The organism is Cellulomonas sp. zg-ZUI22, assembly GCF_017353535.1.
Lineage (GTDB): Bacteria > Actinomycetota > Actinomycetes > Actinomycetales > Cellulomonadaceae > Cellulomonas > Cellulomonas wangleii.
The window spans coordinates 1-57,671 of sequence record NZ_JAFMUZ010000002.1; the positions used below are offsets into that span (position 1 = coordinate 1).

The window sequence follows — 57,671 nt, forward strand, 5'->3', positions numbered from 1 at the left end:
GTGGGCACGCCGGCGCTGAGCACGGTGCTGTCGTGCGGCGGGACGACGTACGTGGGGGTCGGGGGCTCGTTGCGGCGGTTGTCGGCGGGTGCGGCGTCGGCGGCCGGGCTGCCGACGCTGACGGTCGACCCGTCGGTGTGCGTGGGGCTGCCGGGGTCGTCGGTGCAGGTCACCGGGCCGGTGTTCGTGCGTTCGGTGGGCGATGCGACGTTGTACCTGGCGTCCGGGGGGCAGCGTCGTGCGGTGTCGAGCATGGACACCGTGTACGCGCTGAGCGCCGGGCACCCGTTGACGATCGTGCAGCTCGAGCGGTCGGTGCTGGACTCGATGCCGATGGCCGCGACACCCCTGACGCCGGGCCAGGTGGTCAAGGCGCAGGACGGTCCGGAGCTGTACCTGGTGGACGGTCCGTCGACGCTGCGGCACGTGCCGACGTTCGCGATGATGACCGAGCTGGGGCGCTCGTCGTGGACGACGGTGACGCGTGCGCAGCTGACGGGGTACACCGTGGGCACGCCGGCGCTGAGCACGGTGCTGTCGTGCGGCGGGACGACGTACGTGGGGGTCGGGGGCTCGTTGCGGCGGTTGTCGGCGGGTGCGGCGTCGGCGGCCGGGCTGCCGACGCTGACGGTCGACCCGTCGGTGTGCGTGGGGCTGCCGGGGTCGTCGGTGCAGGTCACCGGGCCGGTGTTCGTGCGTTCGGTGGGCGATGCGACGTTGTACCTGGCGTCCGGGGGGCAGCGTCGTGCGGTGTCGAGCATGGACACCGTGTACGCGCTGAGCGCCGGGCACCCGTTGACGATCGTGCAGCTCGAGCGGTCGGTGCTGGACTCGATGCCGACCGGCCCCGGCGTCTGACGGGGACCCGCCGCGCCGCCGGCCGTGCCGGGGCTCGTCGCGAGGGCCGCTAATCTGGCGCGGTGCCACGAAGCGACGTCGACGACACACCCACCCCCGCCCTGACACCCCGCGGCGGAGGCGCCGAGGCGACCCGTCCCGGGACGCCCGCGACGCCGGCGAGGACCGCGACCAGCGCCGGGAGGTTCGACTTCCTGGACGCGCTGCGCGGCATCGCCGCGATGGCCGTCGTGGTGCAGCACGCCGCGGAGTTCATCTGGCCCGAGTACCTGCGGTTCTCGATCGACACCTTCCGGCTCGGCGAGTTCGGCGTCGTCCTGTTCTTCCTCGTCAGCGGGTTCATCATCCCCGCGTCGCTCGAGAAGTACGGGTCGGTCGGGACCTTCTGGGTGGGCCGCTTCTTCCGGCTCTTCCCGCTGTACTGGTTCTGCCTCGTCGTCGCGCTGGCGCTGGCCGCCCTCGGTCGGTACCACCTCTCGGAGGAGTACCTCTCCGCGCCGTGGCTGTGGAGCGTGGTGAACGCCACGATGGTGCAGCAGTTCATCGCCGGGCCGCTGGCCATCGGGGCCAGCTGGAGCCTGGCGTACGAGATGGTGTTCTACCTCGCCATGTCGATCCTGCTCCTCGTCGGCCTGAACAAGCGCTCGGTGCCGATCGCGGTGACGCTGCTGGGCGCCGCCGGCGTAATCGGGGCCTGGGTGCCAGGTCGTCTGCTGACCGGCGACCACGGCTGGCCCGGGGTCCTCACCGTCATCAGCGCGACGGCTGCCGTGGCCGTGTTCGTGGCCTTCCGCGCGGGCAGCGCCCGCGCCGCGGTCGTCGGCGTGGGCCTGGCGGTCGTCGCCGTCCCGCTCGCGCTGAACCAGCCGGAGCGGGTGTGGTTCAGCCTGCTGCTGTTCGGGACGATGGCTGTCGGGACCGTCATGTACCGGATGATGACGGCCTCCCTGCGCCCGGTCATCGGGTGGAGCGTGCTGGCCGGTGCGGTCCTGGTCATCGCCGTCGTGCACCGTGTGTACGTCAGCCCGCACGTCGAGCCGCTGGCCGGCGCGTTCGTGACGTGGAAGCCCGAGGCGGTCACGTTCGGTGCGGCCTACGCGCTGTTCGGCCTCGGCTACGCGCTGCGGGCCCGCCGCTGGCCGCGGCTGGTGCCGTACCTGGGGCGCATCAGCTACTCCCTGTACCTGGTCCACACCCTCGTGCTCTACGCGACGCCGTGGTGGAGCGAGGAGCTCGCCGCCCGGATCGGCCTGACCCCCCAGTGGCCCACCTTCGTCACCTGGGTGCTGCTCACGGTGGCCGTCTCCGCGCTGACCTACCGGTTCGTGGAGGCGCCGTTCCACAGCCTCGGCCGCCGGCTGACCCGGCGCCCGCCCATCGTCGCGGCGGACGCGGCACCCGCGGTCCTCGCCGAGCCCGGCCCGACGATGTCGCCGGCGCCGACCGAGCCGCCCGTCGAGGCCGTGGTCCGCGAGACGCACCCCGCCGCCGTCGACGCCACGACGGGCCTGCCCGAGCGCGACTCGCGGCCCGAGCCGCGCGAGCAGCCGGATCGCGGCACACCTCCCGAGTCGCAGGAGTAGCAGCCTCCGGCGGTCCTGCGACCGCGCGCGACGGATGCCCGTCGCGCGCGGTCAGGTCAGCGGGCGAGCCCGACCGCACCGCGCGTGGCCGCGTCAGGCGGGCGAGCCCGTCGGGACGGCGCGCAGCCGGGCGTCGGGGACCACGGCGACGAGCGGTCCGGCGCCCCCGGTCAGCTGGTAGACCCGCGCCATCGTGGCCACGGGCCGGCGGGTGCCGTTCTGGAGCAGGAACAGGTCGCCCGCCTGGGCCGTGCGGACGAACACCGGCTGCGTCCAGGTGCCGCCGATCGGCAGCCGCCGGCAGGTGGACCCGTCCAGGACGGTCGCGGGCGCGGCGTCGGCCGCCAGCAGCCCACCCGGGACCAGCTGCAGGGAGCCCCCTGCCGCAACCCTGGGCGCCCCGCCGCACGTCCACAGCGCGGAGAGGCTGTCCGTGGTGCGGGTCAGCCCTTCCAGCCGCGCGGACGGCACCTCGACGATCTGCTGCGGGATCCCCGCGGCCGCCGCGAGCTCGAACGACGGCAGGTGCACCAGCCGGTCGAGCCCGTCGACGAGCCACACGCGCGCGTCCCCCTGCCCCTTGACCAGGGTGCCCGGCCCGTAGGCCACCGGCCCGGTCGGGACCGCCGCGAGGCTCTCGGCCGGCACCGTCGCGACGTCCCAGCGGTCGGTGAGGACGCGCCACGCCGCCCCGGACGGGATCGGCCGGCGCAGACCGCCGCTGAGCACCCACAGGTCGGCCGAGCCCGCGGTCCCGACGACCACCGGCTCGCCCCAGGCGGTACCGCTGCGCGCAGGACGGGCGCAGGTGGACGCGTCGAGCGTCGTGGCGGGTTCACCGTCGCGGGCGAGGGTGGACGCGGGCACCGGCCACAGCCGGCCCCCCGCCCCGAGCAGCACCTCGTCACCACAGCGCCAGAGCCCGCTGAGGGGGCGTTCGGCGACCGTGTAGCCGGTGAGGTCCGCGTCGGGCACCGTGCTCCACGCCGTGCCCACGCCCACCGCGGCGGCCAGCGAGAACGACGGCAGCCGGACGAGGGTGCGCAGACCGTCCACGAGGTAGACGTCCGCGCCCGACGCCTTGACCAGCGACCCGGGTTCCAGGATCGCCCCGCCGAGCGGCAGCGACCGCAGGGCCGCGTCGCCGACGAACACCACGGACGGCCGCTCGGGTGCGGCGAGGGCGTCGAGCAGCGCACCGGTGCGCACGGGCCGCCGGGTCGCCCCCTCGACGAGAAAGACGTCTGCGGCGCCGACCGAGCGCACGAACAGGCGTGCCGCGGCCGGTGCGGGCGACAGCGCGGCCAGCACCTCGGCCGACGTCTCGACGCCCGCCTCGGCCGGGATCGCGTCGCCGGGCAGGAGCCTCGCTCCGGTGGTCGTCAGCGCGACCCGACGGCCGTCGGGTCCGCGCAGGACGCCGTTCGCGGTCGCCCGCGGCGGGGTCAGCTGCGCCATGCTCTCGCTGTCGAGGCGGCGCAGCGGCAACCCGTCGGGGAACCGCGTGGCGTTCGCCACGGCCGTCGGCAGCGCGATGCCGTCCAGCCGGTCGAGCAGGACCGTCGCGCCGGAGGTGCGGTCCTGGACCACGGTGCCGGTCCGGACGATGGGCGGTCCGTAGGGGAGCGAGGCGCCGACGGACGCGTCGAGCGGCACGGCCGGGCCGTTGGACTGCACCGGCCAGGCGGCGAGGGCCTGGGCGTCGGTGATCTCGTGACGGCGCCCGCCGTCGACGAGGAAGTACTGGGACTGCGGCGTGACGTACGCGGTCGTCAGCTCCTCCCCGAACGGCAGCAGCGACGTCATGGGGTCCGGCAGGGCGATGGCGCCGTACTCCGCGCACGCGCGCCCCCACGCCGCGAGCTCGGCGCAGCTGTCCACGCGGTGCCGTCGGCCGCGGTCGACCAGGGCGATGGCGCCGTCACGGTCGCGGACGAACCGGCCGAGCGGGACGCCCGACGCCAGCTGGTCCACCTGCACCTGGCCCACGACGACGACGGGCCCGAGCGGGGCCAGCGCCGCGAGCACGGTCCCGTCCGTCACGTGGTGCTTGGTGGAGGCGGTCACGAGGTAGATCTCGGGCCGCCCGGAGGCGCGCACGAGGTTGCCGCCGAGGCGGGACGTGCCGTACCCGTCGACGACCGCCTGCGCCCGGTTGCGGATCTCGCCCAGCGCCGCGTAGCCCGCGTTGCCGGGGCAGGACGTGTACGCCACGTCCCGGTGCGCGAAGACCACCGGGAGCCGGACGGTCGTCCCGGCGCCGAACCGGGAGTTCTCCCCGCCGCCCGTGGTGTAGTCGAGGACGCCGTTGGGCGCGCGTCCGTACGCGGCGAGCCGCCACCCGATGATCCGTGCGACGGCGTCGACGGTGGCCGGCGTGAACCCGACGTCCGTGTACGTCCCGAGCACGGAGACGCCGAACGTCCCGGTGTTGAAGCCGCCCGCGTGGACCCCGACCACCGGGGCCGTGAGCGAGCCGACGCGCCCCTCGTAGATCGTTCCCCACTTGTCGACGACGACGTTGTACCCCAGGTCGCACCAGCCGCGGGAGTCCATGTGGTAGCGCTGGTCGTTGCGCAGCTGGGCCATCGCCTCGGCCTGCGACGAGTAGTCCGGGCCGGCCGTGTGGTGGACGACGGCCCCGACGAGCGACGACGCGGTGTCGGGCGTGCACGACGGGGCACGCGCGCCCCACTGCGCGCGGGACACCACCCCGGGCCCGGTCGCGGCGGCGGCCACGGGGGCCGCGGGCACGGCGGCACCGCGCTGCGCACCCGCGCTGCCGGAGCCGACCGCGGGTGCCGTGAGCTCCGAGGACAGCAGCGCCACCTCGACGTCCGCCGGTGCGTCCGCGCCGGGGGCCACCGTGAACGCGACCTGGACGCCGTCGGCGGCCCCGACCCACAGGGACGACGTGCCGTCGCGGCGGTCCGCCGTGTCGTCGGGCGTGCCGACGTCCGGAGCCCCGGCGTCGGTGTCGAGCGCCAACCAGGACGACCAGGTCCCCTCCGACCGGTACCTCACCTGTGCCTCGAGCGCACCGTCGCCCGTGCCCTCGGCCCACGTGAGGCCGACGGTCTGCACCCCGTCCGTCTCCACGACGGGACCCTCCACGCGGGTCGCGTCGGGCGGTGGCGGGGCCTCGTCGGGGTCCCGCCCCTCCACCTCGACCGGCGCCTCGTCCGACGGCGTCGCCTCCGCGAGCGGCACGGCCACCTCGTCGAGCTGGACCTCCGGGGTGTCCGCCGACGCGGCGGGTGCCACCCCGGGCCCGGCGACGACGGGCCCAGCGAGCGGCGAGCCGGCGAGCGGCGCGGCGAGCGACGACGCGGCGAGCACGGCGGCGGGCGGCCCGGCGGCCACCGCGACGGGCGCCACGAGCGCGGGCGCGACGAGCGCGAGGGTCAGGACAGCACACGAACGGGTGATCCGCATGGTGCCAGGATGGCCTGTGGGGCGCGCCCGGACCGGGGCGACGCGCCGGGGAGGCCGGGAGACGACCCCGGGACACGGCCGGGTCGCCGGTGCGCGGCCCGGATCAGCCCCGGGTGACGGGGACCTCGGGGGAGCGTGCCCCGGTCTCCCCCCACACCAGCCGGGCGCGCCAGGTGTCCGGTGCCCCGGCGGGGGCGGGCACCGTGACCCCCGGGCAGGTCGTCACGGTGGCGTCGGCGACCGCCGTGCTCTCGGCGCGGGCCACCGTGCCGCCGCCCACCAGCTCGAAGCGGCACGCGCCGCCCTCGGAGACGACGCCGGCGACGTACCCCGCGAGCTCCACCTGCCCGTCCACGAGCGTGGCCAGCGTGAGCGTCGGGACCGGGCCCGTCGTGCCGGGGTCGGTGCTGCCCTCGTCCGCGCCGCCGGGGTCCTCGCCGGCGGCGGGCTCCTCGGTGCCGGCGTCCGCCGGGGCCGTGGGCGCGGCGGACGGCTCGGGGGTGCCGGCCGTGGGCGCCGCGACGCTGGCCGACGGGCTCGCGGTGGGCGACGACGAGGGCGTCGGCCCCGACCCGCCGGCGGCCGTGCACGCCGCCGTCGCGGCGAGGAGGAGCGCGGCGACGAGCGCGCCACGGGCTGCCGGGGTGGTCCGCACGGTGCATCTCCTGCTGTCGGTGCCGGGGTGGGAACGCCATGGTAGGCGCAGGGCACACCCCTGCCGGGGAGCCGTCGCGCGGTACGGCCGGCAGGTGCCGCCTCCCGCACGACCGCGGAGCCGGTCGCCCGCAGGTTCGCTTAGGCTCTCCGGGTTGCCGCCCGGACCGTTCACGGGTCCCGGCTGACAGGAGCCCCCACGATGACGTCCCCGGCCCCTCGTACCGCGCCGTCGGTCGCGACGCGCCCCCGGCGCCAGGACCTCGACGGTCTGCGCGCCGTCGCGGTCGCGCTCGTCGCCGTCTACCACGTGTGGACGGACCGCGTCTCCGGTGGTGTCGACGTCTTCCTGCTGATCTCGGGCTACTTCGTCGTCGGTGGGCTGCTCCGCGCGTTCGCCGCCGGTCGGCCCGTGGAGCTCCGCACCTACCTGCCGCGGCTCGCCCGGCGGCTGCTGCCGGCGCTGCTCACGGTGCTGGCCGGGGTCGTGGTCGCGACCGCCCTCCTGCTCCCGGCGACGCGGTGGCGCGCCGTGGCCACGGAGTCGGTCACCTCGACGCTGTACGTGCAGAACTGGTACCTGCTGCTCACGGGGCGCGAGTACGCCGCGGTGGACCCCGCCGGCAGCCCGCTGCAGCACCTGTGGTCCATGTCCGTCCAGGGGCAGCTGTTCGTCGCCGTCCCGGCCCTCCTGCTGCTGGTCTGGTGGATCACCCGGCGTCGGGCGCACGAGGTCCGCGTGCGTGCGGTCCAGGGCACGGTCGTGGCCCTGACCGTGCTGTCCGCCGTGTGGGCGGCGGTCGCCGTCCGCCTCGACCAGCCCGCCGCGTACTACGACACGGCGGCACGGGCGTGGGAGTACCTCGCCGGTGCCGTCCTCGCCCTGGTCGTCACGCGGATGCGCCGCCCGTTGCGGGGTGCGCCGGTCCTCGGTACGGCCGGCCTGGTCCTGCTCCTCGCGTCCGGGCTCCTCGTCGACGGCGGCCACGTCTTCCCGGGCCCGGCCGCCCTGGTGCCGCTCACGGCCGCCGCGCTCGTCGTGCTCGCCGGTGCGGGCGACGGCCCGCCGCGCGGTGTGGCGCGCCTGCTGGGCGCCCGACCGCTCGCCGAGGCGGGCCGACGTGCCTACGCGTTCTACCTGTGGCACTGGCCCGTCCTCGTCATCGCCGTCACGGTGCGGGGTCGCGGGGCGGGGTGGATGGCCGGGACCGCGGTGCTCCTCGTCTCCGCCGTGCTGGCGTGGGCCACCCACCGGTTCGTCGAGGCGCCGCTGCACGCGCCGGCGGCATCCGCGCCCACGGGGCGCCGCGCGCTGCACCGGCCCCGACCGGGGCTCTGGCACCCGGTGGGCCTGGCGCGCCGCGTGGTGGCCGTGTCCGTCGTCGTCGCCCTCGTCGTGCCCGTGTCGTGGTCCGTCCACCGCGAGGTGATGCGGCAAGGGCTCATGGCCTCCTCGCTGATCGACGACGTGGCGACGCGTCCGGGGGCGCTGGCGGTCCTCGACCCCATCGGGTTCCCGGTCGACCCGACGCTCGCGCCCCTGCCCGCACCCGTGGACGCCGTCGACGACATCGGTCCGCTCGACCGTGACGGCTGCACGGTCGGCGGCGGCCGCACCGAGGTGCGCACCTGCGTGTACGGGGACCCCGACGCCGACCGGACGATCGCGGTCGTGGGCGGCTCCCACGCCGAGCCGTTCGCCATCCCGCTGGACCTCCTCGGTCAGGAGGAGGGGTTCCGCGTCGTCACGATGATCCGGTGGAGCTGCTCCCTCGTCGTGGGGACGGCCGGTGTCGAGAAGCTCCTCGAGCGTGACCCGACGTGCCCGCAGTGGTCGGCGCGCGCCATGTCGACGCTCGAGGAGCTGGACCCCGACGTGGTCCTCACGACGGCGACCCGCCCCGACGAGAGCCCGTCCGACCGGCGCGAGCACGTGCCCGACGCGTACCTGCGGGCCTGGCAGCGCCTCGAGGCCCGCGGCATCCAGGTGGTCGGCGTGCGCGACACGCCCTGGGTCGGCAACGACCCGCCGGAGTGCGTCGCCGTGCACGGACCCGATCCGGAGGTGTGCTCCACCCCCGCCGCGGACATCCTCGACGACCCCAGCCCGCTGCTGGAGGTCGACAGCAGGACCTCGTCGGCGATCCGCTTCATCGACATCAACGACGTGCTCTGCGCGGACGGGCGCTGCGACTTCGTCCAGGGAGGGCGTCTCGTGTACCGGGACGGCAACCACCTCACCGCGACGTACGCCATGTCGCTGGCGCCCGTGTTCCGGGAGCGGCTGGGCAGCATCCTGCTCTGGTGGTGAGCCCAGCACGACGACGGCCCCGCCACGCCCGGGGTCCGGGTCGGTGGCGGGGCCGTCGTGGTGCGGTCGTCAGGCGGCGGGGGCCTCGCCGACACGCGCGACGACCGTGTACTCCTGCGCCCCGAACAGCACGTCGTTCAGGCGGCGGAAGCCGCTGTCGACGGCGCTGGCCACCTCGCCCAGGTCGTGGTCGACCGCGGGCAGGTGGTAGCTCTCGGCGGGGGAGTAGAAGTTCAGCCGCACGTCGTGGAAACCGGCGTTCTCGCAGAGGAACGCCATGAGCGACGGGTGCAGCGGCCGCACGTGGGTCGGGTCGAGGATGTAGCTGTTGCCCAGGACCACGAGCGAGGCCGGGTTGGGGGTCTCGGCGACGAACAGGCCGCCGGGCCGCAGCCGCGACGACGCGAGGTGGATGAACTCCAGCAGGTAGTCCAGCTCGACGTGCTCGACGACGTGGGCGGAGAAGATCGCGCCCAGGGAGCCCGGCTCGCACTGCCGCAGGAACGTCACCGCGTCCGTCTCCTCGACGCGCAGACCGCGCGCCCGTGCCTCGGCGGCCATGCCCGGCTCCGGCTCGACGCCGATGCCCTCGGTGCCGACCTCGGCCAGCGCGCTCAGCAGCTCGCCCCGGCCGCAGCCGATGTCGACGACCGGGCCGTGGTCGGCCAGCAGCGGCACGTAGCGCTCGCGCTGGATCCGCAGCACCTCGTCCGGGTCGCCGCGGAAGCGGCGCTCGAAGCCCACGTAGTCGAACCCGGGGACGTCGGAGGCCCGTGCGGGCGTCGCCGCGGGGGCGGGCGTGCTCGGTGCCGTCGGCTCCGCCGCGGTCGCGCCGCCGGCCTGCAGCCGGGCCACGCGCTCGTCGAGCAGGCGCAGCCGGCGGTCGAGCGACGCGAGCTGCTCGCGCTGCTCCGCGAGGCGCGTCGCCGCGCCGTCGATGCCCGTCGCCGGGGCGATCGCCATGCCGAGGTCGTCGAACCGGCGCAGGACGTCGCCGAACTCCGCCTTCAGCAGGGACTGGTTGATGGTGTTCGCCTGGACCTGCTCGGAGAGCAGGGCACGGTCGACGCGCGCGGGCGCGGTCGCCGCCTGCCGGCCCTCGAGGTGGTCGAGGCGCTGCTGGAGGTCCTCCAGGCGCCGCGCCAAGGTGTCGACCGACCGCGTGACGGGCGCCATGACGCGCTGGTAGACGGGCTTGAGGACGGCCTTGGCGGCGTGCTTCGCACGCGTGCGGACCCCGGCGGGGGCCGGTGCAGGGCGGGTGTCGGCACGGGGGGGCGGGGTCGACCCGGCAGCCGGAGCGGGCAGCAGCCTGTTCGTGGCCTCGGGACTGACCTCGGCGGGAAGCGTCATCATCGACTCCTCAGTACGTGGATCGCCGCGTGCGCGCGGTCCCGGATCCGGGCGTCCGGCGGCGTGCCGAGCCGATCCAGGGGGGCAGCGTAACCGGTCTCCCACGGTCGACCTGGACGCAGGACCAGGATATCGGAGAGGTGCACAACAGCGGCGTCGGGGTCGTGCTCGAGCTCGAAGGCGCGACGGCAGCTGCGGGCCAGGACGGCGGCCGCCGTCTCGTCGGCCAGGAGCCTCTCGACCTCGGCCTCCGGGTCGTCGGACGCCGCGACGGGCAGGCCGGTGCGCTCGGCGACGTCCCGCGGTGCGACGACCGGCGCGGACCACGCCGCACCGAGCACCGCCGACGCGTCGTCGTCGGCCACGACCACCGCGGCCAGGCCGGCGGCCGTCGGCCCGGCCTCCGGCTCCAGGACCGTCCCGTCCCACGTCCAGGTGCCGCCCAGGTGCCGGGCGACGGCCGGCCCGACCAGGCCACGGGCCCGGCGGATGCGCGCCCGCGTGAACGGCATGATCGGGCGCGCCCGGCGGTGCACCGCGGCGGGGCCCAGCGCCACGACCGGGAGGTCGACGGTGCCGCGCAGCGCGCGCGCCACGGCGGGCGCCGCGAGGAGGGCGACGGCGTGCGGCTCGTCGGGGACGTCGGCGACGTCCTCGACCCACAGCACGGTGCGCTCGGCGTACTCGCGCCCGGCCGGGGACGTGCGGACCACGGCGTCGAACGGCCCGCCGTCCGACAGCGCGACCACGGAGCAGCGCTCCGCGAGGCGCGACAGGGCCGCGTGCAGTGCGTCGGAGGCGGGGGCGCGCACGGCGACCCCGATGCGTGCGTCGATCATGCCGAGAGCAGCCGCTCGACGACCCGCTGCCAGGACAGCTCCCGCGCGCGGCGTCGTCCCTCCTCGCCCATGGCCGCCGCGTTGTCGCGGTCGGCGGCGAGACGCTCGACGGCGTCGGCCAGGCCCTCGGCCGTGCCGTCGGTGACGTAGCCGGTGACGCCGTCCTCGACCCACTCCAGGACGCCGCCCGCGTCGTGCGAGGTGATGACCGGCTTGCCCGCCAGGAACGCCTGGAGGGTCACGTAGCCGTAGTCCTCGTCGAACGGGGCGTAGATGACGCCCAGGGCGCCGGCGTAGCGGTCGACCAGCTCGGCGTCCGGCACGAACCCCGCGAGCTCGACCCGGTCGCCCAGGTCCTGGCGCTCGACGCTCGCGGCGAGGTCGGTGGCCATCGACCCGCGTCCCGCGACGACGGCCCGCACGCCGGAGCGCACGTGGCGCATCGCGTCGACGATCCGGTCGGGGCGCTTGTTCGTCTCCAGACGGGTGGGCGTGAAGACGTAGTCGCCCATCTCGCCGGGGTGCAGCTCGTCGGCCAGCGGCGGCGGGTGGTAGAGCGCCTCCCCGGCCAGCCCGTTGTAGCGCGCCAGGCGGTCGGCCACGACGTGCGAGGTCGTGAAGACGTGGCGGGCCTCCTCGAGGGCGACCGTGTCCCACTGGGTCAGCTGACGCTGCACCTCCAGCGCCTCGTCGTCCGTGCCCAGGTCCGACCACGCCGCGTCGATGGCGTCGTAGGCGCCACGGTGCTGGTGGAAGAGCCAGACGACCTTGTGGTCGTGCCGGGCGAAGTACGACGGGAAGTTGGTCGCGACCACGACGTCGGCGTCCAGGGGCAGCATGCGCCACGCGAGCGGGGCGTCGAAGAGCCGGTCCTTCTCCCAGGCGGTCGGCAGGTGCACGAGCTCGCTGCGGTGCCCCGCCTCCTGCATCGCGCGCACGATGTTGTGCATGTGCAGCTCGGCACCGCCGCTGACGAACGGGACCTGCGCTCCGCAGACGAGGACGTCCACGCGGTTCTCACCTCGTTCTTGGCTCGGGGTCCGGCGCACCGGACGGACCGCCCCGGGCCGGCGGCGCGGGGCGCGGCCGGGCTGCGAGGCGTGCCCATGCTACTCACCGGCCCGGACGCGCGGTCCCCGCAGGGCCCAGGGGGCAGGCGCCGGACCGGGGTAGGCTCTGGTTTTCGTGCGTGGAGACAGGAGCAGGGGATGACGGCGGCCGACGTGCGCGGCACCCTCACCACGGGTCGGTCGCGCGACGAGTCGATGCAGCGGGTGTTCACCCGGCCACGGTGGTTCCGGGGCAGCGTGCGCGACTGGGTCGACATCTGGCGGTACCGCGAGCTGTTGGGCAACCTCGTCCGCAAGGAGCTCAAGGTCAAGTACAAGGACTCCGTCCTGGGGTTCTTCTGGACGCTGGTCCGGCCGCTGCTGCAGCTGCTGGTGTACTCGGTCGCGATCGGGATCTTCCTCGGCAGCGGCAGGGTCATCCCGCAGTTCGGCGTGTACCTCTTCACCGGTCTGCTCGCGTGGAGCCTGTTCACCGACATCATCGGGGGCTGCACCGGGTCGATCGTCGGCAACGCCGGCCTCGTGAAGAAGGTCTACCTGCCACGCGAGCTGTTCCCCCTGTCGGTGGTCGGGGCCAGCGCCGTCAACTTCGTGCTGCAGCTGGTCGTGCTGCTCGGCGCCTACGTGGTGACGCGCTCCTGGCCGCAGGTCGGTGACCTGCTGCTGGTGCCGCTCGCGCTGATGGTCCTGCTGGTGTTCGCCACCGCCCTCGGCCTCGTGCTCGCCGCCGCCAACGTGTACCTGCGCGACGTGCAGTACCTCGTCGAGGTGGGCCTGCTGCTGTGGTTCTGGATGACGCCGATCGTCTACGACTGGACGAAGGTGCGCGACAACCTCTCGGGCGCCCAGGAGTGGCTCTTCCACCTCTACATGGCCAACCCGATGACCAACGTGGTCCTGGCGTTCCAGCGCGCCCTGTGGCCCGGCGGGCGCACGGAGGCCGGCGCGCCGTTCTACTACGACGGCGACCTGGTCGGACGCCTGCTCGTCGTGGGTGCCGTCAGCCTCGTCCTCCTGTGGTTCGCGCAGCGCATCTTCGCGCGCGCCCAGGGCAACTTCGCTCAGGAGCTGTGAGCATGGCCGCCGACGTGATCCGCGTCCACGACGTGTCCAAGCAGTTCCGCCTGCGCAACGACAAGAGCCTCAAGGAGCGCCTGGTCAACCGCCGGGCCTCGCGCGAGCACGAGAACTCCTTCTGGGCGCTGCGGGACATCGACCTGAACGTCCCCGCCGGTTCCACCGTCGGGTTCGTGGGCCACAACGGCTCGGGCAAGAGCACGCTGCTGAAGGTGATCGGCGGGATCCTCGCCCCCACCTCCGGCTACGTCGAGCGGCGTGGCCGCCTCGCGGCGCTGCTCGAGCTCGGGGCGGGGTTCCACGGCGACCTGACCGGTCGCGAGAACGTCTTCCTCAACGCGTCGCTGCTCGGCCTGAGCCAGAAGCAGACCGAGAAGTACTTCGACGCGATCGTCGACTTCTCGGGCATCGGCGCGTTCATCGACACCCAGGTCAAGTTCTACTCCTCGGGCATGTACGTGCGGCTGGCCTTCGCGGTCGCCGTCCACGTGGACCCGGAGATCCTGCTCGTGGACGAGGTGCTCGCGGTCGGCGACGAGCCGTTCCAGCGCAAGTGCCTCGAGCGGATCCGCCGGTTCCAGGCGGAGGGACGCACGATCGTCCTGGTGACGCACGCGCTCGACCAGGTCCGCGAGCTGTGCGACCGCGCGGTCATGCTCGACCACGGCCGGATGGTCGTGGAGGGCACGCCGGCCGAGGTCATCCGCGCGTTCCGCGAGGCGAACGAGGACGTCGTGGCGGCCGACGCCGAGGTCACGCCGTCCGAGAGCCCCGCCCGGATCTCGCACGTCAGCGTCACCGGGCCGGACGGCTCGCAGGTCCTGACGGCCGGTCCCGACGAGCCGCTCGAGATCCGCATCGGGCTCGAGACGACGCGCCCCGTGGAGGACTACGTCGTGGGCATCGCGCTCACGGACCACATGGAGCGGCTCGTCTACGGGACCAACACCCACCTCCTCGGCATCGAGACCCCGCGGGTCGACGGTCACGCCGAGGTGCGCTTCGCCGTCGACCGCCTCCCGGTGGTCGAGGGCCAGTACTTCGTCACCGCGGCCGTGCACCCCGTGCGCGGCCCCGAGTGGCACCGAGTGGACCGCGGCGCCGTCGTGCGCGTGCGGACGACGATCCAGGAGGACGGCGTGGTGCACCTGGCGCCCCGGTTCGAGGTGACGACGTGAGCGAGCGGCGCGGGCGCATCGGCTTCGTGCCGGCCCGGTACGGCGACAAGATCGTCGGCGGCGCGGAGATCGTGCTGCGCCAGATGGCGTTCGGGCTCCAGGAGCGCGGCTGGGACGTCGAGGTGCTCACCACGACGGCGCTCGACCACCACGGGTGGGCGAACGAGCTGCCGGCGGGCGTCGCCGACGAGGGCGGCATGCGCGTGCGCCGCTTCACCGTGGACCCGGGTGGCAGCCCCGAGCGTGCCGAGCTCGAGGCCCGCATCCTTCGCGGTGAGCGGCTGACGATCACGGAGCAGCAGCGCTGGATGAACGGCGGCATGCGGTCGCCCGAGCTGTACCACTACCTGCTGGACCACGCGGACGACTACCGCGCCCTGGTCTTCACGCCGTACCCGTTCTGGGTGACGTACGCGTGCTCCCAGGTGGCGCCGTCGCGCAGCGTCCTGTGGACCTGCCTGCACGACGAGCCGTACGCCTACCTCGAGCTGTTCCAGCCCGTGTTCAGCGGCGTCGCGGGGCTGCTGTTCCAGTCGGGTCCCGAGCAGGACCTGGCCGAGCGCGTCGCGCCGTCCCTCGCCCCCCACGCCGTCGTGGGCTGCGGCGTGGAGGTCCCGGACCACTACGACCCCGAGGGCTTCCGCGAGCGGTACGGCATCGAGGGACCGTTCCTGCTGTACGCGGGGCGCCGTGAGGGCGGCAAGGGCTGGGACGACCTGCTGGCGGCGCTCGCGCGGATCGACGAGCGGCGCGGCCTGCCGTTCTCGGTCGTCACCATGGGCGCCGGGGAGGTCCGCCCGCCGGAGCGTCTGCGGGGACGGGTCATCGACGTCGGGTTCCTGCCGGACGACGAGCGGGACAACGCCTTCGCCGCCGCGACCGCGTACGTGCAGCCGAGCCGGTTCGAGGCCTTCTCGCGCACCATCATGGAGGCGTGGCTCGCCGGTACGCCCGTGATCGCGAACGCGGGCAGCGAGGTCGTGGCCTGGCACTGCGAGCGGTCCGGTGCGGGCCTGACGTACGACGACGAGTACGAGCTGGAGCAGTGCCTCGCCTTCCTCGCCGACGCCCCGGAGCAGGCGGCGGCGATGGCCGTGTCGGGCCGGGCCTACGTCCTCGACAACTACCGGTGGGACCTCGTCCTCGACCGTGTCGAGGAGCGGATCGAGCAGTGGACGGTGGCGCCGTGAGGATCCTGATGGTCAGCCCGTACCCGCCGCTGCGCGACGGCATCGCGGCGTACGCCCTGCAGTCGGTGCGCGCCCTGCGCTCGGAGGGGCACGAGGTCGAGGTGCTCTCGCCCGGGCCGTCGGCCGCGCACCATCACCTCGACCTCGTGGGGCCCCGCGGGGCGCTGGCGCTCGCCAAGCGGGTCCGCGGCTACGACCGCCTGGTCGTCCAGTTCCACCCGGACTTCTTCTACCCGATCGGCGCCTCGCCCACGCAGCGGGCCGCGGTCAGCGCCGCGCTCGCCGCCGCGTTCCGGCTGGCCCCGCACGTCGAGGTCGTGGTCCACGAGATCGACTACCGGCACGGTGCCGGGGCCTCGCCGGCGGCGCTCGCCGCCCGGGCGCTGTGGCAGCAGGTCGACCGTGTCACCGTCCACTCCGCGTCCGAGCGCTCGGCCTTCGTCGACGCCTTCGGCGTGCGGCCCGACCGCGTGCACGTGACGGAGCACGGCGCGGCGTTCGTGCCGCACACCCACCTGGACCGTGCGGCCGCGCGCCGCAGCCTGGACATCGACCAGGACGCGTTCGTGTTCCTGTCCATCGGCTTCGTCCAGCCGCACAAGGGCTACGACCGCGCGGTGCGCGCCTTCCAGGGGCTGCCCGCCCCGGCGCGGCTGGACGTGGTCGGCTCGGTCCGGGTCGAGGAGCCGCAGTTCGTCGCGTACGCCGAGGAGCTCGCCGAGCTGGCCGCGGACGTCCCCGGGGCGACCCTGCACCTCGGCTTCGTCAGCGACGAGCTGTTCGACCGGTGGCTCATCGCGTCCGACGTCGTGGTGCTGCCCTACCGCGAGATCTGGTCCTCCGGCGTGGTCGAGCGTGCACGGCTGTTCGAGCGCCCGGTCATCGCGACGCGGGTCGGGGCGTTGGCCGAGCAGACCGCCGGGATGCCCGACGTGCGGCTGGTGTCGTCCGACGCCGAGCTGCGCGACGCCATGTGGGAGGCCGCCGGCCACCCCCGGCACGGACTCGACGCCGGTCCCTGGCCCTCGGTGGACGAGGGTCGCGCGGCGATCCAGGCCGCGGTCGTCGAGCGGGCCGCCGCGATGCGCGGCGGGCCGGTGGCGTCCGGGACGGCCACGGACGCGACGACCGTGCGCGCCCGCGCCCGGGCCACCGCGCCCCTGCGCCGCGTCGGCGAGGTGCACCTCCCGGACCCGGGTCACGGGCGAGGGGTGCGGGTCCTCGCGCGCAAGGTGGTGCGCCGGCTCACGGGATGGCAGCTGCAGCCCGTGGTGGACCACGTCAACGCCCTGACCCGCGCGACGGCGGAGGCGGTCGACCGGACGACGTCCGGCGGCGGCGAGGGCAGCACGCGCGCCGGGCGCTGACGCGGTGCCCGGAACGCTCCGCGTGGCGCTGGACGCCACGCCGCTGCTGGGTGCGCGGACCGGCATCGGCACGTACGTGCGCGAGCTGGTCGGTGCGCTCGGTGCGCTGCCGGACGTGGCCCTCACGGCGACGGCGTTCTCCGGTCGCGCGCACCGGCCCGACGACCTGCCGGCCTCCGTGGCGTTCCGGGCCGCCCGCGTGCCGGCCCGGCTGCTGCGGGCGGCGTGGCTGCGGACCGACCTGCCGCCCGTCGAGGCGCTCGCGGGGCGGCACGACGTCTTCCACGCGACGAACTTCGTCCTGCCCCCCGGGCGCGGCGCGGGCGTGCTGACCGTCCACGACCTCACGTACGTGCGGTACCCGGAGCTCGTCGCCCCGGCGTCCCGCGCGTACGCCACGCTCGTGCCCCGCGGGCTGCGGCGCGCGCGGTTGGTGCTGACGCCGTCGCAGGCCGTGGCGGCGGAGGTGGTCGAGGAGTACCGGCTCGATCCCGACCGGGTGCGGGCCACGCCGCTCGGGGTGGCGTCGGCGTGGTTCGACGCCGCGCCCCTGACGCCGGCCCGTCGCCGTGAGCTCGGTGTGGGGGAGCGGTACGTGGTGTTCGTCGGGACGCGCGAGCCGCGCAAGGACCTCGGCACGCTGCTGGCCGCGCACGCGGCGCACCGGGCCGCCGGCGGTGACCTGCAGCTCGTGCTCGTCGGCGCGGCCGGCTGGGGCGAGGAGCTGGCGGGGCGTCACGGCGTGCGCGTGCTGGGCCACCTGCCGGGTGCGGACGTGCGCGCCCTCGTCGCGGGCGCCCGCGCGCTGGCGATGCCGTCGCGCTACGAGGGGTTCGGGCTGCCCGTGCTCGAGGCCCAGGCGGCCGGGACGGCGGTGCTGTGCTCGGATCTCCCGGTGCTGCGTGAGGTCGGCGGCAGCACGGCGACGTACCTGCCGGTCGGGGACGTCGACGCGTGGTCGGCGGCGCTCGACGGCTGCGGTGCCACCGCTCCGGACGTCGACGCCGCCCGGACCGCCCGGACCCGCGCCGCGACCTTCACCTGGGCGGCCTGCGCCCGGCTGACGCTGGCGGCCTACCGGGACGCGACGGCGGCGTAGACCTCGGCCGTCGCCCGCGCGGCGGTCGTCCAGGAGAAGCCGGCGGCGCGCACCAGGGACGCCGCGGCGAGGGTCTCGCGCTGCTGGCCGGCCGCCTGCACGAGCGCGTCGGCGACCGCGTCGGGGTCCCGCGGGTCCACGAGGAGCGCGGCGTCGCCCGCCACCTCCGCGCAGGACGTGCCGGCCGAGGTGACGACGGGCACGCCGGCGGCCATCGCCTCGAGGACCGGCAGGCCGAAGCCCTCGCGCAGCGACGGGAAGCAGAACGCCCGGGCGCCGGTGTAGAGGGCGGCCAGGTCGCTGCGCGAGACGGCGCCGAGGACCCGCACCCCGGGGTGGTGGCCCGCCGCGGCGTCGTCGCCCCAGCCGCGCGGTCCGACGAGCACCAGCTCGGCATCGAGCTCCGCCCGTGCGCGGGCGTACGCCCGGAGCACGACGTCGAGGTTCTTGCGGGGCTCCCGCGTCCCGACCCACAGCACGTAGGGGCGCACCAGGCCGTGACGCGCGGTGACCTCGGCGACGGCAGCAGGGTCGGCGGGCCGCACGTCGGTGCCGTGCGGCACGACGTGGACGAGGGCGGGGTCGACGCCCGCGCGCGCGCACGCGGCGGCCGTGTCGTGCGACGGGACCACGACGGCCGCGGCGCGCGCCTGCACGGTGGCGAGCGCCCGCCGGAAGAACGCGACGCCGTGCGGGGTGAAGTGGCTGGGGTCGTCGAGGAACGCCAGGTCGTGCACCGTGACGACCAGCGGCAGCCGGGTCGGGGGGATCGCCCACGTGGTCGCGTGGACGACCCGGGCATCGCGCGCGAGGTGCTCGGCCCGCGGCAGCCCGGCGCGCTGCCACGCCTCGTACAGCGCCCGGCGGGGCAGCGGCGCACGGCGCACGGCGACCCGGGGGTCGAGGTCGGCCGGACGCGCCTCGCGGTGCCACGCGCTGATCCCCGTGACCGGCAGCAGGTCGCACAGCGCCTCGGCCAGGGCGGTCACGTAGGTGCCGGAGCCGCCCGGCACCCGCTGCCACAGCTGCTCCACCGTGAGCGCGAGCGGGGGCAGGGGAGCGGGCTCGGGCATGGTGAGAGACTACGGTGTGCCCGTGATGACGACGCCGTGGCCCCTGCTCCGTACCGTCCCGAGGGCGGGTGCCTGACGTGCGGGTCCTGGTGGACGCGACGGCGGTGCCGGACGACCGCGGCGGTGTGGGTCGGTACGTCGACGAGCTGGTCCCGGCCCTGGTGCGTGCGGGCGCCGACGTGGTCGTCGCGTGCCGCCCGTCCGGGGTCGGCGCGCTGGCGTCCTCGGGCGCGGACGTGCACGAGGTCCCGGACGCGCTGGACCGTCGCCCGGTGCGGCTGGCCTGGGAGCAGACGGGGCTGCCCGCGCTGGCCCGGCGGGTGCGTCCCGACGTGCTGCACAGCCCGCACTACACGCTCCCGGTCGCGGCCGGCCTGCCCGTGGTCGTGACCCTGCACGACGCGACGTTCTTCTCGGACCCGCAGTGGCACCTGCCAGTCAAGGCCCGGTTCTTCCGGACCGCCATCCGGGTCGCGGTCGCGCGCGCCGACGCCCTCGTGGTGCCGTCCGCGGCGACGCGGGACGCGGTCCTGGCGGCGGTCCCGTCGGCCGCGCACCACGACGACCGGTTCCACGTGGCCTGGCACGGGGTGGACCGCACCGTGTTCCGCCCCGTCGACGAGGCGGACCGGCGCCGCGCGACGGCAGCGGTGGGCGCGGACCGGCCGCCCGTCGTGTTCCTGGGGACGCTGGAGCCGAGGAAGAACGTCGTGGCGCTCGTCGACGGGTGGGTGCGGGCGTGCGCCGACCTCGCGGACCCTCCGCCGCTCGTGCTCGCGGGAGCCCGCGGGTGGGACCAGAACATCGACGACGCCCTCGCGCGGGTGCCCGACCGGCTGCGCGTCCTCGTGCCCGGCTACGTGCCCCTCGAGGACCTCGCAGGGCTCCTGGGCGGCGCGCTCGTGGTGGCGTACCCGAGCCTGGGGGAGGGCTTCGGCCTCCCGGTCCTCGAGGCCATGGCCTGCGGTGCCGCCGTCCTGACGACGCGCCGCCTGTCGCTGCCCGAGGTCGGTGGTGACGCGGTGGCGTACACCGGCACGGACGCCGTGGCGATCGGTGACGCGCTGGCCGGGCTCCTGGCCGACCCGCAGCGGCGCGCGGACCTCGGGCGGCGTGCGCTGGAGCGCGCCGCCGGGTTCACGTGGGACGCGTCCGCCGCCGTGCACCTCACCGCGTTCGAGCAGGCGGTCGGCGCACGACGGCGGCGACGCGGCTCTCAGCCCCGCTCGAGCAGCCCCAGCAGGTAGCTGCCGTACCCGGACTTGACGAGCGCCTCGGCGCGCGCCCGCAGGTCGTCGTCCGACAGGAAGCCGCGTCGCCACGCCACCTCCTCGGGGGCGCCGACCTTCAGCCCCTGGCGTGCCTCGACCGTGCGGACGAACTCCGACGCCTCCAGCAGCGAGTCGAACGTGCCGGTGTCGAGCCACGCGGTGCCGCGCGGCAGCACCTCGACCTGCAGCCGGCCCTGCTCGAGGTAGGTCCGGTTGACGTCGGTGATCTCGTACTCCCCGCGCGCCGACGGGCGCAGGTCCCGCGCGATCGCCACGACGTCGTTGTCGTAGAAGTACAGGCCGGGCACCGCGTAGGAGGAGCGCGGGTTGGTCGGCTTCTCCTCGAGCGAGAGGGCGCGGCCTTCCGCGTCGAAGTCGACGACGCCGTACGCCGTCGGGTCCGCGACGCGGTAGGCGAAGACGGCGGCGCCGTCGATGTCCCCGAAGCGCTGGAGCCGCGAGCCCAGTCCCGGGCCGTAGAAGATGTTGTCGCCCAGCACCAGTGCGACGGGCTGGTCCCCGACGAAGTCGGCACCGAGGACGAACGCCTGCGCCAGCCCGTTCGGCTCCGCCTGGACCGCGTACTCGATGCTGATCCCGAACTGCGACCCGTCGCCGAGCAGCCGCCGGAACTGCTCGGCGTCGTGCGGCGTCGTGATGACGAGGACGTCCTGGATCCCCGCGAGGATCAGGGTGGAGAGCGGGTAGTACACCATGGGCTTGTCGTAGACCGGCACGAGCTGCTTGCTCACGCCGAGGGTGATGGGGTGCAACCGTGTGCCGGACCCGCCGGCCAGGATGATTCCTCGCATGCGCGCCATTGTGGCGCATGCCCGCTGGTGGCAGGAATCGGGCGGCCCTCGGGCAGACCGGACGTCCCGCCGGGGACCGGCGCGCTCAGGCGGTCGCGTCGGCGTCCACGCGCTCCGTGCGCCGCAGCCGGTCACGGGCCTGCGCGTCCAGCCCGGGGCCGACCAGGACGAGCGAGCCGTCGTCGCTCCAGGCGGCCAGGGCGGTCGTCAGCGTGGCCGCCAGCGCGGCGCCCCGGTCGGCCGTCGATCCCACGTCGAGCAGGACGCGTGAACCCGCCGAGCCGGTGCCGGCGACCGTCCGGGCGTGCTCGACCAGCGCCGCGTGGGCGGTCGAGCCGGTCGGGGTGACGAGCGCCGGGGCGGTGGCGTCCGTGGCGGGCAGCCACCCCAGGGTGTCGCCGTAGGTCATGACGGCCGCGGCGGCGTCGAGGGCTCCGGCGGGCAGCGGGCCGGGCCAGGAGCGCGCGAGCGCGGGGGAGGCGACCGCCACCAGCGGTACGCCCGTCGTGTGGGCCTCCGGCCGGTCGGTCACGACGACGTCGACGCCCCCGCCGTCCGCGGTCCCGGTGCCGTCGGGCAGCACGACGCACGCGCCCGACCGCCAGACGGCCGGCGCCCACATGAGGGCGCGCCAGGCGGCGGGCAGGTCCAGCAGGACCCGTGCGCCCGGTCCCGCGTCGAGCTCCTCGACCAGGAGGTTGGTGGTCTTGGTGACCCAGTTGACGAGCACGGTGCCGGACAGCTCGACGCGCTCGGCGTCCGTGTACCAGGTCACGCGCGGTCGACCGGGGTCGCGGGTGAGCTGCTCGAGGACGCGGGGCAGGGTCGTGGTCACGTCGGCCATCCTGTCAGCAGGGCCGTGGGTGCGCGGGTTCGCGCGGGCGTGGACGGGGCCCGGTGGGGTCGCGTGGCCGGTCCGCAGCTCGGCTCGCGGACGCCACGCCGTGCGCACACAACTTTCACCCGGACAACTCGGGCAGATAGCACGTCCCCGGTTGACGATCGCGAACGACACGCGTGTAATTCTTGAGAGTTGATTCATACGCGCACCACCGTCGCGGCCTCCGCGCCGCACCGGCCGGATCGGGCGTGATCAGCAGGACGACGGCGCACTGGCAGCACCGGCCAGCATGAGCACCACCGAGCACGACTTTCCGCGGAGGCACGTATGTGGCACCTGCTCGACGACGAGAGCTTCCCGACCGACGCCGCGACCCCCGCACCCGTCCAGCCCGCCTCCAACGTGCTCTCCATGTTCGGCACGCCGGACGACGACGGGCCGATGGGGTGGCAGGAGCGTGCGCTGTGCGCGCAGACCGACCCCGAGGCGTTCTTCCCCGAGAAGGGCGGGTCGACCCGCGAGGCCAAGAAGGTGTGCACCCAGTGCGACGTGCGCGCCGAGTGCCTCGAGTACGCCCTCGCGAACGACGAGAGGTTCGGCATCTGGGGCGGGCTGTCCGAGCGTGAGCGGCGCAAGCTGAAGCGGCGCGTGGTCTGACGGTGCCGGTGGCGCTCTGCTGCGCCACGCCCGGGCGGCCTCCCGCCCGACCCGGCACCGTGACGGCATGATGACGCGAGCATGACTGACACGCTGTCCCCTGCGGACCCCATCACGACGGCCGCGGTGCCGGTGACGACACCGGTGACCGCGGTGGTGGTGACCCGCGGCCGCACCCGCTACCTCGCGACGACGCTGCATGCCGTCGCGACCCAGTCGCGACGCCCCCTGCGGGTGCTGGTCGTCGACGTGGCACCCGCGGACGAGCGGGTCGGACCGGTCCTCGACGAGGCCTTCGCGGCGGTGCCCGGGCCCGCCCCCCGGCTGTCGACCGTGCGGGCGCCCCAGGCCCGGACGTTCGGCGAGGCGGTGCAGGCCGGGCTGGACGCGCTGGCGGAGGCGCTGGGGGAGCGCCCGACCACGTGGCTGTGGCTGCTGCACGACGACAGCGCGCCCGCGCCGGAGGCGCTGGCCCGGCTCGTGCGCACGGTCTCCAACGCGCCGTCCGTCGCGGTCGCCGGCTGCAAGCAGCGGACCTGGACGGACCCGGAGCGGCTGCTCGAGGTGGGTGTGCGCACGACGCGCTCCGGACGGCGGATGACCGACGTCGAGCCCGGCGAGCTGGACCAGGGCCAGCACGACGGGCGCACCGACGTGCTCGGCGTGGGCATCGCCGGCGCGCTGGTGCGTCGCGACGTCTGGGACGCGCTCGGCGGCACGGACCCGGCGCTGGACCGGTTCGGCGACGGGTTGGACCTGTCGCGGCGGGCGCGGCTCGCGGGGCACCGCGTGGTCGTCGTGCCCACCGCCGTCGTCCGGCACGCGCAGGCGTCCTACCACGGCCTGCGCCCGACGCGCGGTACGGAGTCCGACACGGCACCGGGCGAGGTCGACCTCGACGGGGACGGTGAGCCGGACAGCGCCGACCCGACGCGCTCGTTCGCGGCCCGGCGCCGGTCCCTGCTGCACCAGCGGCTCGCGAGCGCGCCGCTGCCTCTCGTCTCGCTGGTCGCCGCGATGACGCTGGCGGTGGCGGTGCTGCGCTCCCTGGGCCAGGTCGCGGCCAAGCACCCGCAGCTGGCGGTGGCGGAGCTGCGCGTCGCGATCCTGGTGCTGCTGCGCCCGGGCCCGGTGGTCCGGGCGCGCCGCCGCGCGCGCGCCTCTCGCGTGCTGCCCCGGCGGACGCTGCGCCCGCTGCAGGCGACCTGGCGCGACGTCTGGCAGCAGGCCCGCGACCGTCGGCTGGCCCGGCTGGAGGAGCGCCGGCTGGTGCGCGCGCCCAGCGAGCTGGAGCTGCGTGAGCTGGCCCTGCTGGCGACCCGCCGTCGCGTCACGCTCGCCGTGGTCGCCGTGGTGCTGGGGCTGCTCTCCGCGGCCGCCGTGGGTCGTCTGCTGAGTCCGGTGGCGGCGGGTGCACCGCTGGTCGGTGACGCCCTCGCGCGCACGACGACGGGTCCGGGTGACCTGTGGGCGGCCGCGACGTCGGGCTGGGTCGCCGCGGGCGTCGGTGCACCCGGCCCTGCCGACCCGCTGCTCGTGGTCCTCGCCGTGCTCGCGGTGCTCCTCGGTGGCGCTCCGACCGCGGGCGTCGCGGTGCTGGTGCTGGGTGCCGTCGTGCTGTCCGGCCTCGGGGCGTGGGCGGCTGCCGGCGCCGCGACCCGCTCGGTCGTCGTGCGCGCGTGGGCCGCGTTCGTCTGGGCGTCCGCGCCCGCGCTGCTGCTGGCGGTCGGGGACGGTCGGGTGGGCGCGGTCGTCGCGCACACCGCCCTGCCCTGGGTCGCCCTGGGACTCGCGCGCGCCGTCGGGGTGCAGCGCGTGGACCAGGTCCTCTCCGGCATCTCGACCGCCCGGCGGGAGGTCGACGAGCCCGACGCGGACGTCGCCGCGGACGAACGGGCCGCCGAGGCCGCCCGCCGGGTGCTCGGTGCCGACGTCGCCCCGGTGGGCGTCCGGGCGTCCGTGGCTGCGGAGCACGGGACGACGGGTGCGGAGCACGGGCTGGCGGGTGCGGAGCACGGGACGGGGGGTGCTGAGCACGGGACGGCGGGTGCGGAGCACGCCGAGGTCGACGTCGTCACGCCTGTCCGGGGCGTCGGCGTCGTGCCGGCACCGCGGGCGCCCGGTTCCGGGGCCGTCCCGGTCGCCCGGCCGGCGACCGCCGCCGGGTCCACGGGGTCGGCGGCGCCCCCTGCCGACGAGGCAGCCGTGGTCGCCACGTTCGTCGGGGCGCCCGACCCCACGGGCTCCGTCGCCGCCGCGGCGGGTGCGGCCCTCGCGCTGGCCGTGGCCGTCGCCGCCGCGCCCGTGCTGCTCGTGCCTGCGGTGCTGCTCGTCGTGGTGGTCGCGGCCACCGTGCCGCGGGCACGGGTCCGGGTGCTCGGGGTGATCGTGCCCACGCTGGTGCTGCTGTCGCCGTTCCTCGTCGAGGTCGGCACCCGGGGTGCGGCGGGAGTCCGGCTGCTCCTGGCGGAGCCCGGCCCGGCGACGCCCGTCGAGCCCGCCGCGGCGTGGTCGCGCGCGCTGGGCGTCCCGAGCGACCCGGCCGTGCTGGTGCCGGCGGGCCTGCCCGATGTGCTCGCCGTCGCCTGGCCGTACCTGACGGGTGCCGTGCTGGTGCTGCTCGCGGCCGGTGCGCTGCTGCGCGGCAGCCCGGTCGCCCGCGGGGTGCGCGTCTGCTGGACCGTCGCCGCGGTCGGGATCGCCGCCGGTGCGGTGGTCGCCGTGCTGCCGGCGGCGGCCGGCGCCACCGCCGTGGGACCCGCGTGGACGGGCGCGACCGTGTCGCTGACGACGCTGGGCCTGCTGGGCGCCGCCGTGCTGGGCAGCGACCGGCTCACCGCCCGCCTCGCCCGGCAGTCGTTCGGCTGGCGGCAGCCCCTGGTGGCGCTCACCACGGTCGTGGCCGTCGTCGCCGTGGCGTGCGGCACGCTCGGCTGGGCGTGGACGGCGCGTACGGGCGAGGCCGTCGGGCTGCGCGCCTCCGGCGATCCCGTCGTCCCCGTCGTCGGTCAGCAGGCCGGTCGCTCCGACGCCTCGTCGCGCGTGCTGGCCCTCACCGCGCGCGGGGACGGGTCCGTCGACTGGTCGCTGCTGCGGTCGGACGGTGACCAGCACGTCGACCACGCGGCGGCCGTCGCCACGCGCACGCTCACCGGGTCGCTCCAGGAGCCGGTCGTGGCCGCTCCCGACGACCCGTCGGCCGAGGTGGCGGGGCTCGCCGCGCGGCTCGTGCAGGGCGCGGCGGGCGACGTGGCGCACGACGTGGGCGCGCTGGGCGTGGCCGACGTGCTGGTGCCCGCGGTGACGGACGACGACGCGCAGGCCCGCGCCGCCCGCGCCCGGCTCGTCGGGGTGCTGGACGCCACCGCCGGGCTGGAGCGGGTCACGCACGACAGCGCGGCCGTCCTGTGGCGCGTGCGCCCCGCGCAGGGCGACGTGGTCACGTCCTGGGCGCGTCTGCTCGGCGCCGGGCAGGACGTCACCGACCCGGCCGCGGCCGCCGTCGCGGTACCGGCCGACGGTCGCACGATCGCCACGACCGTGCCGCAGGGCGAGGGGCGGCGCGTGCTGGTGCTCGCGGAGCGCTCCGATCCGGGCTGGCGCGCCTGGCTGGACGGCCGCGCGCTCCCCGCCGCCGACGCAGGCTGGCGCCAGGGGTTCGAGCTGGGCTCCGATGGCGGCACGCTCGAGGTCCGGTACGTGGTGCCGCACCGGACGCCGTGGATCGCGGCGCTCGCCCTCACCACGCTGGTCACGGTCCTGCTGGCGCTGCCGCTGCGACGACGTCGGGGGATGCGCACATGACGGGACCGACGACAGGAGAGACGACCGGACCGACGACACCCGACGCCGTAGGCCCCGAGGGCCGCGTCCGACCGCGGACGCGCCGCGGGCGCCTGGCGCGCGCCGCGTCGGGGCTGCTGGTGCTCGGGCTGGCCGGCGGTGCCCTGGCGGGTGCCACGCAGCTCGGTGCCGCGGGCGCGCGCGCGGTCGACGCCCCCGGTGTGGAGGTCGACCCCACGCCCGTGACGCTCCAGTGCCCCGGGCCGGTGGTGCTGCCGCAGCGTGCCGAGCGTGGTGACGCGGCGTTCGACCCGTCCCCGGTCGAGCCGCAGGTCGCGCTCGACGCCGTGACCGCTGCGGGCGACGGTGCCGGTGCCCTCGCGGTCCTGCCGCTCGGTGGCACGACCGCCGTGCGCGACGCCCCCGCGGGCGGTGGCGCCGTGCGGGTCCAGGGCGGGGAGACACCGTTCGTCGTGCGGGCGCAGCCCGGTGACTCGTTGCCGGTGGTCGCCGCGACCGGGACCTCGGTGGTGACCGACGGCGACGCCCGCGGCCTGGCCGCCGCGTCGTGCCGGGCACCCTCGAGCGCGCACTGGTTCGTGGGCGGCTCGACGGCGGTCGGCGCGACCTCGACGCTGGTCCTGAGCAACCCCGGCCTGACCGCCGCGCAGGTCGAGCTGGAGATCTTCGGACCGCGCGGGCCGGTCGACCCGACGGCGGCGCAGCACCTGGTCGCCCCCGGCGCCACCACCACGGTCGACCTCGGCGGCGCCGCTGCCGACCAGGCCGCGATCGTCGTGCACGTCACCGTCACGGGCGGCCAGGTGGCCGCGCACGTCCAGGACACCGTCGTACGGGGGTTCACGCCCGCCGGGACCGACCTGGTCGTGGGCGGCGCCGCCCCCGCCACGCGTCAGGTGGTCACGGGCGTGGTGGCCGCGGAGTCGACGGTCGGGTCGCCCGACGCCCCGGCCCTGCGCCTGCTGGCGCCGGGTCCGGAGCAGACGGTCGCCCGGGTGACGCTGCTCGGCGGCGACGGGCCGGTGACGCTGCCCGGGGCCGACCGGGTGACGCTCGCGGGCAGCGAGGTCACCGACGTGCCCCTCGGCGGGCTGCCGGCCGGGGTCTACACCGTGGTGGTGGACGCGGACGTCCCGGTGGTCGCCGGCGTCGTCACCTCCCGGACGGGTGCTCCCGGCGCGCTCGACGACGAGCCGCGTGTCGACCGCGCCTGGTCCGCGGCCACGCCCCTGGCGGAGCACGGCGCGATCGCGCTCCCGGCGGGTGTCGGGGCGCGGGTCGTGGTGGGCGCCGTGGGGCAGGACGCGGACGCCCAGGGTGACGGCAGTGCGACCCTGCGCGTGCTGGGGAGCGACGGGCAGGTCCTGTCCGAGCACCGCGTACGCGTGGACGCCGGGACGACCGGGGCGTGGGACGTCGCCGACCTCGCGCCCGACGCGGCGGGCGTGGAGCTGGAGCCCGTCGGCGGTGTGCCGCTCGTCTGGGCCGTCGCGCTCACGCTCGAGCAGGAGGACGGGCCCCTTGTGGCCACGCTGGACCCGGTGGGTGTGGTGGGGGCCACAGGCGCGGTGGCGGTCCGCGAGGACGCCCGCCCTGCGCGCGGCTGACGCCGCACGCCGAGCCGCGGACGTCGCGGGACGTGCGGCACCGGTGCGCGTCGCCCGGCCGGCACGCTCAGCGTGCGGCGGCCCGCAGCTGCTGCCGCTCGCGCAGCCGGAGGCCGGCGCGCAGCGCGATCCGCACCGGGGCCTGGTACCACCGGTCGTAGCGGCGCTCGAGGTACTGCAGCGCGCTCGCGTGGTGCGCGCGGATCATCGGTGCCGGACGCTCGCGCCAGGACGTGCCGCCGACGTGCGTGACCCGGACGTCCGGGACGTAGAGGTTCTCCCACCCGGCGTGACTCAGGCGCTCGCCGAGGTCGACGTCCTCGAAGAACATGAAGTACGACTCGTCGAACCCGCCGACCTGCTCGAACGCCTCGCGGCGCAGCAGCAGGCAGGCGCCCGAGAGCCAACCCGCCTCGCGCAGGTAGCCGCCGGTCGACTCCTGGCGCGCGTGGTACGCCCGCGTCCACGGGTTGTCCGGCCACAGACGCGCGAACACCGCGTGCCCCGCGCCCTGGCGCAGCGAGGGCAGCGCGCGGGCGGACGGGTACACCGTGCCGTCGGTGTTCATGAGCATCGGGCCGAGCGCGCCGGCGCTGGGCTGCTCCTCACCGGCGGCGACGAGCCGGTCGAGCGAACCCGGCGTCCACTCGATGTCGGAGTTGGCGACGACGATCCACGGTGCGTCGGCGCCTGCGGCGCCCCGGTTGGCGGCTGCGCCGTAGCCGAGGTTCGACCCGGGCACCAGGAGGCGGCCGCGTGCCCCGGTCACGACCGACTCGGCGACCGTGTGGTCCGCGCCGTTGTCGACGACGACGAGCTCGACGGGTCCGCGCGACGCGGTCGCGAGCGTCTCGGCGAACCGAGCCAGCTCGTCACCGGGGTGGTAGACGACGCAGACCACCCGCACGCGAGGGGTGGTCGTGCCGTGGGTGGGCGCCCGCGTGCCGGCGGGCTCGGGGGAGTGGCGCGTGGTCATCGACGGTCACCTTAGTGGGCGCAGCTCAGCGCCCGTCGTCGTAGCCCGGGTCGATCTCCTCCGGGCTGCGGTCCAGCAGGTGCGCGACCTGCTCGACGACCACGTCCCGGACGAGGTCGGCGAGGTCCGCCGGGTCGGCCGCCCGCGCCTCGACGGGCCGGCGGTAGACCACCACGCGGTGCGGCAGGCCGGCGTCGGCGGGGAAGTACCGCCCCAGCGGCACACCGCCGTGCTCCCAGGGCGCCGGGTTCGACGGCGGCACGTCCTCGACCGCGAACTCCGCGCCCTCCAGCTGCCGGGCCCAGCGGCGTTCGAGGTCCTCGACGGCGTCCAGCACCAGGTCGTCGAACCGTTCGGCACGGGTGCGGTACCCCGGCGTGCTCATCGGCAGGACGGTCCCGCGCAGGCCGCGCCCGCGCCGGTCGCGCCGGCGTACGGGTGCCGTCGCGGCGGGAGCGCTCACCGCGCCGCGGCGCGGGCCGGTGGGGCGGGAGGGGCCGAGCGGTGTCACACCGTCACTGTAGCCACGGTGCCGCGGACGTCCTGCACGCTCGCCCGACACGCGGTCCGCGCGCGCCGCCGTGCAGGCCCGCCGGGGGGTACCGTCTGCACGTGAGATCCGTCCGGCAGTGCTCGCGCACGGCGTGCCCGCACGCTGCGGTCGCGACGCTCACCTACGTGTACGCCGACTCGACCGCCGTCCTCGGCCCGCTCGCGCAGCTCGCCGAGCCGCACTCCTACGACCTGTGCGTCGAGCACGCGGACCGGCTCACGGCCCCCCGTGGCTGGGAGGTCGTGCGGCTGCTGCCCGAGCTGCAGGCCGCCGCCCCGAGCCACGACGACCTGGTCGCGCTGGCCGAGGCCGTGCGCGAGGCGGGCCGGCGACGTGCGCCCGAGCCCGCGCCGGCGCTGGCGCCCGCCGCGACACCCGCCCCGGACACGTCGCGCCGGAGGGGCCACCTGCGGGTGGTGCCCGGTGCGGCGCAGGGCGAGCAGCCGTGACCCCGCCGCGCGACAGGCGCCCGCCGGCGGACGAGCCCCTGGGCTCCATCACGCGCCCGGTCGTCGACGACTCCGCGACCGCCCCGGAGTGCTACGCCTGTGCGGCCACCGACCTCACCCGGGTGCGCCTGGCGCTCCCGGACGGACGCCCCGCCGTCTTCGCGTCCTGCCCGGCGTGCGAGACCACCGCCTGGTTCGTCGTCGACGGCGACGGCACGCCCCTGCGGCCCGACGGCTCACCGCGCGCCTGAGACGCGCCGCCCGTACGACGCCCGCCCGACCCCTGGAGATGCCATGACGGCGACGCCCGGCCCCGCCACCGACCTCGAGCCCTGGGCGCGTGCGCTGCTGCGCTGCCCCGTCACCGGGGCGGAGCTCGTGGACGGCACGGACGACGACGGCGCGCCGGTGCTGGTCTCGACCGACCCGGAGCGTCCGCTCGTCTACCCCGTGGTGGACGGGATCCCGGTGCTGCTCGTGGACGAGGCGCGTCCCGCCTCCTGACCGGGTGCCGCGGGCCGTGCCCGCGCGCTCAGAGCTCAGGGTCGGGCACACCGTGCGGCAGCCGACGCAGCAGCGCCGCCTCGGCCTGCTCGCGGCGGACCCGCTGCATCTCGACGACGGTCTCGCGCCGGCCGCGCTCGGCCAGCACCGCGGACAGGAACACCTCCGGGTGCGTCCCCGGGGGCGGGGGCGGGCTCACGTACGGGCGCAGGTCGGCCGCCAGACGCGTGCCCAGCTCAGCCCGGGAGCCGGGGTGCAGCGTCGCCGCCCGTCCCAGGAACTGGCGGACCGCCAGCGCGAGGCCGTCCGGCAGCCGTGCGACGTCGGCGTGCGCTGCCCACCCCGCGAGCTGCGGGGGCATCACCGCGGCGGTCCGCACGGGGGCGGCCGTCCGTACGCGTGAGCCGTAGGTGCCCGCGAGCAGGTCACCCACGCGCTTGCCCCGTGAGTTGGCCAGCGAGCACAGGACGGCGACCGACCCGAGCGTCGCCCACAGCTCGACGACGCCGGTCAGCGCCCGGACGAACGCGTGCCGGAAGGTGATGGGGCCGCCGTCGTCGCGGACGATGCGCACGCCGGCCGCCAGCTTGCCGAGGGACCGGCCGCGACTCAGCGTCTCGATGGTGGTCGGCACGACCACGGTGACCGTCACGATCGCGACCACGGTCACGATGCGGACGTACTCGGCCGGGATCGAGATCTCGACGCCGCGCAGCAGCAGGCCGACGACCAGGGCCGCCGCGCCGAGCGCGAGGACGTCGACGAAACCCGCCAGGAGCCGGGACGCGACCGACGCGGGCCGGGTGTCGAGCACCACGCCCTCGCCGATGACGACACCGTCCTGCAGGTCGGGGTGGCGGGCGCCGGTCGTGGTCACCCGGGCAGGGTATCCGGCGACGTGCCGACCCGCGGGACGCACGTGCCGGGCGTCGGCGATGGCAGGCTGGGGGCGTGGACCTCGACGCGTACACCCGCGCCCGCACGCCGACGTGGTCGCGCCTCGACGAGCTGGCCCGTCGGCGCCGACTGACAGGGGCGGAGGCCGACGAGCTGGTCGCCCTCTACCAGGCCACCGCGACGGACCTGTCGGCGGTGCGCTCGGCCGCCCCCGACCCGGAGACCGTCACACGGCTGTCGCAGGTGCTGGCCCGGGCCCGGGCGAGGCTCGCGGGCACCCACGCGCCGTCGTGGTCGGACGTGGCGGGGTTCGTGGGGGTCCGCCTGCCGGCCGCGTTCTACCGCATCCGCTGGTGGACCGTCACCGTGATGACGGTGTTCCTGGCCGTCGCGACGGCCACGGGCGTCCTGGTCGCCACGTCGCCCGACGCGCTGACGCTCATGGGCTCGCCGGCCGAGCAGCGCCAGTACGTCGAGCAGTCGTTCGCGGAGTACTACGAACCCGGCGCCGGGTTCGCCGCGACGGTGTGGACGAACAACGCCTGGATCGCGGCGCTGTGCGTCGCCACCGGCATCACCGGCTTCTTCCCCGTGTACGTGCTGTTCTCGAACGCGGTCAACGTGGGCGCGGCGGGCGGCCTGATGGCGGCCCACGACCGGCTGGACGTGTTCCTCCAGCTCATCTCCCCGCACGGCCTGCTGGAGCTCACCGCCGTCTTCGTGGCCGGTGCGGCGGGGCTACGGATCTTCTGGACGTGGGTGGACCCGGGCCCGCGTCCCCGCGCCCGGGCGCTGGCGCAGGAGGGGCGGGCGCTGTTCACGGTCGCCCTCGGCCTCGTCGGGGTGCTCGCCGTGTCGGGTCTGGTGGAGGGGTTCGTCACGGGCTCCGCGCTGCCCTGGCCGGTGAAGGTCGCGGTGGGCGTCGTCACGCTCGCCGCGTTCTGGGCGTACGTGCTGGTGCTCGGCCGGCGCGCCGTCGACGCCGGGCACACCGGAGACCTCGACGACGACCGTGCCGGGTACGCGGTGGCCACGGCAGGCTGAGTGGTCAGCGCGCGTACCGCACCGCGTGCGCGTCCGCGTCGCCGGCGAGGAACCGCACGGCGTCCTCCGCCGCGGCCACGACCTCGCGCCGCTGCGCCACCGGCAGGGGCTCCAGCGGCGTCACGGTGAGGGTCGCGGTCGTCCTGCGCGAGCGCGCCGGGCCGTCCGTGCGCGTGCGGTCGATCGCCCAGGTGGCACGGACCCGGCCGTCCACCAGCACGGCGGCCGGCGTGCGTCCGTTGGGCGTCTGCAGCCGCCGCCGGTGCGCGTCGTCGATCACCCGGGTGCGCTGGGCGTGCGCGAGCCACAGGTTGTCGTAGTCCGGCAGCAGGCGCACCGGTGCGGGCACGTCGGGGTCCGGGCGCGGGGCGTCCGGCAGGTCGAGCAGCTCGCGGGGGCGGCCCCCGGGGCGGGCGGGCACCGCGGCGACGGTCACGAGCCGGTCGCGCAGACCGTCGACGACCCGCCGCAGGCCGGTCATGCCGGACCACGCCTGCACGTCGGCCACGCTCGCCGGCCCGAACGCGGCCAGGTACCGCAGCACGACGTCCTCGGTGGCCCGGTGCAGCGCGTCCTCGTCCGCGAGGTCGGGGGCGGCGAGCGTGACGGCGGGCACCCACGCGTCGAGCGTGGTCCAGGTGGTGGCGGCCGACCGTCGCCACAGCCCGCGGGGCGTGACCTGCACCAGCGGGAGCATGGCGCGCGCGAACGCCGCGAGGTCCGCCGGGCGGGCCGTGGGCACGTCCCGGGCCAGGTACGCCGCCAGGTCGGTCGTGCGGCGGGGGGCCTCGCGCAGGTGCGCGCCCGCCGCCGCCGCGAGGTGGTCCAGGTCCACGACCGCCAGCGCGGCGCGGCGGTCGGCGTTGGCGGTGATCTCGCGGCGCATGACGGGCCGCGCGAGGGCCGCCAGCACCGGGGCGTCCGCCGCGGTGACGAGGTGCACGGTCGAGCGCATGACCGCGATCCGCAGCACCGTCCTGTCCAGCAGGGCGGCGTCCAGGTCCTGCGTCGTGAAGCCCTCGACGCGGCTCCACAGCCCCAGGAACGGGGACCACGGGTTCTGCGCCTGGAGCCCGACCAGGTGCTCGACCACCCGTGGCACGGGCTCGCGGGTGGGCGTCAGCAGGTGCTGGCGCGCCAGCAGCGCCCGGTTGAGCGCACGGTCGTCGAGCATGGCCCGACCGTAGCCGCGGGCGCCGACACCCGGCGCGCGCCCGCGGTCGGCGCAGCCCTACAGCCGTCCCGCCGCCTTGAGCGCGAGGTACGTGTCCGCGAGCCGTGGCGCGAGGTCGTCGGGCGTGGCCTCGACCACCTCGACGCCGCGCTGGCGCAGCCGCACCCCGACCGCCGCTCGTTCCAGCGAGGTGCGCTCCGCCGCGGCGGCGTCGAACACCTGGTCGACCGTGCGCCGTGCGGTGCGCAGCTCCTCCAGCTCCGGGTCCGCGACCGAGGCGAGCACCACCTGGTGGCGGCGCGTCAGGCCCCCGACGACGTCGAGCAGGCCCTGCTCGACGGCGGCAGGGTCCAGGGAGGTGAGCAGCACGACGAGCGCCCGGCGGCTCAGCCGCGCGCGCACCTGCGCCACGAGACCGGGCCAGTCGGTCTCGACGAGCGCGGGCTGCACGGTCGCCAGCGCGTCGGCGAGGGCCGGCAGCACGCGCGAGGAGTGCGTGTCGACGGCCCGTGCCCGCACGCGGCGGTCGTACGCCAGCAGCTCGACGCGGTCCCCGGCGTGCGCCGCCAGGACGCCGAGCAGCAGCGCGGCCTCCACCGACGCCTCGAGCCGGGTGGCGTCGAGCACGCGGGCGGCGCTGGTCCGCGACGTGTCCAGCACCAGCAGCACGTGCCGGTCGCGCTCGGGGCGCCACGTGCGCACCACCACCTCGCGCCGACGGGCGGTGGCGCGCCAGTCGATCGACCGCACGTCGTCACCGTCGACGTACTCGCGCAGCGAGTCGAACTCCGTGCCGGCGCCGCGCACCTGCACGGCGGCCCGTCCGTCGAGCTCCCGCAGCCGGGCGAGCCGCGAGGGCAGGTGCCGGCGTGACGCGAACTCGGGCAGCACCCGCAGCCGCCCCGGGACGTCCAGCGACACCTGACGTGCCGCCACGCCCAGCGGGCCGCACGTGCGCACGGTCACGCGGCCGGCGATCGCGTCGCCCCGCCGGGTGGGGACGAGCGTGGTCGTGACCCGGCGCCGCTCGCCCGGTGGCACGTCCACGCGGTGCCGGGGCGTGCGGGCGCCCGTCGGCGCGTCCCCGCCCGGCAGCGTCGAGGGCGGCCACGCGTCGCGCACCAGCACGTGGGCCGTGCGCCGGCCGGTGTTGCGCAGGGTCAGCTCGGAGTCGGCCGTCCCCGACAGCCGCACCGACGTGGGCAGGCGGCGGGCGACCGCCAGCTCGCGCGGCGAGGCGGCCAGGGCGACGTCGACCGCGCACAGCACGACGACGACCAGGGCCCACACGCCCACCGTGAGGGGCGCGGGCAGCAGGACGACGGGGACCAGGCCCGCCAGCGCGACCAGGACCGCGCGCGACGTCAGCGCCACGGCTCAGCGGGGGACCGGGACGGAGGCGAGCACCGTGTCGAGCACCGACTCGGTCGTCACGCCCTCGATCTCCGCCTCGGGTCGCAGCTGCACACGGTGGCGCAGCGTCGGGTGCGCGAGGGCCTGCACGTCGTCCGGGGTGACGTAGTCCCGCCCGGACAGCCACGCCCACGCCCGGGAGGTCGCGAGCAGCGCCGTGGCACCGCGCGGCGACACTCCCAGGCTCAGGGACGGGGACGTGCGGGTGGCGCGGCAGACGTCGACGACGTACCCGAGGACCTCGGGCCCGACCTGGACGCGCGCGACCTCCGCACGGGCCCGGGCGAGGTCGTCCGCGCCCGCGACCGCGCGCAGCCCGGCCGCGGCCAGGTCCCGCGGGTCGAACCCGGCGGCGTGCCGCGCCAGCACCTCGACCTCGTCGGCGCGCTCGGGCAGAGGCAGCAGCAGCTTGAGCAGGAACCGGTCGAGCTGCGCCTCGGGCAGCGGGTACGTGCCCTCGTACTCCACCGGGTTCTGCGTCGCCACGACCACGAACGGGTCCGGCAGCGCGCGCGGCACCCCGTCCACCGTCACCTGCCGCTCCTCCATGGCCTCGAGGAGCGAGGCCTGCGTCTTGGGGGGCGTGCGGTTGATCTCGTCGGCGAGCAGCAGGTTCGTGAACACCGGGCCCTCGCGGAACGAGAACTCGGCGGTGCGCGCGTCGTAGACCAGCGACCCCGTGACGTCACCGGGCATGAGGTCGGGCGTGAACTGCACCCGCTTGGTGCCCAGCGACAGGGCCCCGGACAGCGAGCGGACCAGCAGGGTCTTGGCGACGCCGGGCACCCCCTCCAGCAGGACGTGACCGCGGCACAGCAGGGCGATGATCAGCCCTGTGACGGCCGCGTCCTGCCCGACCACGGCCCGGGCGACCTCGGTGCGCACCGCCGCCAGGGAGCCGCGCAGCGCGTCCCCGGGCCCGGCGGGCGGGGTCGACGTCGTCGGGGGCACGGGGGCGGTCGGCGTGCTCGGGGGCGGCAGCGTCTCGTCGGTCACGGTCGGTGTACCTCGCTCTCCAGGTGGTGCAGGTCGTCGGCGAGCCGCAGCAGGCCCGCGTCGCCGGTGGGGGGCGGTCCGTAGACCAGGGTCTCGATGTCCCGCGCCGGTCGGCCGGTGGCGCGGGCGACGGCGTCGACGACGGCCGCCGCGTCCGCCGAGCGCGGCAGGCCGAGCCGGTGCGCGACCCGGGCGGCCGTCCCTGCCCGCAGTGCGGCGGCGGCGTGCCCGTGCGCCCGCGCGCGGCGGTACAGGCGGCCGCGCCCGCGGGTGGCCTCGGCCGACCGGACCACGACCGGCAGGGGCTCGGTCACGACGGGCCCGAGCCGCCGGGCCCGCCACACCATGGTCACGAGCAGCACGAGCACCAGCCACCAGGTGACGGGCCCGACCCACGGCACGAGGTCCGCCAGGCCGGGGTCGTCGGTGTCCTGCGCGACGGGACCCACGTCGTTCAGGCTCGGCACGTACCAGACGAGGTGGTCGTGGCGGCCGAGCACCCGCAGCACGAGGGCTGCGTTGCCCTCCTCGTCGACCACGTCGTTGCTCAGCAGCCGGAGGTCGGACAGCGCCGAGACGCGCCGACCGTCCTGCTCGAACGTCAGGTAGGCCCCGGAGCCGTCCGCGGCGGGGAAGCAGACCGTGGCCCGGCCGGTGCCGTCGTGGTAGCCACCGCCTGCGACCACGCTGCCGGCCGCGACGGCGTCCGGGTCCGTGCACTCAGCCGCGCGCGACCTCGCCGCGCCGGCGGAGCTGCTGGCCTCGATGTCGGGGGCCAGGGTCGACAGCGCCCACCCTGCGTCCACCAGCACGAGGTCGTCCTCGAGGGCGACGAGCGCGTCGAGCTGGTCCGCGCCGAGCAGCCCGTCGCCGATGACCACGACCGTGCTGTCACCGGTCGCGGCCGCCACGGCGTCCGCCGCCGTCGTGACGGACTCGATGGTGACGCCCTGGCGCTGCAGGACCTGGGCGACCGCACGCGCCCCCGCCGGCCCCGGGTTGTCGGGGCTGCCCGGGGCGCTGCTCTCCGGCGGGGCGGGCAGCGCGAGGACCAGCACGCCGACCACGAGGAGCGCGAGCACGACCAGCCACGGTCGCGCCGCCCGCCAGCGGTGCGCGGCGCGCGAGCGCCCGGTGGTGCCGTCGCCGACGACCTCGTCGGCCGGCGCCCACGCCGGTGCCGTCATGCGCCCACCGCCAGGGGCCGGGCGGCGCGGACCGCGGCGTCGAGCTCGCGCATCGCGGTGTCGTCCTGCGCGGCCGCCGGCCGGTCGCCGTACACGACGGCGTCGAACAGGTCACCCCCGCGGGCCAGCGCGTCGGCGTGCGGGGGCAGGGCGGCACCGGCGAGCCGGGCCGCCTCGTGCGCCGTGCGCCCGGGACGTTCGTCGAGGAGCCCGCGCTCCTCCAGGTCGCGGACGACGGCCCGGTAGCGGTCGGCGACGGCGCTCGACCAGTCGCCGGCCTGCGCGGCCGCGTCGGCGGCGTCGCGCAGCTGCGCCGCCGTGCGCCGGTCGTCGGCGTGCAGCATGCCGGCCCGGCGGCGTCGCGCGCCGGCGCGCACGGGTCCCGCGACGACCAGTGCGACGACGACCACCGCCAGCACCACGCCGACGGCGACGAGCAGCAGGGTCCGTCCGGACAGCCCGGCCTCCGGCAGGCCGTCCAGGAGCTCGGCGAACCACCGGAGCACGCGTTCCAGCAGCGTGTCCTGGCGGTGGTACACCGGGTCCAGCAGCTCCCCGCGCACCCAGCGGCGCGCGGTGTCGGCGTCGGGCTCGACCGGCACCCCGGCGAGGACGATCACGGCACCACCCGTCCCGCGGCCGTCACGCCCCGTCCGCCGCGGCGCGGGCGAGCTCGAGGTCGAGCCCCTCGCGCCGGATGCGGACGTCGACGTAGAGCAGCGCCACGACCGCGGCCATGAACGTCGTCGACAGCGTGAGACCGACGACCTGACCGAGGGCGGAGACGAGGACCGAGACGTCGTCGGACCCCGACGACATGCTGACGATGCCCGCGAACAGCCCCGCCGGCACCAGGACGAGGTACATGAGCACCGAGATCAGGAGGTTCGCGAGCAGGTAGATGCCGAGCAGGCGCCAGAAGCTGCCGCGCGTCAGGCGCCACGCCCGCACCACGGTCGGCCAGAACCGCTTGCCCTCCAGCATCAGCGCCGGCGGGACGAGCAGCGTGCGGGTCGTGACCCACGTCCCGCCCACGACCAGCGCGAGGCCACCGACCAGCGCGACGACCACCGCGGCGCCGTCCGCGCCTGCCGTGACGAGCCCCACCACGGCACCCACGAGGGCGGCGACAGCGAGGAACGACACGAGCAGCTGCAGGAGGGCGAACCCGACGAGGGACCACACGCGCCGCGTCCGCCACACCTCGCGCACCGCGACCCGCTGCCCCAGCACCGAACGGCTGACCGACACGATGAGCAGGCCGGTGAGGATCGACGTCACGGGCAGCAGCAGCGGGGTCGTGACGACCTGCCCCCCGCTCGCGGACAGCAGCTCGGAGACCGCGGCGGAGTCGGCCGCCGACGACCCGTCGCCCAGCGGCATGCCCCCGAGCGCGGCGCCCAGCAGGCTGCTGACGTAGAGCTGCAGCAGCGTCTGCAGGGCCACCGCGACCGTCACGACGACCGCGGACAGGCCGAACATCACCGTGGGGTTGGCGCGCACCGCCCGGACCGCGCCGTCGAGGACCTCGCCCAGCCCGAGCGGGCGCAGCGGGATGATCCCGGGTTGCAGGGCGGGCGCCCGCCACGACGCCGGCCCGCCCGTCCCCGGAGGGGGAGGGGCACCCCACCCGGGGGGTGCGGTCGGCTGTCCCCAGCCCGGCGGCGGGGGCGGGTTGCCCGCGACGGTCGGCTGGTCCCACGCCGGCGGTGCGGGCGGTTGGCCCCACGCGGGCGGCGCGGCGGATCCGTGGTCCGTCCCCGCCGGCGTCGCGTCGCCGGCGGACGCACCCGCAGGGGTACCGGCCGGGCTCGCCCATGGCGTCGCGGGGGCGCCGTCGTCGTGCGGGGAGGTCATGCGTCCGCTCCTCGTCGCGTGCGTCCGGGTCGACGAGGGGTGCCCGTCGGGGCCCCATCGTGCCACGGGGGTGGTGCGCGGCGGTCGAGGACGCACCCATCACCCGACTGCGCGCGGCGGACGCCCCCGCAGGTCGCCGACGATGAGACAATCTCCGCCATGAAGGGACGCGTCCTGGTCGTCGACGACGACACCGCACTGGCCGAGATGATCGGCATCGTGCTGCGCTCCGAGGGTTTCGAGCCGGTCTTCTGCGAGGACGGCGACGAGGCGCTCGCCGTCTTCCGGTCGACACAGCCGGACCTCGTGCTGCTCGACCTCATGCTGCCCGGCAAGGACGGCACCGAGGTGTGCCGGCAGATCCGCGCCGAGTCGGGGGTGCCGATCGTCATGCTGACGGCCAAGAGCGACACCGTCGACGTCGTCCTGGGCCTGGAGTCCGGGGCCGACGACTACATCTCCAAGCCGTTCAAGCCGAAGGAGCTGGTCGCGCGGGTGCGGGCGCGGCTGCGGCGCAGCGACGAGCCGGCGCCGGAGCACCTGGCGATCGGCGACCTCACGATCGACGTTCCCGGGCACCGGGTGGAGCGGGCGGGGCGGCCCATCTCCCTGACGCCGCTGGAGTTCGACCTGCTCGTGGCCCTCGCGCGCAAGCCCTGGCAGGTGTTCACCCGTGAGGTGCTGCTCGAGCGGGTCTGGGGCTACCGGCACGCCGCCGACACCCGGCTCGTGAACGTCCACGTGCAGCGGCTGCGCTCCAAGATCGAGACGGACCCGGAACGGCCCGAGATCGTCGTGACCGTGCGTGGTGTGGGGTACAAGGCTGGTGGCGGGAGCACGTGAGCACGCGCCCTCGTCGGGCGCGCGGGCGTCGGGCGGCGGCATGGCACGGCTGACCGCCTGGGCGCGGCTGGGGCGGGCGCGGTGGGGGCGGCGGGCCCGGGGCCTGGCGCGCCGCTGGCGCTCGTCGCTGCAGCTGCAGGTCCTCACCTCGACGCTCGCCATCGGTCTGGTCGCGCTCGCGGTGATCGGGGCGTACGTGAGCGAGCGGACGAGCGCGGGCCTGTTCGAGGACCGCCTGGGGCAGGTGCTCGAGGAGAGCGCGCGCAGCACGCAGCAGGTGCAGGACCAGCTGTCCGCGTCCCCGGCCAGCACGTCCCCCGAGGTCGCGCTGCTGCTCGAGGACGTCACCACCCAGCAGCGCAACGGCGGCTCCGGTGAGCGTGACGTCTTCCTGCTGCGCGCCCCGGGCCAGAACGCCTCCATCGCCGTCGGGGCGACCGCGACCGACAGCACGCTGGTGGCGCTGGTGAGCCGTGACCTCAAGCAGGCGGTGGCCGACGGTGGCCAGCACTGGCAGTCCGTGGGGATCCCGACCGCCGCCGGGAGCACCCACCCGGGCATCGTCGTCGGCCAGCAGGTCGACGTGCCGTTGGCCGGCACGTACCAGATGTTCTTCCTCTACAGCCTGCAGCCCGAGCAGGAGCGGCTCGACTTCCTGCTGGGGACGCTCGCCCTGGCCGCCGTCGCGGTCGTCGCGCTGCTCGGGGCCATGACGTGGTCCGTCACCCGCCGCACGGTCGACCCCGTGCGCCGGGCCGCCCACGTCGCCGAGCGGCTCGCCGACGGCCACCTGTCGGAGCGGATGGTCGTCCACGGGCGCGACGAGATGGCGACGCTGGCCCGCACCTTCAACGAGATGGCGGAGAGCCTGCAGGACCAGATCCACCGCATGGAGGAGCTCTCGACGCTGCAGCGGCGGTTCGTCTCCGACGTGTCGCACGAGCTGCGCACGCCCCTGACCACCATCCGGATGGCGGGCGAGCTCATCCACGGCGCACGGGACGACTTCGAGCCCTCCGTGAAGCGCTCCGCCGAGCTCCTGGCCACCCAGCTGGACCGTTTCGAGGACCTGCTGGCCGACCTGCTCGAGATCAGCCGCTTCGACGCGGGCGCCGCCGTCCTGGACGCCGAGGGCCGCGACCTGCGGGACATCGTCGTCCAGGCGGTCGACAACGCCGTCCCGCTGGCCGTGCAGCGCGGGTCCTGGCTGCGGGTCGACCTGCCGGACACGCGGGCCGACGCGGACGTCGACCCCCGGCGCGTCGAGCGGATCCTGCGCAACCTGCTGGTGAACGGCATCGAGCACGCCGACGGGTCGGCCGTCGAGGTCACGGTCGGTGTCGACGCCTCCGCCGTCGCCGTGACCGTGCGGGACCACGGCGTGGGCATGACGGCACAGGAGGCCGAGCACGTCTTCGACCGGTTCTGGCGGGCGGACCCCGCGCGGGCCCGCACCACCGGTGGCACCGGCCTCGGCCTGGCGATCTCCCTCGAGGACGCCCACCTGCACGGCGGGACGCTCGAGGCGTGGGGTCGACCGGGGCACGGGGCGTGCTTCCGGCTGACCCTGCCGCGCCGCGCCGGCATCCGGCTGACCGGCTCGCCGCTGCCCCTGCAGCCCGAGCCCGAGGCCTCGCCCGCGGTCGAGGCCGGACCGCGGCGCAGCACCGATCCGGTGGCACTTCCGGAGCTGCCGCCGATGACGGGGGAGATCGCGATCGTGAGCAACCCGACGGATCCCGTCCGGACGGACGTGCGGCTCGACGACGCCGGCGTGCCCGCCGACGTCCGGGGCGCGTCGTGAGGCGGGGCGTCGCCTCGGCCGGCAGGCACCTGGTCGTCGTGTGCGCGCACGTCCTCGCCCTCGTCGGTCTGACCGCGTGCGTCGCCATCCCCACCGAGGGCAGCGTGACGGCCGGTGACGGCGAGGTCCGTGAGCAGGACCGGGTCGTCGTGCTGGCGCAGGGTCCGCAGGCCGACGCCGACCCCGTCAGCATCGTCGAGGGGTTCCTGCTCGCGGCGGGCACGGAGGTCACGGGCGACTTCGACGTCACCCGGGAGTTCCTGTCGGCCGACGAGCGCTCGGAGTGGGACCCCGGCGCGGGCACGGTCGTGGCGAGCCAGCGCAAGGTGGAGCAGACCGGGGACGCGCAGGTCACGGTCTCGCTGACCGTGACCGCCAAGGTGGATGCGGAGGGACGGTTCGTCGAGGCGCCCGCCGACGCCGTGGAGACGCTGCGGTACGAGCTCGTGCAGGACGCGCGGGGCGACTGGCGGATCGCGCACGCCCCGGACGTCCTGGTCGTGGACTCGCGACGCTTCACGTCGCAGTTCCGCGCCACCTCCGTCTACTTCCTCACGCCCGACCGCGAGATGCTCGTGCCCGAGGTCCGCTGGTTCCGGGACCGGGACCGCAGCGTGGCCACCGCCGTGGTCCGGGCCCTGCTCGCCGGGCCCTCGCCGTGGTTGCACGACGCGGTGACGTCGGCGCTGCCGCAGGGCGCGGTCCTCAAGCCGGAGGCGGTGTCCGTGGAGCAGGGTGTCGCCGAGTTCGCGCTCGAGCCGGCGCGGGCCGTGCTCGACGCGGACCGCGGCCTGCTGCTCGCGCAGCTCGAGGCGTCGCTGCGGCCCCTCGGTGTGACGACGCTCCACGTGCGCGCCGGCGCCGCCGGTGCGCTGCTCGAGGGGACGGCGACCGACCTGCCCGTGCCCGGCTCCGACGAGCTCGAGATCCTCGTCGACGGCGGCACCCTCGCGCTCGGTGAGGGCGCGCCCGCCGCGGTGGACGGGGTGCGCGCGGTGACCGGTGAGCGCCCGAGCGCGCCCGCGCGCTCACCCGACGGCTCCCTGCGTGTGGCGCTCGCCGACCCGTCGACGCTCGTGACGGTGCCCGTGGGGGACTCCCCGCAGCGGGTCCTGCTGAGCGGCGGGTCCCTGGCAGCGCCCTCGGTGGACCGCTTCGGGTGGGTCTGGACGGCACGGAACGCCGTCCCGGGCCGGGTGGACGCCGTCCGGGCGGACGGCACGCTGGTCGAGGTGACCGCCGAGTGGCTGGAGGGTCGGACGGTGGACGCCGTGCGGGTGTCGCGGGACGGCACGCGCATCGCCATCGTGTCGCGCGGCACGGACGGGACGACGCTCGACGTGGCGGGCATCGTGCGGGACGACGCCCGCACCCCGCAGACGATCGGCAAGGCCGTGGCGGCCGGCGCCGCGCTGACGCCGACCGCGTCCGTGGTGTGGGTCGACGAGGTCACCCTCGGTGTCCTCTCGGACGGGGAGGCGGGCCCGACGCCCTACCTCGTCCCGGTGTCCGGGACCAGCTCGCCGCTGCCCGCCGTCGCGGACGCCACGTCGCTGGTGGCGGACCGTGGGCTGCGGACCGTCCACGTCGTCACGGCGGGTGGTGACCTGCTGCGCCTGCAGGGCGGGACGTGGGTCGAGGTGCCCGGTGTCACCGGCACGCTCGGGGTGACCGGCGCGGCGTTCCCCGGCTGACGACGCCGGCGGCGGGCGCCGCACGGCCGGCCGCCCACAGCCCCGCGTCCGTCACCCACCGTCCACGGCGGGTGACGCCGGCGCTGCCGGCGGCACCCGCGGCGGAGCAGGCTCCCGGGGTGTCGAGGGATCCGGAGGGCGCGGCGGTGCCGTCACGGCGCCGCCGCCTGCACGCCCTGGTGGCGGCCGCCGGCCGCGACGTGGTGGGGCTGGTCGTGCCGGTCGCGTGCGCGGGCTGCGGGCGTGTCGACGAACGGTGGTGCGGACGGTGCGCGACCACCCTCGACGGGCCTGTCCTGGGGCGTGACCACGGCGCCGGGCGGCTCGACCTGCTGGACGGCCGCACGCTGCTCCCGGTGCTGGGCCCCGGCACGTACACCGGGCCGCTGCGTCACGGCGTCGCGGCGTGGAAGGACGGCGGGCGGACCGATCTCGACCGTCCGTTCGCCGCGGCGGCCCGCCGCACGGGCGTGGCCCTGGCGCCCCGGCTCCGGCCGGTGACGGGCGGCGTGGGACCGGTGCTCGTGGTGGCGGTGCCGTCCACGGCGCAGGCGCGCCGACGTCGTGGCCGGGACCCGGTCGACGTGCTCGCCGCGGCGGTCGCGGCGGGTCTGCGGAGCGGCGGCGTCCCGGCTGTGCGGGCACGCCCGCTGCGCCGGGCGGGGGGCCCCGACCTGGCCGGCCTGGGTGCCCGCGCTCGCGGTGACGCACTGCGCGGGCGCGTCCGGGTCGGTGCCGTGGCACGCCTGCGCGGTCGCGTCGTCGTGCTCGTCGACGACGTCCTGACCACGGGCGCGACCCTCGCCGCGTGCCACGGCGCGCTCGTCGCCGCGGGTGCGCGCCCAGCGGCCGCCGGTGTCCTCGCGGCCACCCCGCAACCCGGGGGCGTGGGTGTGGCGGATGTCGCACCGCCGGGCCGCGGCGTTTCGCGTCGGGGCGCCGAGGAGGGTTAGCGTGGTGCCTGGGAACGACGCCGCGACGGCTCTCCTGCAGCAGTCCGACGGAGGGCGCGCGGTGGAGGAGGTGATGGTGCCCGCCCCGTGGAGGGGCAGCTGAAGTTCGTCCCGTCCGGGCGGGCCACGCCCGCCCCTGACCTCTCAGGAGGCCCACATGGAGATCGTGGTTGCCGGCCGGCACACCGAGGTGTCCCCGCGGTATCGCGCGCACGCCGAGTCCAAGCTCGCCAAGATCGAGCAGCTGGCCCCGCGCGCCCAGCGCGTCGACGTCCTCGTGTCGCACGAACCGAACCCGCGTCAGGCCGACTCCAGCGAGAGGGTCGAGCTGACCGTGGTCGACAAGGGGCCGGTCATCCGCGCGGAGGCGTGCGCCGACGACCCGTACGCGGCGCTCGACGTCGCGCTCGGTCGTCTGCTCGAGCGGCTGCGCCGCGCGCGCGACCGGCGCAAGGACCACCGCAACCACACTCCGCTGGCGCCCGTGGACGTGCGCCCGCCCGAGCCGGAGCCCGAGCCGCGGCCCGCTCCCGAGACGGGGGAGGACGGCGTCGTCGAGATCGCCCTCGGGGACTCCCCGGTGCTGATCCGCGAGAAGGTGCACCACGCCGAGCCGATGACGGTCGACGACGCGCTCTACGAGATGGAGCTCGTGGGGCACGACTTCTACCTCTTCGTCGACGCCGAGACCGCCCAGCCCGCCGTGGTGTACCGCCGGCGCGGCTGGAGCTACGGCGTCATCAAGCTCGACGCACCGGTGTCGATCGCAGGACCGGAGCGCGCGGCGGGCTGAGCCCGCGATGACGACGACGGGGCGGCGGGCCGACCGGCTCGCCGCCCCGTGGCGTGTCCGGCAGGGGTGCTGGAGCCGCCCGGCGTGCGCGCCGACTGCGCCCGGTCCCGGTGCCGGGCGGCGCGGTCCGTCCGGCACCGGGAGTCGGGTGGCGGCGACACCGGGAGGGGGCGTCGGCCGCAGTACGACCGTCGCCCGCAGCGGCTGCCCGCGTCAAGAGTGGCGGAGAATTTTCGGAGAACTTTCGGTGACATTCTGCTGGTGAAGCGGTTCCGGGTGGGCCGAGGCGAGCGGGAGCGCCGCACGAGGTCGCACCTACCGCCCGCCCGGTGCGGCGAGGGCGCCGCCGATCCGTCGGCGACGGGCGTGATCCGGTGAGCGCCGTACGTCGAAAGTGTCGGGGCCTGCGCGGGTGTGTCGGAGGGCTGCGGCAGGATCGGCGCCATGGCTGCGGACGTCGACCACCTCACACGCTCGCAGGCGCGCCGCCTCGCGCTGCGCGCCTCCGGGCTGGACCGTCCGCGGGCAGCCCGGGGTGCCGTCCCCGGCGGACGGGCGCTCCAGCAGGTCGTCGGTCGGCTCGGTCTGCTCCAGGTGGACTCCGTCAACGTCCTGGCACGGGCCCACCTGGTCCCCGTCTACTCCCGGACAGGGCCCTGGGACGTGGCGGCGCTGGACCGTGCGACGAGCCGCGCGCCGCGCCGCCTCGTGGAGACGTGGGCGCACGAGGCGTCGTTGGTGCCGCCGACCACGTTCCGGGACCTGGCCTTCAAGCACGCGGCCAACCGTGCCGGGATCGAGCGGCGTGGCGACACGTTGCACGGCGTGCCCGTGGGCCGCTCGCCGGAGGTGGCGGCCGTCCGTCGCATCGTCGACGAGGTGGGCCCCGTCACGGCCCGCGAGGCGCAGGACCTCCTCGGGGGCGACGGACGTCGCTCCGGGGACTGGGGGTGGTCGTGGACGGACGCCAAGCGCGCCCTGGAGCACCTGTTCTTCGTCGGTGAGCTCACGACCTCCGGCCGCAACGCGCAGTTCGAGCGGCGCTACGCCCTGCCGGACCGCGTGCTCCCGCCCGAGGTGCTCGCAGCGCCCCCGCCGGACCCGGCGACGGCGCGCCGCCGGCTGGTCGAGGTCGCCGCGCGCGCGCACGGTGTGGCGAGCCTGCGCTGCCTGGCCGACCACTGGCGGACCGCCACCGCGCCGACGGCCGCCGCCGTCGCGGAGCTCGTGGAGGAGGGCGTGCTCGTACCCGTGGACGTCGAGGGCTGGCGCGGTCCGCTGTACCGGCACCGCGACGCGACCGTTCCCCGGCGCGCCCACGGGCGGGCGCTGCTCAGTCCCTTCGACCCCCTGGTGTGGGAGCGCACGCGCACCGAGACCCTGTTCGGGCTGCGCTACCGCCTCGAGATCTACGTCCCGGCGGCGGCGCGGGTCTGGGGGTACTACGTGCTGCCCTTCCTGCTGGGCGAGCGCCTGGTGGCGCTCGTCGACCTCAAGGCGGACCGACGCGGGGGCGTCCTGCAGGTCGCCGCGGCGCACCGGGCGCCCGGCGCGGCCGCGGACCCCGCGGCGGGCGCGCCCGGGGACGCCGAGGTGGCGCACGAGCTGGCGTGCGAGCTGCGCACGGCGGCGCAGTGGCTGGGCCTGGCCGACGTGGCGGCCGGTCCGGAGGCGGCGGGCGACCTCGTGGCGGCGCTGCGGCGCGAGCTCCCGGGGGCCGCGGCCTGAGCGGACGGCCACGCAGGTCCTGCGGCTCGCCTACGATGGTCGGGCCCGGCCGCGCGGTCGGGCGACACGCACCGCCCCGACGCTGCGAGCGGACGGGCGCCAACGACGTCGGGAGAGTTGCGTGACGGCGATCCTCGAGAAGGTCCTCCGGCTGGGCGAGGGGCGGATCCTCAAGAAGCTGTCCGGCATCGCGGCCCAGGTCAACGCGCTGGAGGACAGCTTCACGGCGTTGTCCGACGCCGAGCTGCGCGAGGAGACCGACCGCTTCCGGGCGCGCCTCGACGAGGGCGAGAAGCTCGACGACCTGCTCCCCGAGGCGTTCGCCGCGGTCCGCGAGGCGTCACGTCGCACGCTGGGTCAGCGGCACTTCGACGTCCAGCTGATGGGCGGCGCAGCCCTCCACCTCGGCAACATCGCCGAGATGAAGACCGGTGAGGGCAAGACGCTCGTCGCCACCCTGCCGGCGTACCTCAACGCGCTGTCGGGCAAGGGCGTGCACGTCGTCACCGTCAACGACTACCTGGCGGGCTACCAGGCCGACCTCATGGGCCGCGTCTACCGGTTCCTCGGCCTGACCACCGGGACGATCCTGTCGCAGCAGACGCCGGCGCAGCGCCGCGAGCAGTACGCCGCCGACATCACGTACGGCACCAACAACGAGTTCGGCTTCGACTACCTGCGCGACAACATGGCCTGGAGCGTCGACGACCTGGTGCAGCGCGGCCACCACTTCGCCATCGTCGACGAGGTCGACTCGATCCTCATCGACGAGGCGCGCACGCCGCTGATCATCTCGGGTCCCGCGTCGGGCGACACCAACCGCTGGTACGCGGAGTTCGCCAAGGTCGTGCGGCGCCTGCAGCCGGAGCGCGACTACGAGGTCGACGAGAAGAAGCGCACGGTCGGCGTCCTGGAGCCGGGCATCGCGCGCGTCGAGGACTACCTCGGCATCGACAACCTCTACGAGTCGCTGAACACGCCGCTGATCGGGTTCCTCAACAACGCCATCAAGGCCAAGGAGCTCTTCAAGCGCGACAAGGACTACGTCGTGATGAACGGCGAGGTCCTCATCGTCGACGAGCACACCGGTCGCATCCTCCCCGGACGCCGCTACAACGAGGGCATGCACCAGGCCATCGAGGCCAAGGAGGGTGTGGCGATCAAGGCGGAGAACCAGACGCTCGCCACGATCACGCTGCAGAACTACTTCCGCCTGTACGGCAAGCTCGCCGGCATGACCGGTACCGCCGAGACCGAGGCTGCCGAGTTCCAGGGCACCTACAAGCTGGGCGTCGTGCCGATCCCGACCAACCGGCCGATGCTGCGCATCGACCAGAAGGACCTCGTCTACAAGTCCGAGGAGGGCAAGTTCGACGCGGTCGTCACCGACATCGTCGAGCGGCACGCCAAGGGTCAGCCGGTCCTGGTGGGCACGACCAGCGTCGAGAAGTCGGAGCTGCTCTCGTCCAAGCTCAAGAAGCAGGGCGTGCCGCACGAGGTGCTCAACGCCAAGCAGCACGCGCGTGAGGCGTCGATCGTGGCGCAGGCCGGTCGCAAGGGTGCCGTGACGGTGGCGACCAACATGGCCGGCCGCGGCACCGACATCATGCTCGGTGGCAACGCGGAGTTCATGGCGGTCGCCGAGATGGCCGCACGCGGGCTCGACCCGGCGGAGAACGCGGACGAGTACGAGGCCGTCTGGCCCGAGGTGCTGGAGAAGGCGAAGGTCGCCGTCTCCGCCGAGCACGACGAGGTGACCGAGCTGGGTGGCCTGTACGTGCTGGGCACCGAGCGGCACGAGTCGCGCCGCATCGACAACCAGCTCCGCGGCCGGTCGGGCCGCCAGGGCGACCCGGGGGAGTCCCGGTTCTACCTGTCGATGCAGGACGACCTCATGCGCCTGTTCAACTCCGGCCTCGCCGAGTCGATGATGACGCGTGCCGGGTTCCCGGAGGACATGCCGCTGGAGTCCAAGATCGTCACCCGCGGCATCCAGTCCGCGCAGTCGCAGGTCGAGGCCCGCAACTTCGAGATCCGCAAGAACGTCCTGAAGTACGACGACGTCATGTCCCGGCAGCGTGAGGTCATCTACGACCAGCGGCGCCGCGTGCTGGAGGGCGAGGACCTGCAGGAGCAGATCACGCACTTCCGCACCGACGTGCTGACGGACTACATCGCCCTGGCGACGGCCGAGGGCCGCCCGGAGGACTGGGACCTCGAGGCGCTGTGGACCGTGCTGCGCGGCGTGTACCCGATCTCGATCACGCCCGAGGAGGTCGTGGAGGAGGCCGGTGGTCCCACCCGCCTGTCCGCCGAGCTGCTGACCCGCGAGGTCCTGTCCGACGCCGAGCACGTCTACGCCGAGCGTGAGGAGAAGCTCGGCGGGGCGAACATGCGCCAGCTCGAGCGACGCGTCGTCCTCTCGGTCCTCGACCGCAAGTGGCGCGAGCACCTCTACGAGATGGACTACCTCAAGGAGGGCATCGGCCTGCGCGCGATGGCACAGCGCGACCCGCTCATCGAGTACCAGCGCGAGGGCTTCCAGCTCTTCACGGCGATGACCGACGCCATCAAGGAGGAGTCGGTCCAGTACCTCTACAACCTCGAGGTGCAGGTCACCCAGCCCACGGACGGGCCGGTCGTCAGCGCGGACTCCGCGGCCTCTGCTGCGGCCTCCGCCGGGGCCTCGGCGACAGCCGACCGCCCGGTCGTCGACGGCCCCGCGGCCGACGGCGAGCCGGCCCCCGGGGGCCTCGTCGCCAAGGGCCTCGACGGCCCCGCCGAGCGCACGCCGCTGCAGTACACGGCGCCGTCCGCGGACGGTGACGGTGCGACGGTCACGCGTGCGGACGGCGGTTCCGGTGGCGCGCGTCCCGCCGAGACGGCGTCGGGCGGGGCGAACCGCGCCGACCGTCGCAAGCAGGCCAAGCAGCGCCGGCGCTGACGCTCAGCCGATCTCCAGCGCCGTGACGCGCCACGCGCCGCGGTGGGACTCCAGCCGGAGTGCCACCGCGCGCACGCGCACGCCGTCCTCCACCACGAGGCACGCCTCGACCGTGTGGTCGTCGACCGGGCAGACCCGCACCCGGCGGGCTGCCGGACGCCGCGCGTGGGTGAGGACACCCGCACGACGCACGAGTGCGGCGCGCTGCTGCAGCGTCTCGAGCACCGTCGGCGACACCCAGCGGGCCAGCTGAGCGGCCGCCCGGCGGGCCAGCACGACCTCGACGCACGCGAGCCCGACCCCGTGCGCGAACCGTCCGGGGTCCGTCGCGGGTGCCGCGCCCCGGTCGTCCGGGAGGTCACCGGCTGGCGTCTGCTCGGCCACGGCGAGCCGGTGCAGGCGCTCCACCAGCGTGGGCGGGGGTGAGAGCTCCGCAGCGCGCCGCGCCGGCGGTGCGGCCGCGGCCGGGACGAGCCTCAGGCGCGGCCGTCCCGTCGCGTGAGCGGGGCTGCCGGTGCGACCGGGTGGGTGCGGGGACGTCGGCGCCGCCGGGGCCGGCTGCGTCGCCGTCGGGTGCGCCCCGCGTCCCGCTGCGGTGATCGCGGTGAGGACGTCCTCGAACGCCGCCCCGGTGACGTCGTCGTGGTCGAGCGTGGTCATCGCGGGCTCCCGGGGGTCGGCACGGTCAGGATCTGTCCGGGCTGCAGGACGTCGGGGTCCGGGCCGATGGTCGCGGCGTTCGCCGCGTACCACCGCGGCCACTCGTCGGCGACGGCGGCGTCGGACGCGTGGGGCCCGAGCGTGCGTGCCGCGATGCCCCACAGGGTGTCGCCCGCCCGGACCACGACGACCTCCTCCCGGGGCGCAGGCGTCACCGCGGCCTGCGGGTCCTCCTCGGTGACCGGCGCGGCGACCGGCGCGGCGACCTCCCGCAGCGCGGCGCTCGACGGGGGCCCGGTCGTCGTCGGCGAGGGCGGCGCGGTGTCCGTCGGGCCGGACGGCGGGACGTCCGCGACGAGGTGGCCGCCGGTCGCGGTGGGCGACCACCCGAGGTCGACCGTGACCACCGGGCTGTCAGCGGGGGAGCCGGCGCCCTGGGCCCCGACCGCGCTCCCGAGGCCCACCGCCGCCGCCACCGCCACCGTCAGGACGCGGCGCACGAGCCCCGGTGCCCACCGGTGGATCACGGCCTCACCCGCCTGCCACGCGCGGCCGGCGGTCCGGGCCACGGCGCACACGGCGGCGAGCAGCGCGGACACCCCGAGCCAGGCGGCGGCGAGCGCACCGCTCACCACGACGGCGGGACCGACGACCGCCTCGACGCGCCACACCTGCGTCGACCCGACCTGGGTGACGGCCCAGGCGAGGAGGAGCACGGCTGCGGACGTCGCACCGGTGCCGAGCAGGATCAGGCTCGCCGCGGCACGACCCGGGGAGGGGCCGCGGGGCGGCGGGGGTGTCGGGGGCAACGGCACGATTCTCCTCGTTGATGCAGTTTGATCGTGTTTGATGTCGGCTGGTACGGATAGATGTAGTCGAGAACGGCCCGACTTGTCCAGTAAGGTCCGATCCGTGACCAGGGGCGACGAGGCGGCGGCCGCGGGCCGGTGGGAGCGGCTGTTCGCCGACCTGGAGGCCCAGCTCGCCGCCGGCAACGCCGCCGACGCGCGGTGGGACGTCGCGGAGCTGACCCGCGCCGAGCGTGCGCGGGTGGGGCTGGCGGACCGGCTGCGTGCGTCGACGGGGCGCCACCTGCGGGTCGTCACGACCGACGCCGGGACCTTCGAGGGTGAGGTGGTCGACGCGGCGGCGCAGTGGCTCCTGCTCGCGCTCGGCACCGGCCGGACCGCCCTGGTCGTCGTGGCGGCGCTGGGTGCGGTCGAAGGGCTCGGGCCGCACGTGGCGCCGCCCGCGGGCCGCAGCGAGTCGGCGCTCGGGCTCGGCCACGCGTTGCGTGCACTGGCGCGCGACCGTGCGACCGTGACCGTGCACGTCCGGGGTGCCGTGCTCGCCGGACGCCTCGAGCGCGTCGGGGCCGACCACCTGGACCTCATGCCCGCGACGGGGCCCGCACGGGCCGTCTGCGTGCCGTTCAGCGTGCTGCAGGCGGTGGTGTCGCGGTGATGCGAGCCGGCGCCGTCGGCGTGGTCCCGGCGGGCGTGCGCGACGTGCGGCGATCCGGCTGCGGCGAGGCCGGGTCAGCCCCGGTGCGTCAGGCCTGCCCGTCCGACGTCGCGGGGGTGTTGCGAGCCCGGGTCTCGGCGTACATGCGCTCGATGTACCGCTCCAGCTCGGCCGACTCGACGCGCCACTGGAGCCGCCCGCCGATCTGGATCGCGGGCAGCTCGCCCGAACGCACGAGCGCGTACGCCTGCGGGGCCGAGACGTTGAGGATCTCGGAGACGTCGGCGAGCGTCAGGAACCTCGGTGCCATTCCCGCAGTCTCGCACGGCCGACCTCGCGCGGACCGTTGTCCACAGGTGCCGTCGACCCCCTGCCCGCGCCCCTGCCGGTCGGGCCACACTCGTGCAGCCCTCCCACCCCGTCACCGCTGATCAGGAGTTGCCGTGGACACCACCGTGCTCGACCTGCCCGCCCCGGCGGCGACGCGGCTGCGCCGCCCCGGGTGGCGTGACCCGAGGCTGCTCGTCGGCGTCGCGCTCATCGCCGCCTCGGTGGTGCTCGGCAGCTGGGCGGTGACCTCCGCGCAGCGGACGGTGCAGGTGTACGTCGCCCGGGACGTGCTCGTCCCGGGTGCTGCGCTGTCGTCCGCGGCCCTCGTCGTGGCGGACGTGCGGCTCGCGGACCGCGTGGACGGGTACCTGCGGGCCGATCGGCCGCTGCCGGACGGTGCCGTCGTGGTGCGGTCCGTCGGCGCCGGTGAGCTGGTGCCGCTGGGAGCCGTCGGTGCCGCTGCCGACCTGCAGGTGCGTGCGGTGCCGGTCGCCCTGGCGGGCCCGCCGTCGAGCGGCCTGGTCGCCGGGTCGCGCGTCGACCTCTGGTTCACGCCCGAGCACGGCGGGACCGGTGCCTCCGAGGCGGGCACGACGGAACCCGCTCCGCTGGCGACGGACCTCACCGTGGCGGAGCTGAGCGCACCGGACGGTGCGTTCGCGAGCGGCGGTGCGCGCACCGCCCACGTCCTGGTCCCCGTGGACGACCTGCCGACCGTGCTCGGCGCGCTCGCCGGCGGTGGCCGCGTCGACGTCGTCCCCGTCCCGGGCGGCTGAGGTGGGCGTCGGGGTGCTGTGCGCGGTGCAGGGTGCCGCCGAGTCGGCGGTCGTGCAGGCCGTGGAGGGGTCGGGCGGGCGGCTGTCGGTGACGCGGCGGTGCGCCGACCTCACCGAGCTGCTCGCCGCGGCGGAGGCAGGACTCGGCGGGCTGGCGGTGGTGTCCGCCGACCTGGACCGGCTCGACAGGGAGGCCGTCGCCGTGCTGCACCGGTGCGGCGTCCGCGTCGTCGGCCTGGCCGACCCGGCGCGTCCGTGGCTCGCCGAGCGGTTGACCGCGCACGGCGCCGACGTCGTCCTGGACGTGGCGGCCGACGGGGAGGTGCCGGACGTCGTGAACGAGGCGCTGGCCGTCCTCGACGACGGCCCGCCCCGGCAGGCGGTGCCCCGGTCGGCCCCGCCCACGCGCCGCGGTGCGACCGTCGCCGTCTGGGGGCCCACCGGCGCCCCCGGCCGCACGTTCGTCGCGGTCAACCTGGCCGCCGAGCTGGCAGGCCTCGGCCGGTCGACGCTGCTCGTGGACGCGGACACGTACGGCGGGGTGGTCGCTCAGGTGCTGGGGGTGCTCGACGAGGCGCCCGGCCTGGCCGCCGCGGCCCGGGCGGTCGGCCAGGGGGCGCTGGACCTCGGGACGCTCGCCCGGCTCGCGCCGGTCGTCCTGCCGGGCCTGCGCCTGCTGTCCGGCATCTCGCGCGCGGACCGCTGGCCCGAGCTGCCCGCCAGCTCCCTCGAGCCGGTGCTGTCCCAGGCGCGGGCTCTCGCCGAGGTCACGGTCCTCGACACCGGCTTCTGCCTGGAGCAGGACGAGATGCTCAGCTACGACACGCGCGCGCCGGCGCGGAACGCCGCCACGATCACCGCGCTCGAGCAGGCGGACCTCGTCGTGGTCGTCGGCGCGTCGGACCCGGTGGGGGTCCAGCGGCTCGTGCGGGCGCTGGCCGAGGCAGCGGACCGCGGCCTGGCCGGCAGGCGCCGTGTCGTCGCGAACCGCATACGACCGACCGTGGCCGGCGCGCGTCCGGGGGAGGCGGTCGCCGCGGCGCTGGCCCGGTACGCGGGCGTCGAGGACGTGGTGCTCGTGCCGGAGGACCGTCAGGCCGCCGACACGGCGCTGCTGGAGGGGCGTGTCCTGCGGGAGGTGGCGCCCGGCTCGCCGGCGCGTCGCAGCCTGGCGGCACTGGCGGCCGAGATCGCGGCCGGCCTGCCCGCGGACGCGCCGGGCGCGCCCGTCGCGGTGGGGTGAGCCGGGACGGCACACTGGGCCCGTGCGCGTCTACCTGCCCGTGACCCTCGACGAGCTGCAGCAGCCCTCCCCGGCCCTGCCCGGACCACGAGCGGGGCATGCCGTCACCTCGGCGCTGCGCGCCCTGTGGCCGGACGAGGACGAGGAGGGGTGGGAGTACGCGGCGCAGGCCGGTGCCGGCGACGGGTCCGTCGCGTTGCTGGCCGGACGCCCGGACGCCCCGCGGCTGCGCGTCGTGGTCGCCGCCGACGTCCCCGACACCTGCGTCCGCACGCCGCAGGACGCTGCGGTGCCCTCCGCCGTGGAGGTGGTGTGCGACGTCACCCTCGCCCAGGTCGTGAGCGTGCACGTCGACGAGCCGGAGGCCGTCCCGGACGTCGCGGCCGCAGCGTCGGGGGACGAGGCGGCCCTCGAGCGCCTCGACGAGCGTGACCTGCTCTGGTACGACGTCACGGAGATCGCGGACATCCCGGTCGCCTGAGCTCGACGGGCGCCCCCGTCGCGCGACCGTGACCTGCGCCACGCAGGGCCGGTTGGACCGGCGGGCCCCGGCTCGGGTAATGTTCCCGGTCGGTGCGGGGCAGTGAGCCGCGCGCCGCTGGTGCTGTGCACGGGTCATCGTCCCGGTCACAGCCCTTGGGGTATGGTGTAATTGGCAGCACGACTGATTCTGGTTCAGTTAGTCTAGGTTCGAGTCCTGGTACCCCAGCGTTGCTCATCGGGCGTCAGCCCGTTGACCAGCACGGATGCGTCCGCCTGACGGCGGGCCGCCGGACGTCGCGGATTTCGGCTCGCGGCGGACGTCGGGTACAGTATCCACTCGGCACACGGCCTACGGGTTCGTGAGCAAGGCCCCCGTTGTGTAGCGGCCTAGCACGCCGCCCTCTCACGGCGGTAGCGCCGGTTCGAATCCGGTCGGGGGTACGGTCGAAGGCCCGGTCACCACGGTGACCGGGCCTTCTTCGTGCCGTGGTGCCGTCTGGACGCCGGGGCCGCCACGGACCGTGACGTCCGTCACCGTCGGTGCGACGAGGGAGCCCGGGGACGAGGGAGCCCGAGCCCGTCGGCGTCGCCGATCGGGCCCGGGCTCGTGGTCGGGGAGGTCAGTCGGCGGTGCGGCGCAGCACCTCGGTCAGCCGGTTGGCCGCCGAGACCACCGCGGAGGCGTGCAGCCGGCCCGGCTGCCGGGACAGCCGCTCGAGCGGCCCGGAGACGGACACGGCGGCCACCACGCGCCCCGACGGGCCGCGGACCGGCGCGGAGACCGAGGCGACGCCGACCTCGCGCTCGGAGACCGACTGCGCCCAGCCGCGACGACGCACCCCGGACAGGATGGTGGCGGTGAACTTCGAGCCCTGCAGGCCCCGGTGCAGCCGGTCCGGCTCCTCCCACGCCAGCAGCACCTGCGCCGCGGACCCGGCCTGCATGGTCAGCGTCGCGCCCACCGGGATCGAGTCGCGCAACCCGATCGGGCGCTCGGCCGCCGCCACGCAGATCCGCTGGTCGCCCTGGCGGCGGTACAGCTGGGCGCTCTCCCCGGTGTGGTCCCGCAGCAGCGCCAGCACGGGCCCCGCGGCGGCCAGCAGCCGGTCCTCGCCGGCGGCTGTCGCCAGCTCCGACAGGCGCGGGCCGAGCACGAAGCGGCCCTGCAGGTCACGCGCCACGAGGCGGTGGTGCTCGAGCGCGACTGCAAGGCGATGGGCCGTCGGGCGGGCAAGATGGGTGGCGGCGACCAGCTGTGCGAGGGTCGCGGGTCCGGCCTCCAGGGCGCTCAGCACCGACGCGGCCTTGTCCAGGACGCCGACTCCGCTAGAGTTGTCCATAGGTCGATATTGGCGTCTCGAAGGCTGAGATGCAAGCCGGGGGCCACGAGACCCGCGGCCCAGAGCCGTCGGCCCGGTGACCCGGGAGGCCCCTGCCCGGACGAGAGGAACTGCGAACATGGCCGGCACGCTGGCGGAGAAGGTCTGGGACGCGCACGTCGTGCGCCGCGGCACGGACGGTGCCCCTGACCTGCTGTACATCGACCTGCACCTCGTGCACGAGGTCACGAGCCCGCAGGCCTTCGAGGGGCTGCGGCTCGCGGGCAGGCCGGTGCGCCGCCCGGACCTCACGCTGGCCACCGAGGACCACAACACGCCCACCCTCGACATCGACCGGCCCATCGCCGACGTGACGAGCCGGACGCAGATCGAGACGCTGCGTGCCAACGTCGCCGAGTTCGGCGTACGGATCCACTCGCTCGGCGACGCCGACCAGGGCATCGTCCACCAGGTCGGCCCGCAGCTCGGGCTGACGCAGCCGGGGCTCACGGTCGTCTGCGGCGACTCGCACACCTCGACGCACGGGGCCTTCGGCGCCCTCGCGTTCGGCATCGGCACGAGCGAGGTCGAGCACGTCCTGGCCACCCAGACGCTGCCCCTCGCCCCGTTCAAGACCATGGCGATCACCGTCAACGGCGCACTGCCGATCGGCGCCAGCGCCAAGGACATCATCCTGGCGATCATCGCCAAGATCGGCACCGGCGGCGGTCAGGGCTACGTCCTGGAGTACCGGGGCGAGGCGATCCGCAACCTCTCGATGGAGGGGCGGATGACCATCTGCAACATGTCGATCGAGGCCGGCGCGCGCGCCGGCATGATCGCGCCCGACGAGACCACCTTCGAGTACCTCAAGGGCCGTCCGCACGCGCCCGAGGGTGCCGACTGGGACGCGGCCGTCGAGTACTGGCGCACCCTGCGCACCGACGACGACGCCGTCTTCGACGCCGAGGTCGTGCTCGAGGCGGCCGACCTGGAGCCGTTCGTCACCTGGGGCACCAACCCCGGCCAGGGCCTGCCCCTGTCGGGCAACGTGCCGGTCCCGGAGCAGATCGCCGACGCCAACGAGCGTGTCGCCGCCGAGCGTGCCATCGAGTACATGGGCCTGACGCCCGGTCAGCCGCTGCGCGAGATCAAGGTGGACACCGTCTTCATCGGGTCGTGCACCAACGGGCGCATCGAGGACCTGCGCGCCGTCGCCAAGCTGGTGAAGGACCGCAAGAAGGCCGACGACGTGCGCGTCCTGGTGGTGCCCGCCTCCGCGCGCGTGCGTCTGCAGGCCGAGGCGGAGGGCCTCGACCGGATCTTCCTCGACTTCGGTGCCGAGTGGCGCAACGCCGGCTGCTCGATGTGCCTGGGCATGAACCCCGACCAGCTCGCCCCGCAGGAGCGCTCGGCGTCCACGTCCAACCGCAACTTCGAGGGCCGTCAGGGCAAGGGCGGGCGCACCCACCTGGTCTCGCCGCTCGTCGCGGCGGCCACCGCGATCC

At 75.9% G+C, this 57,671-nt stretch carries 49 protein-coding genes and 2 tRNA genes (1 of these 51 running past the window's edge); 30 read left to right on the plus strand and 21 right to left on the minus strand.

The features are described 5' to 3' along the window. A partial coding sequence (locus J1G43_RS07750; RefSeq protein ID WP_207378301.1) for a hypothetical protein occupies positions 1-858 on the plus strand: 858 nt, incomplete at its 5' end. Positions 859-920: 62 nt separating this feature from the next. After that, positions 921-2,441 carry an acyltransferase gene (locus J1G43_RS07755; protein WP_207370653.1) on the plus strand — a complete coding sequence of 507 codons (1,521 nt, stop codon included), beginning with the start codon at positions 921-923 and terminating at the stop codon, positions 2,439-2,441. A 93-nt stretch (positions 2,442-2,534) separates the two neighbouring features. Here J1G43_RS07755 and J1G43_RS07760 read toward each other — a convergent pair whose 3' ends face one another. Next, complete coding sequence (locus J1G43_RS07760; RefSeq protein WP_207378302.1) at positions 2,535-5,876, minus strand: N-acetylmuramoyl-L-alanine amidase; 3,342 nt, start codon at positions 5,874-5,876, stop codon at positions 2,535-2,537. A 103-nt stretch (positions 5,877-5,979) separates the two neighbouring features. Beyond that, positions 5,980-6,531 carry a hypothetical protein gene (locus J1G43_RS07765; RefSeq protein ID WP_207378303.1) on the minus strand — a complete coding sequence of 184 codons (552 nt, stop codon included), beginning with the start codon at positions 6,529-6,531 and terminating at the stop codon, positions 5,980-5,982. A 201-nt stretch (positions 6,532-6,732) separates the two neighbouring features. Between J1G43_RS07765 and J1G43_RS07770 the strand changes: the two genes are divergently transcribed. After that, positions 6,733-8,841, plus strand: a complete 2,109-nt coding sequence (locus tag J1G43_RS07770) for an acyltransferase family protein (RefSeq protein ID WP_207378304.1) — start codon at positions 6,733-6,735, stop codon at positions 8,839-8,841. A gap of 69 nt (positions 8,842-8,910) precedes the next feature. Here the strand turns inward: J1G43_RS07770 and J1G43_RS07775 are convergent, their stop codons facing one another. The 3 genes from J1G43_RS07775 to J1G43_RS19610 are packed head-to-tail and all read right to left on the minus strand — an operon-like array spanning position 8,911 to position 12,043. Next, complete coding sequence (locus J1G43_RS07775; RefSeq protein WP_207370649.1) at positions 8,911-10,194, minus strand: methyltransferase domain-containing protein; 1,284 nt, start codon at positions 10,192-10,194, stop codon at positions 8,911-8,913. Beyond that, complete coding sequence (locus tag J1G43_RS07780; RefSeq protein ID WP_207370648.1) at positions 10,194-11,033, minus strand: hypothetical protein; 840 nt, start codon at positions 11,031-11,033, stop codon at positions 10,194-10,196. The genes J1G43_RS07775 and J1G43_RS07780 overlap by 1 nt, the downstream gene beginning before the upstream one ends. Continuing rightward, positions 11,030-12,043, minus strand: a complete 1,014-nt coding sequence (locus tag J1G43_RS19610; protein ID WP_207370647.1) for a glycosyltransferase family 4 protein — start codon at positions 12,041-12,043, stop codon at positions 11,030-11,032. The genes J1G43_RS07780 and J1G43_RS19610 overlap by 4 nt, the downstream gene beginning before the upstream one ends. Before the next feature lie 198 nt (positions 12,044-12,241). Here J1G43_RS19610 and J1G43_RS07790 point away from each other — a divergent pair, with 198 nt between their 5' ends. From J1G43_RS07790 to J1G43_RS07810, 5 genes are read left to right on the plus strand one after another with little or no spacing between them, the layout of a single operon-like run. Continuing rightward, a complete protein-coding gene (locus J1G43_RS07790) occupies positions 12,242-13,177 on the plus strand; it encodes an ABC transporter permease (RefSeq protein ID WP_207370646.1) in 936 nt (311 codons plus the stop codon). A gap of 2 nt (positions 13,178-13,179) precedes the next feature. Continuing rightward, complete coding sequence (locus J1G43_RS07795) at positions 13,180-14,358, plus strand: ABC transporter ATP-binding protein (protein WP_207370645.1); 1,179 nt, start codon at positions 13,180-13,182, stop codon at positions 14,356-14,358. Then, a complete protein-coding gene (locus J1G43_RS07800; protein WP_207370644.1) occupies positions 14,355-15,548 on the plus strand; it encodes a glycosyltransferase family 4 protein in 1,194 nt (397 codons plus the stop codon). Before J1G43_RS07795 ends, J1G43_RS07800 begins: the two co-directional genes overlap by 4 nt. Then, positions 15,545-16,915 carry a glycosyltransferase family 4 protein gene (locus tag J1G43_RS07805; RefSeq protein WP_207370643.1) on the plus strand — a complete coding sequence of 457 codons (1,371 nt, stop codon included), beginning with the start codon at positions 15,545-15,547 and terminating at the stop codon, positions 16,913-16,915. The genes J1G43_RS07800 and J1G43_RS07805 overlap by 4 nt, the downstream gene beginning before the upstream one ends. A gap of 4 nt (positions 16,916-16,919) precedes the next feature. Next, a complete protein-coding gene (locus J1G43_RS07810) occupies positions 16,920-18,014 on the plus strand; it encodes a glycosyltransferase family 1 protein (protein ID WP_207370642.1) in 1,095 nt (364 codons plus the stop codon). Here the strand turns inward: J1G43_RS07810 and J1G43_RS07815 are convergent. Further along, complete coding sequence (locus J1G43_RS07815) at positions 17,990-19,087, minus strand: glycosyltransferase family 1 protein (RefSeq protein WP_207378305.1); 1,098 nt, start codon at positions 19,085-19,087, stop codon at positions 17,990-17,992. The genes J1G43_RS07810 and J1G43_RS07815 overlap by 25 nt on opposite strands. A gap of 68 nt (positions 19,088-19,155) precedes the next feature. Between J1G43_RS07815 and J1G43_RS07820 the strand changes: the two genes are divergently transcribed. After that, the gene (locus J1G43_RS07820; RefSeq protein ID WP_307859514.1) at positions 19,156-20,334 is read left to right on the plus strand and encodes a glycosyltransferase family 1 protein; all 1,179 of its coding nucleotides are present in this window, start codon (positions 19,156-19,158) and stop codon (positions 20,332-20,334) included. Here the strand turns inward: J1G43_RS07820 and rfbA are convergent. Both rfbA and J1G43_RS07830 read right to left on the minus strand, forming a co-directional pair. Further along, positions 20,304-21,170, minus strand: a complete 867-nt coding sequence (rfbA, locus tag J1G43_RS07825; protein ID WP_207370640.1) for a glucose-1-phosphate thymidylyltransferase RfbA — start codon at positions 21,168-21,170, stop codon at positions 20,304-20,306. The genes J1G43_RS07820 and rfbA overlap by 31 nt on opposite strands. Before the next feature lie 85 nt (positions 21,171-21,255). Continuing rightward, positions 21,256-22,014, minus strand: coding sequence for a TIGR03089 family protein (locus tag J1G43_RS07830; RefSeq protein ID WP_207378306.1), 759 nt, complete (start codon positions 22,012-22,014; stop codon positions 21,256-21,258). A 324-nt stretch (positions 22,015-22,338) separates the two neighbouring features. Here J1G43_RS07830 and J1G43_RS07835 point away from each other — a divergent pair, with 324 nt between their 5' ends. The 3 genes from J1G43_RS07835 (at position 22,339) to J1G43_RS07845 (ending at position 28,079) form a co-directional block, all read left to right on the plus strand. Then, positions 22,339-22,668 carry a WhiB family transcriptional regulator gene (locus J1G43_RS07835; protein ID WP_089799847.1) on the plus strand — a complete coding sequence of 110 codons (330 nt, stop codon included), beginning with the start codon at positions 22,339-22,341 and terminating at the stop codon, positions 22,666-22,668. 81 nt (positions 22,669-22,749) lie between these two features. Further along, positions 22,750-26,472, plus strand: a complete 3,723-nt coding sequence (locus J1G43_RS07840) for a glycosyltransferase (RefSeq protein WP_207378307.1) — start codon at positions 22,750-22,752, stop codon at positions 26,470-26,472. Beyond that, on the plus strand, positions 26,469-28,079 hold the full coding sequence (locus J1G43_RS07845; RefSeq protein ID WP_207370637.1) for a DUF5719 family protein: 1,611 nt from the start codon (positions 26,469-26,471) through the stop codon (positions 28,077-28,079). Before J1G43_RS07840 ends, J1G43_RS07845 begins: the two co-directional genes overlap by 4 nt. A 67-nt stretch (positions 28,080-28,146) precedes the next feature. On the opposite strand, the gene J1G43_RS07850 is transcribed toward J1G43_RS07845, so the two are convergent. Together J1G43_RS07850 and J1G43_RS07855 are read right to left on the minus strand one after the other, a co-directional pair. Then, positions 28,147-29,055 carry a glycosyltransferase gene (locus J1G43_RS07850; RefSeq protein WP_207378308.1) on the minus strand — a complete coding sequence of 303 codons (909 nt, stop codon included), beginning with the start codon at positions 29,053-29,055 and terminating at the stop codon, positions 28,147-28,149. A 25-nt stretch (positions 29,056-29,080) separates the two neighbouring features. Further along, complete coding sequence (locus J1G43_RS07855) at positions 29,081-29,566, minus strand: metallopeptidase family protein (RefSeq protein WP_374191792.1); 486 nt, start codon at positions 29,564-29,566, stop codon at positions 29,081-29,083. Positions 29,567-29,667: 101 nt separating this feature from the next. Here J1G43_RS07855 and J1G43_RS07860 point away from each other — a divergent pair, with 101 nt between their 5' ends. The 3 genes from J1G43_RS07860 to J1G43_RS07870 are packed head-to-tail and all read left to right on the plus strand — an operon-like array spanning position 29,668 to position 30,561. Then, positions 29,668-30,057: a DUF3499 domain-containing protein gene (locus tag J1G43_RS07860; RefSeq protein ID WP_207340959.1), complete on the plus strand. Its 390-nt coding sequence runs from the start codon at positions 29,668-29,670 to the stop codon at positions 30,055-30,057. Next, complete coding sequence (locus tag J1G43_RS07865) at positions 30,054-30,308, plus strand: hypothetical protein (RefSeq protein ID WP_207340960.1); 255 nt, start codon at positions 30,054-30,056, stop codon at positions 30,306-30,308. The genes J1G43_RS07860 and J1G43_RS07865 overlap by 4 nt, the downstream gene beginning before the upstream one ends. A 43-nt stretch (positions 30,309-30,351) precedes the next feature. Next, complete coding sequence (locus J1G43_RS07870) at positions 30,352-30,561, plus strand: Trm112 family protein (RefSeq protein ID WP_207340961.1); 210 nt, start codon at positions 30,352-30,354, stop codon at positions 30,559-30,561. Positions 30,562-30,589: 28 nt separating this feature from the next. Here the strand turns inward: J1G43_RS07870 and J1G43_RS07875 are convergent, their stop codons facing one another. Then, positions 30,590-31,438 carry an RDD family protein gene (locus J1G43_RS07875; RefSeq protein ID WP_249670567.1) on the minus strand — a complete coding sequence of 283 codons (849 nt, stop codon included), beginning with the start codon at positions 31,436-31,438 and terminating at the stop codon, positions 30,590-30,592. Between the two features lie 74 nt (positions 31,439-31,512). Here J1G43_RS07875 and J1G43_RS07880 point away from each other — a divergent pair, with 74 nt between their 5' ends. Then, complete coding sequence (locus J1G43_RS07880) at positions 31,513-32,502, plus strand: stage II sporulation protein M (RefSeq protein WP_207370636.1); 990 nt, start codon at positions 31,513-31,515, stop codon at positions 32,500-32,502. Positions 32,503-32,506: 4 nt separating this feature from the next. Here J1G43_RS07880 and J1G43_RS07885 read toward each other — a convergent pair whose 3' ends face one another. The 6 genes from J1G43_RS07885 to J1G43_RS07910 are packed head-to-tail and all read right to left on the minus strand — an operon-like array spanning position 32,507 to position 39,129. After that, complete coding sequence (locus J1G43_RS07885) at positions 32,507-33,676, minus strand: winged helix DNA-binding domain-containing protein (RefSeq protein WP_207378309.1); 1,170 nt, start codon at positions 33,674-33,676, stop codon at positions 32,507-32,509. A gap of 57 nt (positions 33,677-33,733) precedes the next feature. Further along, entirely contained in the window at positions 33,734-35,050 is a 1,317-nt protein-coding gene (locus tag J1G43_RS07890) for a DUF58 domain-containing protein (RefSeq protein ID WP_207340964.1), read from the minus strand. Positions 35,051-35,053: 3 nt separating this feature from the next. Then, positions 35,054-36,040, minus strand: coding sequence for a MoxR family ATPase (locus tag J1G43_RS07895; protein WP_207370668.1), 987 nt, complete (start codon positions 36,038-36,040; stop codon positions 35,054-35,056). A 41-nt stretch (positions 36,041-36,081) separates the two neighbouring features. Then, positions 36,082-37,272: a DUF4350 domain-containing protein gene (locus tag J1G43_RS07900; protein WP_207370633.1), complete on the minus strand. Its 1,191-nt coding sequence runs from the start codon at positions 37,270-37,272 to the stop codon at positions 36,082-36,084. Continuing rightward, complete coding sequence (locus tag J1G43_RS19615) at positions 37,269-37,892, minus strand: DUF4129 domain-containing protein (protein ID WP_207370632.1); 624 nt, start codon at positions 37,890-37,892, stop codon at positions 37,269-37,271. Before J1G43_RS19615 ends, J1G43_RS07900 begins: the two co-directional genes overlap by 4 nt. 22 nt (positions 37,893-37,914) lie before the next feature. After that, positions 37,915-39,129 (minus strand): hypothetical protein, encoded by a 1,215-nt coding sequence (locus tag J1G43_RS07910; protein ID WP_207370631.1) that lies wholly within the window; start codon positions 39,127-39,129, stop codon positions 37,915-37,917. 159 nt (positions 39,130-39,288) lie between these two features. On the opposite strand from J1G43_RS07910, the gene mtrA reads away from it, so the two are divergent. From mtrA to secA, 7 genes are all read left to right on the plus strand, one after another. Next, complete coding sequence (gene mtrA, locus J1G43_RS07915) at positions 39,289-39,972, plus strand: MtrAB system response regulator MtrA (protein WP_207340968.1); 684 nt, start codon at positions 39,289-39,291, stop codon at positions 39,970-39,972. Positions 39,973-40,012: 40 nt separating this feature from the next. Then, positions 40,013-41,776 carry an MtrAB system histidine kinase MtrB gene (gene mtrB / locus J1G43_RS07920; RefSeq protein WP_207340969.1) on the plus strand — a complete coding sequence of 588 codons (1,764 nt, stop codon included), beginning with the start codon at positions 40,013-40,015 and terminating at the stop codon, positions 41,774-41,776. Next, entirely contained in the window at positions 41,773-43,470 is a 1,698-nt protein-coding gene (locus tag J1G43_RS07925; protein WP_207378310.1) for an LpqB family beta-propeller domain-containing protein, read from the plus strand. Before mtrB ends, J1G43_RS07925 begins: the two co-directional genes overlap by 4 nt. A 119-nt stretch (positions 43,471-43,589) precedes the next feature. Then, the gene (locus J1G43_RS07930; protein ID WP_207378311.1) at positions 43,590-44,423 is read left to right on the plus strand and encodes a ComF family protein; all 834 of its coding nucleotides are present in this window, start codon (positions 43,590-43,592) and stop codon (positions 44,421-44,423) included. Between the two features lie 157 nt (positions 44,424-44,580). Then, entirely contained in the window at positions 44,581-45,216 is a 636-nt protein-coding gene (hpf, locus tag J1G43_RS07935; protein WP_207378312.1) for a ribosome hibernation-promoting factor, HPF/YfiA family, read from the plus strand. A gap of 444 nt (positions 45,217-45,660) precedes the next feature. Beyond that, positions 45,661-46,944, plus strand: coding sequence for a winged helix-turn-helix domain-containing protein (locus J1G43_RS07940; RefSeq protein ID WP_207370628.1), 1,284 nt, complete (start codon positions 45,661-45,663; stop codon positions 46,942-46,944). Between the two features lie 121 nt (positions 46,945-47,065). After that, positions 47,066-49,888 (plus strand): preprotein translocase subunit SecA, encoded by a 2,823-nt coding sequence (secA, locus tag J1G43_RS07945; RefSeq protein WP_207340974.1) that lies wholly within the window; start codon positions 47,066-47,068, stop codon positions 49,886-49,888. 3 nt (positions 49,889-49,891) lie between these two features. Here secA and J1G43_RS07950 read toward each other — a convergent pair whose 3' ends face one another. Next, a complete protein-coding gene (locus tag J1G43_RS07950) occupies positions 49,892-50,548 on the minus strand; it encodes an Rv3235 family protein (protein WP_207370627.1) in 657 nt (218 codons plus the stop codon). Further along, positions 50,545-51,357 (minus strand): LysM peptidoglycan-binding domain-containing protein, encoded by an 813-nt coding sequence (locus tag J1G43_RS07955; RefSeq protein ID WP_207370626.1) that lies wholly within the window; start codon positions 51,355-51,357, stop codon positions 50,545-50,547. Before J1G43_RS07955 ends, J1G43_RS07950 begins: the two co-directional genes overlap by 4 nt. 103 nt (positions 51,358-51,460) lie before the next feature. Here J1G43_RS07955 and J1G43_RS07960 point away from each other — a divergent pair, with 103 nt between their 5' ends. Then, positions 51,461-52,012: a hypothetical protein gene (locus J1G43_RS07960; protein ID WP_207370625.1), complete on the plus strand. Its 552-nt coding sequence runs from the start codon at positions 51,461-51,463 to the stop codon at positions 52,010-52,012. 88 nt (positions 52,013-52,100) lie between these two features. On the opposite strand, the gene J1G43_RS07965 is transcribed toward J1G43_RS07960, so the two are convergent. Next, positions 52,101-52,322 carry a helix-turn-helix domain-containing protein gene (locus tag J1G43_RS07965; RefSeq protein WP_207340978.1) on the minus strand — a complete coding sequence of 74 codons (222 nt, stop codon included), beginning with the start codon at positions 52,320-52,322 and terminating at the stop codon, positions 52,101-52,103. Between the two features lie 133 nt (positions 52,323-52,455). Between J1G43_RS07965 and J1G43_RS07970 the strand changes: the two genes are divergently transcribed. The 5 genes from J1G43_RS07970 to J1G43_RS07990 all read left to right on the plus strand — a co-directional run bounded on the left by J1G43_RS07970 (position 52,456) and on the right by J1G43_RS07990 (position 55,285). Next, positions 52,456-53,118, plus strand: coding sequence for a hypothetical protein (locus J1G43_RS07970; protein WP_207370624.1), 663 nt, complete (start codon positions 52,456-52,458; stop codon positions 53,116-53,118). Between the two features lie 13 nt (positions 53,119-53,131). Continuing rightward, entirely contained in the window at positions 53,132-54,361 is a 1,230-nt protein-coding gene (locus J1G43_RS07975; protein WP_307859516.1) for a hypothetical protein, read from the plus strand. Positions 54,362-54,383: 22 nt separating this feature from the next. Continuing rightward, positions 54,384-54,842, plus strand: coding sequence for a hypothetical protein (locus tag J1G43_RS07980; RefSeq protein WP_207340981.1), 459 nt, complete (start codon positions 54,384-54,386; stop codon positions 54,840-54,842). A gap of 156 nt (positions 54,843-54,998) precedes the next feature. After that, positions 54,999-55,070, plus strand: a tRNA-Gln gene (locus J1G43_RS07985). Positions 55,071-55,212: 142 nt separating this feature from the next. Further along, a tRNA-Glu gene (locus tag J1G43_RS07990) sits at positions 55,213-55,285 on the plus strand. A gap of 179 nt (positions 55,286-55,464) precedes the next feature. Here the strand turns inward: J1G43_RS07990 and J1G43_RS07995 are convergent. Further along, complete coding sequence (locus J1G43_RS07995; RefSeq protein ID WP_089799806.1) at positions 55,465-56,184, minus strand: IclR family transcriptional regulator; 720 nt, start codon at positions 56,182-56,184, stop codon at positions 55,465-55,467. Positions 56,185-56,302: 118 nt separating this feature from the next. Between J1G43_RS07995 and leuC the strand changes: the two genes are divergently transcribed. After that, positions 56,303-57,671: the 5' portion of a 3-isopropylmalate dehydratase large subunit gene (leuC, locus tag J1G43_RS08000; RefSeq protein ID WP_207370622.1), read on the plus strand. Its footprint extends 95 nt past the window's final position; only the first 1,369 of its 1,464 coding nucleotides appear in the window; the start codon lies at positions 56,303-56,305; the stop codon falls past the right edge of the window.

Coding starts and splice junctions, on each gene's coding strand:
- J1G43_RS07760 (WP_207378302.1), bottom strand. CDS start 5,876: ATGCGGATCACCCGTTCGTGTGCTGTCCTGACCCTCGCGCTCGTCGCG.
- J1G43_RS07770 (WP_207378304.1), top strand. CDS start 6,733: ATGACGTCCCCGGCCCCTCGTACCGCGCCGTCGGTCGCGACGCGCCCC.
- J1G43_RS07775 (WP_207370649.1), bottom strand. CDS start 10,194: ATGACGCTTCCCGCCGAGGTCAGTCCCGAGGCCACGAACAGGCTGCTG.
- J1G43_RS07780 (WP_207370648.1), bottom strand. CDS start 11,033: ATGATCGACGCACGCATCGGGGTCGCCGTGCGCGCCCCCGCCTCCGAC.
- J1G43_RS07790 (WP_207370646.1), top strand. CDS start 12,242: ATGACGGCGGCCGACGTGCGCGGCACCCTCACCACGGGTCGGTCGCGC.
- J1G43_RS07795 (WP_207370645.1), top strand. CDS start 13,180: ATGGCCGCCGACGTGATCCGCGTCCACGACGTGTCCAAGCAGTTCCGC.
- J1G43_RS07815 (WP_207378305.1), bottom strand. CDS start 19,087: ATGCCCGAGCCCGCTCCCCTGCCCCCGCTCGCGCTCACGGTGGAGCAG.
- rfbA (WP_207370640.1), bottom strand. CDS start 21,170: ATGCGAGGAATCATCCTGGCCGGCGGGTCCGGCACACGGTTGCACCCC.
- J1G43_RS07830 (WP_207378306.1), bottom strand. CDS start 22,014: ATGGCCGACGTGACCACGACCCTGCCCCGCGTCCTCGAGCAGCTCACC.
- J1G43_RS07835 (WP_089799847.1), top strand. CDS start 22,339: ATGTGGCACCTGCTCGACGACGAGAGCTTCCCGACCGACGCCGCGACC.
- J1G43_RS07840 (WP_207378307.1), top strand. CDS start 22,750: ATGACTGACACGCTGTCCCCTGCGGACCCCATCACGACGGCCGCGGTG.
- J1G43_RS07845 (WP_207370637.1), top strand. CDS start 26,469: ATGACGGGACCGACGACAGGAGAGACGACCGGACCGACGACACCCGAC.
- J1G43_RS07850 (WP_207378308.1), bottom strand. CDS start 29,055: ATGACCACGCGCCACTCCCCCGAGCCCGCCGGCACGCGGGCGCCCACC.
- J1G43_RS07870 (WP_207340961.1), top strand. CDS start 30,352: ATGACGGCGACGCCCGGCCCCGCCACCGACCTCGAGCCCTGGGCGCGT.
- J1G43_RS07885 (WP_207378309.1), bottom strand. CDS start 33,676: ATGCTCGACGACCGTGCGCTCAACCGGGCGCTGCTGGCGCGCCAGCAC.
- J1G43_RS07900 (WP_207370633.1), bottom strand. CDS start 37,272: ATGACGGCACCGGCGTGGGCGCCGGCCGACGAGGTCGTCGGCGACGGC.
- J1G43_RS07910 (WP_207370631.1), bottom strand. CDS start 39,129: ATGACCTCCCCGCACGACGACGGCGCCCCCGCGACGCCATGGGCGAGC.
- mtrA (WP_207340968.1), top strand. CDS start 39,289: ATGAAGGGACGCGTCCTGGTCGTCGACGACGACACCGCACTGGCCGAG.
- mtrB (WP_207340969.1), top strand. CDS start 40,013: ATGGCACGGCTGACCGCCTGGGCGCGGCTGGGGCGGGCGCGGTGGGGG.
- hpf (WP_207378312.1), top strand. CDS start 44,581: ATGGAGATCGTGGTTGCCGGCCGGCACACCGAGGTGTCCCCGCGGTAT.
- J1G43_RS07940 (WP_207370628.1), top strand. CDS start 45,661: ATGGCTGCGGACGTCGACCACCTCACACGCTCGCAGGCGCGCCGCCTC.
- J1G43_RS07950 (WP_207370627.1), bottom strand. CDS start 50,548: ATGACCACGCTCGACCACGACGACGTCACCGGGGCGGCGTTCGAGGAC.
- J1G43_RS07965 (WP_207340978.1), bottom strand. CDS start 52,322: ATGGCACCGAGGTTCCTGACGCTCGCCGACGTCTCCGAGATCCTCAAC.
- J1G43_RS07995 (WP_089799806.1), bottom strand. CDS start 56,184: ATGGACAACTCTAGCGGAGTCGGCGTCCTGGACAAGGCCGCGTCGGTG.